Origin of the sequence: Rhizobium ruizarguesonis (genome assembly GCF_012349115.1) — a bacterium.
Lineage (GTDB): Bacteria > Pseudomonadota > Alphaproteobacteria > Rhizobiales > Rhizobiaceae > Rhizobium > Rhizobium ruizarguesonis.
The window spans coordinates 1-53,710 of the sequence record NZ_PQIG01000063.1 but is presented as its reverse complement, the minus strand read 5'-3'; the positions used below and the strand labels follow the sequence as shown (position 1 = coordinate 53,710).

Sequence of the window (53,710 nt, the reverse complement as noted above, 5' to 3'; positions counted from 1 at the left end):
GATGCTGACGCTGCATGCCTATCCGAAAGCAATGAAGGCGGCGGTCGAGGCAGCGGCCGGCTCCGGCCTCTGTCTGCTCGGCGTGACCGTGCTGACCTCGATGGATGCCGGTGACCTTGCCGAGGCCGGCTACAGCCAGGATCCGCACAGCCTGGTACTGCGCCGCGCCGAACAGGCGCGCGCGGCCGGCATGGGCGGTATCGTCTGCTCGGCGGAGGAGGCGGCTGCGGTGCGCGAGATCGTCGGACCCGACATGGCGATCGTCACCCCCGGCATTCGCCCAACCGGCAGCGACAAGGGCGACCAGAAGCGGGTGATGACGCCTTTCGACGCGCTGAAGGCGGGAGCGACGCATCTCGTTGTCGGCCGGCCTGTCGTCAAGGCGCCGGATCCCCGAGATGCCGCCCGCGCGATCCTCAGCGAGATGGTGACGGCACTCTGGCCGGCAAACCGCTGACAGGGTTCACTGTAAAGGGAGAAGGCCATGGCCAAAGGATACTGGATCGCCCGCGTCGACGTTCGCGATGCCGAGCGCTACAAGGATTATGTGACGGCGGCCAAGCCGGCCTTCGAAAAATATGGCGCGAATTTCCTGGCGCGCGGCGGCGCCTTTACCGAGCTCGAGGGCAAGGCGCGCGTGCGCAATGTGGTGATCGAATTCCCCTCGATGCAGCATGCGGTCGACTGCTATAATTCGCCGGAATACCAGATCGCCGCGAAAATCCGCCAGGAAGTCGCGGATGCGGAAATGGTCGTCGTCGAGGGCGTCTAGAGCGCGGTCACATCCTAAAAAACTGACGGCGTGATGGGCCTTCCCGTCACGCCGGGATTCGGCTAAGACGAGAGCCAATCAAGCATCCCGCAAAGCCTTTCGAGGAGCCTGCCATGACCCTTGCCAACCTGCCGCCGCTCGTCACCGTGTTCGGAGGGTCCGGTTTCGTGGGCAGGCACGTGGTTCGGGCGCTGGCCAAACGCGGCTACAACATCCGCGTCGCCGTGCGCCGTCCCGATCTCGCCGGCTTCCTGCAGCCGCTCGGCAATGTCGGCCAGATTTCCTTCGTCCAGGCGAACCTGCGCTATCGCAGCTCTATCGACCGCGCCGTCGACGGTGCGAGCCACGTCGTCAACTGCGTCGGCATTCTGCACGAGACCGGCCGCAACACCTTCGACGCCGTGCAGGAATTCGGCGGCCGCGCGGTTGCCGAAGCGGCGCGCGGCGCAGGTGCGACGCTGACCCATATTTCGGCGATCGGCGCCGACGCGAAATCCGATTCGGACTATGGCCGCACCAAGGGCCGCGCCGAAACGGCCATCCTCTCGGTCAAGCCCGATGCGGTGATCTTCCGTCCGTCGATCGTCTTCGGACCGGAAGACAGCTTCTTCAACAAGTTCGCCGAGATGGCGCGCATGTCGCCGATCCTGCCGCTTGTCGGCGGCGGCAAGACGAAATTCCAGCCTGTCTATGTCGAGGATGTCGCCGAGGCCGTCGCCCGCGCCGTCGACGGCAAGGTCGCCGGCGGCAAGGTCTACGAACTTGGCGGGCCCGAGGTGCTGAGCTTCCGCGAATGTCTCGAGACGATGCTGAAGGTAACGTGCCGCAAGAACCCGCTGGTATCCCTGCCCTTTGGCATCGCTTCAATGATCGGCAGCATCGCCTCGATGATCCCCTTCATAACGCCGCCGATCACGCCGGATCAGGTGCGCCTGCTGAAGCGCGACAACATCGTCTCCAGGGAAGCCGAGGCGGAAGGCCGCACGCTGAAGGGCCTCGGCATTGCGCCCACCATGGTGGCATCGGTGCTCGGCTCCTATCTCGTGCACTATCGTCCGCACGGCCAATACACCGGCACCGGCAAGGCCGCCTGACCATCTTTTCCAGACGATAAGACTTGGCCGTCTGCGGATGCCGCGGGCGGCCTTTTGACGTTGCCGTGTCCCGCAAAGCCCGGCGCAAGTTTGAAGTGTTCTGGTGCTCGGCATATTCAGCAGCGTTGCATAAAAGACGCATCGGAAATTTTGTGGAATTAACGCCAAATTTAGCAGGAACGTTTATTGCTATTTGCCATTCCACTGACTACCAAACCCGCGCGTCTTCCAACGGACTCAACGCCTGCGGTCGCGTGCGGCAATCACTGTGAAAGGCATTTCTCGATGGGCAAGTCAATCGCGCTCCTGTTTGCGTGTGCGGCGCTGGTTATCCTTGCAGGCTCTTTCGTTGCGCCCGGTTCGGTCGCGGCGGTAAAGGGCGATTGCTCGCCGGCCTACGGCGTCGATCCTTGCTCTACGGCTTCGATCATCCATTGACGAAAAGCCCGGCGCCTGCGCCGGCATCCTGCTTCAAGCAAGCAGTCGATCGGAACGCCTGAACAGGGCGCTCCACAATGAACGTTCCGTCTCGCCAGCATCAAAAGGGCGACGGGAGCGTATCCCTCAATGACTAACTGAACGATCGGCGCCTGGCCGGTAATCGGGTGTCTGTTTGTGCGGTCCGCCGGGGCATTTGCATTCGCGCCGTGAGTTGCGCGAATGCAATGCGGGACGGATGTCTCAGGCAATCAAACCGGTCGCGGCCATGCCGAGCAGCAAGACACCGAGAATGATGCGGTAGATGGCAAACAGCGTAAACCGGTTGCTCCTGATATAGGCAAGCAGCCATTTGACGGCGATGAAGGCGACGATCGTGGAGACGACGAAGGCGATGGCGAGCGCCGTCCAGTCTTCGCCCGCCGCTCCGCCATCCTTGAACGTCTTCAGCAATTCATAGCCGCTTGCGGCATACATTGTGGGGATGCCGACGAGAAAGGCGAATTCGGTCGCCGCAGCGCGGTTGCCCGTGCCTGCCAGCATGGCGACGAAGATCGTGGCGCCGGAGCGCGACGTTCCCGGGAAGACGCCGGCGACGATCTGGGCGATGCCGACCAGGATGGCGACAAGCCAGGTGATCTCTTTATGGGGCGGCCTGCGGGCGGCGGCCCACTCGGCAAAAATCATCCAGATACCGCCGATGATGAGCGCCCAGGCAATCGGCGTCGCGGTCTCCGGCAGTTCAAAGCCGAGCTTCTTGACGACCAGTCCGAGAATGGCGGTGATAAGGAATGCGACGATCAGCTTGGCGGCATAATCGCGGTTGACGGGGTCGCGCCAGCCAAGCACCAGATCCAGCAGACGACGCCAGTAAATGATGGTGACGGCGAGGATGGCGCCCGCCTGAATAACGATGTTGAACATGTCCGATCGATGTCCGAGCCATTGCTCGGCAATGATCAGGTGGCCGGTGCTCGAGATCGGCAGGAACTCGGTGATCCCCTCTATGACACCGAGAATTGCAGCATTTATATAATCCATACATTGTCTCCGGTTTAAAGTTCGGTCGGGCCTGAGCGCTTGGGCCGATCAGGCTGCCGCTTCCATTCGTTCGTTAGACCGTGTTTCGCCATTATCAGATGGCCTGAAAAATCCGATTCGCTTGTATTGGCGGGGCCAAACTCCTATAGCTTCAACCAATGAGTCATGACTAGGGCGCTATAATCGAGCTGCCACACAGTCCTGTAACAGCAATCACAAAGCCCGAGTATCGATGCCCACGCTTTATCATCATCCCATGTCATCCGCATCTCGCTTCGTCCGGCTGATCCTGGCGGAATACGGCTATCAGGCGGATCTGATCGAGGAGCAGACATGGGAGAAGCGCCGGGATTTCCTGGCGCTCAATCCGGCCGGCACGCTGCCGGTCTATGTCGACGACAGCATGCGCGCGCTCTGCGGCGCGAGCGTCATTTCCGAATATCTGGACGAGACGCACGGCGTCTTGAAACGCGACCGGCGGCTGCTCGCCGAAGACCCTTTCCAGCGGGCGGAAATCCGCCGGCTGACCGAATGGTTCATGCAGAAGATGGAAAACGATGTGACCAAGCCGCTCGCCCGCGAGCGTGTCTATAAGTTGCAGATGACCGCCGATCAGGGCGGCGGAGCGCCGGATTCCAAGGTTTTGCGCACGGCCCGCGCGAATATCCGCCAGCATATGCGCTATCTCACCTGGCTTGCCGGCTCGCGTCAGTGGCTGGCGGGCGAGCGGATGAGCTATGCCGACCTTGCCGCCGCGGCCTCGATCTCGATCCTCGATTATCTCGGCGAGATCGAGTGGGCGGATTCGCCGGTCGTCAAGGACTGGTACCAGCGGCTGAAGTCGCGTCCGTCCTTCCGGCCGATGCTGACCGAGCGCGTGCGCGGCCTGACACCGGTTTCACACTATGCCGATCTGGATTTCTGACGAGGGCTCTTCATGCCCGAACCTGACAATGACGACAAAGAGCGCCGCCGCCGCGACAATTTGACCGAGTTCGTTCGGGCGGAATCTGCCGCCAAGGGCTTCGATCTCTGTCGCATCACGCGCCCGGACGCGATCCCGCAAGCGAAAGAGCGTCTCGGCCAGTTCATTGATGCCGGGCGCCACGGGACGATGGACTGGATGGCGGAGACGCGCGACCGGCGCGGCGATCCGCGCACACTCTGGAGCGAGGTGCGCTCCGTTGTTGTCTTCGGCCTGAATTACGCTCCGGAAGAAGATCCCCTCGCTATCCTCAACAAGCCGGACAAGGCAGCGATTTCGGTCTATGCCCGCAACCGCGACTATCACGACGTCATCAAGGGCCGGCTGAAGGAAATCGCCACGCGCTTTGCAGCGCGGGCTGGCGCCGATGTGAAGGTCTTCGTCGATACGGCGCCGGTGATGGAAAAGCCCTTGGCGGCGGCAGCCGGACTTGGCTGGCAGGGCAAACACACCAATCTCGTCAGCCGCCTTCATGGCTCCTGGCTGTTCCTCGGTACGATGTTCACCACCGCCGATCTCGTGATCGATGCAGCCGGGAGCGATCATTGCGGCTCCTGCCGCGCCTGTCTCGACATCTGTCCGACGGCTGCCTTTCCCGCGCCCTATCAGATCGACGCGCGGCGCTGCATCTCCTATCTCACCATCGAGCACAAGGGGCCGATAGACACCGATTTGCGCGTGCTGATCGGCAATCGCATTTATGGCTGCGACGACTGTCTTGCCGCATGTCCCTGGAACAAGTTCGCAAGCTCCGCCTCCGAGATGAAGCTCCAGGCGCGGGAAGATCTGAAGGAGCCGTCGATCGCCTTTCTGCTGACGCTTGACGACGCCGCCTTCCGGGCCTTCTTCAGCGGCTCGCCGGTGAAGCGGATCGGCCGCGACCGTTTCGTCCGCAACGTGCTGATCGCCGCCGGCAATTCCGGCGACAAGGCGCTCATTGGGCCATGTCGCGAGCTTTCGGACGATCCCTCGCCCGTGGTGCGCGGCATGGCGATCTGGGCGCTTTCGCGGCTGATGGAGGCTGGCGAATTTGCGGCCTTTGCCGCACAAAGGGCAGACGAGAGAGATGACGACGTCCTGAACGAATGGCGATTGGCGGGAGTGGGCTGATGCATGTGATGATCTTTGGCTGCGGTTATTCCGGCACGGCAATCGCCAAGGCCTTTGCCGGCGACGACGTGCGGGTTTCCGGCACCACGCGCTCGCCTGACAAAGTGGAAGCGCTCCGCCGGAACGGCATCGAAGCTTTCCTTTTCGACGGCGAGAGCATGGAAGCGGGGCTGCGGCGGGCGTTGACTGGTGTAACGCATCTGGTCCAGTCGATCGCCCCTGGAAAGGCCGACCCGCTGCTGCGGCTGCTTGATAAAGACGGCGCACGCCTGGTTCCGAAGCTCGAATGGATCGGTTATCTCTCCACCGTCGGCGTCTATGGCGATCACCAGGGCGCCTGGGTAAGTGAGGAAACGCCGTGCGTGCCGGTTTCCGGACGGTCCACCGAGCGGCTCGAGGCGGAAGAGGGTTGGCTGGCGATGGGCCGGGAGCGCGGCGTGCCGGCGGCGGTGCTGCGCCTTTCCGGCATCTATGGGCCGGGCCGCAACGCCTTCTGCAATCTGGACAAGGGCACGGCGCGACGACTGATCAAGAAGGACCAGGTGTTCAACCGCATCCGCGTCGAAGATATCGGTGCGGCGACACGCTTCCTGTCGGAGCGCGGCCTCGGCGGCATCTATAATGTCACCGACGACCGGCCCGGCCCGCCGCAGGATGTGATCGTCGAGGCAGCCCGTCTGATGGGCGTCGAACCGCCGCCGGAGCAGGCGTTCGAGACCGCCGAACTGACGCCGATGGCGCGCACCTTTTACGGCGAGAACAAACGGGTTTCGAATGCGAAGCTCAAGGCCGCCGGCTTCGCATTCTCCTTCCCGAACTATCCCATGTCGATTGCGCAATTGTGGCAGGATGGACGCTGGCGTGGGGAGTAGAACTCAGTCCTGTTTGCGACGGATACGCTCACCCAAAATGAGTAGGAAATTCCTACTTTCCCGCTTTGGCCGGACAATTTTCGCCGCATCTTATGGTTAACGGCCTTTGAATTTGCCCAAATGTGGCAGTAAATATGGCGAAATCGGAAAAATATTTTCGCGCTTTTCGTGAACGCCATGGCGTTAACTATCCCTTCGGAAAATTCGTTCGGATTTTAACTGATTTTATTAGGTTTTTTCCACGCTTTGGCGCGGCGAGCATTGCTGGAATCCCGACATCACGCTCACGCATGTTACTGATTGTAATATTCCGTGAACAGCAGCGGCACTTTTTCGCCACTTTTTCACAGATTTAAGCCCCGCCGCCTGCAAGGGCGTGAGTTCAATAGTTGAGGGATACTCTGTTTTGAAGAACATACGTCGTTCTATTATCGCCGCTGTAACTATTGCAGCCTGTTCTTCCATGCTTCCGGCGGAAGGTTTTGCTGGCAATGGTTGTGGCGGTGCTTCATGGTACGCACTTCGCTCCAAAACTGCTTCCGGGGAACGTATGAACCCTGCCATCTTGACTGCCGCACATCGTTCGCTTGCTTTCGGCACCAAGGTGAAGGTCACCAACCGCAACAATGGCCGCACCGTCGTCGTTCGTATCAACGATCGTGGTCCGTTCATCCGTGGTCGTGTAATCGACCTGTCGCGCGCCGCCGCGCAGAATATCGGCATGGTGAGCTCCGGCACTGCGAAGGTCTGCTACCAAGTCGTCAGCTGAGGCCGCCACTGACTGCGCCGGAAGCGGCGCTTGCTCTTGCCGTCAATCGCGGTTACCACCCGGTTGAGACATGTGAACAACGACTGCGTGACACTCGCGTTTGCGCTGATCGTTCACACGCTACGGCAATAGGAGACATGTGAATGCGTCTGGGCGGCCGCCTCGAAGGGGCGATTTCTGTGCTCGCGGACATCGATGCCCGCAAGCGGCCCGTCGCCGACGCGCTGAAGGACTGGGGCCTCGCGCACCGCTTCGCCGGCTCCGGCGATCGTGCGGCGATCGGCAACATCGTCTATGATGCACTGCGCATGCGGCTTTCCCACGCCTGGCTGATGGATGACGACAGTGCTGCGGCCATTGCCCATGCCGTCATGTTCCGCCAATGGGGTTTCACACCGGACAGTCTTGCCACCGAGCTGGCGGATGACAAGTTCGCGCCGGTGCCACTTTCGGCCGACGCCGTCTCGGCCTTTCAAAGCCGCTCGCTCGACGATGCGCCACCGCATATCCGCGGCGATATTCCCGAATGGGTCCAATCCTCCTTCGAACAGGCCTTCGGCGCCGGCTGGCTCGCCGAGGCACAAGCGCTCGCCGCCCGCCCGACGCTCGATCTGCGCGCCAACCTGCTCAAAGCCTCCCGCGACAAGGTCGTCAAGGCGCTTGAAAGAGCCAACGCGCATGCAGCGAAGATCGCCCGCTACGGCATCCGGATTGCCGCTGGTGAAGGCGCCTCGCGTCTCCCCAACGTGACAGCCGAGCTTTCGTTCCAAAAAGGCTGGTTCGAAGTTCAGGACGAGGGATCGCAGATCGTCGCCGACCTGGTGCTCGCGAGCGATGGCGAACAGGTTCTCGACTATTGCGCCGGCGGCGGCGGCAAGACGCTCGCCATGGCGGCGGCCATGCAGAACAAGGGACAGGTTCATGCCTATGACGCCGACCGCAAACGGCTGGCGCCGATCATCGAGCGGCTGAAGCGGGCGGGCACACGCAATGTCCAGGTGCATGACGATGCCAGGGCGCTCTCCGGCCTTGCCGGACGCTGCGACAAGGTGCTGGTCGACGCGCCCTGCACCGGCACCGGCACATGGCGCCGCCGCCCCGATACGAAATGGCGGCTGACGGCGAAGAACCTCGACGAACGCACCGCCCAGCAGCAGGACGCGCTGGCGCAGGCGAGCGGCTTCGTCAAACCCGGCGGCGATCTGATCTATGTGACCTGCTCGGTCCTGCCCCAGGAGAACGAGGAACAGGCGCGCCGCTTCACGGCTGACAATCCTGATTTTCAGATCGTCGGCGCCCTGCCTGCCTGGGATCAGCTCTTCGGAAAGGACGCCCCGCGTCCGCACTCTTCCGACGGGCTGTCGGTGACTTTGACCCCCGCCTCCACCGATACAGACGGCTTCTTCTTCTGTCGCATGCAGCGGAAGGGCTGACGCGACCTAGCGGAGGCCTCCGCAACTGCCGGTTTTTCAAGCAAATGCCGTTCAAAAATGACCGGTTAGCCGCGCCTGTCCATTCTTAAAATCATTCCAAACTAGAGTGTTTGACACCAGTTTGCTTTTGCGCGAAGAGACGGAGCCCGATCACAGCGCCGCGCGTCTTATCAGACGCGCAAAGGACGCTGTAACACTTTGAATCGACGCATCGTGCTTTCCGAAAATCGATTCCGATTTTCGGGCCGATGCGGTAGACGGAAAATCCCGTCACAGGAGAGGATCATGAAGCTCAACACATTCCGCGCAGCCGTGCTGGCGATTGCCCCCGCCGCCCTGCTCGCCCTTCCCGCGCATGCCGAGACCGATGCCGCCGCCGTGGTGAAACACTATGCCGACGTGGCGCATGCGAAATACGAAGACTCGCTGACGACGGCCAAGGCGCTCGACGCCGCGATCGACGCCTTCCTGAAGGCGCCGACCGACGCGACGCTCAAGGCCGCCAGGGAGGCCTGGATAAAGGCGCGTGTTCCCTACCAGCAGACGGAAGTCTATCGCTTCGGCAATCCGATCGTCGACGACTGGGAAGGCAAGGTCAATGCATGGCCGCTCGATGAAGGCCTGATCGACTATGTCGATGCCTCCTACGGCACCGAGAGCGACGAAAATTCCCTCTACGTGGCAAATGTCATCGCCAACAAGACGATCAAGATCGACGGCAAGGATGTCGACGCCTCCAAGCTGACGCCGGAATTCCTCTCGGGCACGCTGGCCGAGGCCGGCGGCATCGAAGCCAATGTCGCGACCGGCTATCACGCCATCGAATTCCTGCTCTGGGGCCAGGATCTGAACGGCACGGGTCCCGGCGCCGGCGATCGCCCGGCAACCGATTACGACCTCAAGAATTGCACGCACGGCAATTGCGACCGGCGCGCCGAATATCTGAAGTCCGCCTCCACCCTGCTGGTTTCCGACCTGCAGGAAATGACCGACAACTGGACGCCGGACGGTGCGGCGACGAAGAACGTCGAAGCCGATCCGAAGGCCGGCCTCGTGGCGATCCTGACGGGCATGGGTTCGCTTTCCTACGGCGAGCTTGCCGGCGAGCGCATGAAGCTCGGCCTGCTGCTGCACGATCCGGAAGAAGAGCATGATTGCTTCTCGGACAATACCTATAACTCGCATCTCAACGACGCGATCGGCATCGCTGCCGCCTATACCGGCAATTATACCCGCGCCGACGGCACCAAGCTCAGCGGTCCGTCGCTGCACGATCTGGTGGCCGCCAAGGACAAGGCGCTCGATGCCGAAGTGGAAGGCAAGCTCAACAAGACGCTCGATGCCATGAACGCCATGGCAAAGCGCGGCGAGACGGTCGAGAAGTACGACCAGATGATCGGCGAGGGCAACAAGGAAGGCAATGCGGTCGTCCAGGCCGCCATCGACGGGCTGATCGACCAGACGAAATCGGTGCAGCGCGTTATTGCCGCACTCGATCTCGGTACGGTTCAGCTTGAAGGTTCCGACAGCTTGGATAATCCTAACGCCGTCTTCAAATAAGCAAAAAGGCGGGCCGCTTCGAAAGCCGGAGCGGCCCGGACCCTGAAATGTCGCATGCCCCGGCCCGCCGATTGATCGCCAGCGCAGCGCTCTGCGCCACGCTTGCCGGTTATTCCGTCAGCATCGCCGCCGGTTTCGATCTGCCGACGAAACGCACCGACCTTTCCGAAGCCGATCTGCAACGTGTCGCCGACGTCACCCGGCCGACGGCGGATTTTTCCAAGGCCGAACAATACGAAGCGATGCAGGCAGGAGCGACGACCTCGATCGACCCCGTCACCGAGGACAGCTTCTCGCATATTTCGGCCAATATCCCCTTCGAGGAAGAGCAGAATTTCAAGCTCGGCAACGCGCTCTTTCGCAAGCTCTGGGTTTCCGCTCCCTCCTCGACGCAGGCCTCCGATGGTCTCGGGCCGATGTTCAACGCCCGCTCCTGCATGAGCTGCCATGTCAATGATGGCCGCGGCAGACCGCCGGAGGGAGGTCCGAGCGCCACCTCGATGTTGCTGCGGCTTTCCCGTGCGGCCAGGACGCCGGAGGAAGAAAAGGCGGTTGCGAGTGCTGATGTCGTCAATTTTCCCGATCCGGTCTACGGCCATCAGCTGCAGGACCTCGCCGTTCCCGGCCTTGCTGCCGAGGGGAAGATGGCGATCAGCTACCGCGAAGAGAGGGTGACGCTCGGCGACGGCGAGACTGTGTCGCTGCGCCGGCCGAGCTATGCGGTTGTCAATCCCGCCTATGGACCGCTCGATCCCGCGACGACGATTTCGCCGCGTGTCGCCTCGGCGATGATCGGCCTCGGACTGATCGAGGCAATTCCCGAAGCCGATATCCTGGCCCATGCCGATCCGGATGATGCCGATGGCGACGGCATTTCGGGGAAGGCTGCGATCGTGCGCGACCATCGCAGCGGCAAGATTGCGCTCGGACGGTTCGGCTGGAAGGCGCAGAACGCCACGGTGCGCGACCAGAGTGCCGATGCCTTCGCCAACGATATCGGCATCTCGACGCCCGATCAGCCGAATGCGCAGGGCGACTGCACCAAGGCGGAAGAAAAATGCCTTGATATGCCGACCGGGGTGCAGAAACGGCTGGGCGGAGAAGAGGCGCCGGGTCCCATTCTCGACCTCGTCACCTTCTATTCCGAAAATCTCGCCGTTCCCGCACGGCGCAAGGCAAGCTTCGCCGAGACGCTGCAGGGCAAGCGGATCTTCTACGAAAGCGGCTGCATTTCCTGTCATGTGCCGAAATTCGTCACCCGGCGGGATACACCTGAAAAAGCACAGTCCTTCCAGCTGATCTGGCCCTATTCCGACTTTCTTCTGCACGATATGGGCGACGGGCTTGCCGACGGGCAGCAGGTCGGTCTTGCAAGCGGACGTGAATGGCGCACGCCGCCGCTATGGGGTATAGGACTGACCCGGACTGTCAGCGGACACAGCTTTTTCCTGCATGACGGCCGTGCGCGGAGCCTCACCGAAGCGATCCTCTGGCATGGCGGTGAAGCTGAAAAGGCCCGCAACGCTTTCTCCTCCCTGTCGACAGACGACAGGGCGGCCCTGATTACATTCCTGGAGTCACTTTGATGCGCCTTTGGCACCCCCTGCTCTGCCTTACTCTGATCGGCCTCGCCACATCCGCGGCCGCCCAGACGACCACTCCGCCGGCAGGGCTGAACGAGGATGCCGTTCCCGCCGTCATGCAGCGCGCCGTCGACGAGGTGATCCGTCCCGGCTATCGCAACATGCAGCAATCGGCCGCCCGGCTGACGACGGCGATGAAGGATCTTTGCGCCGACGGCACGCAGCAGACGCTCGACAAGGCGAAGTCCACATTCGACGACACGATCCGCTATTGGTCGATCATCGAGATCGTCCAGACGGGGCCTGTCATCCAGGACAATCTCTTCGAGCACATCCTGTTTTATCCCGACCGCAAGGGCGTCGGCCTCAAGCAGGTGCAGGCGCTGATCGCCAAGGCCGATCCGAACGACTCGACCGTTGATGCGATCGCCGGCAAGAGTGTTGCGTTGCAAGGCCTGACGGCGCTGGAATACGTGCTTTACGGCAATGGCTCCGACGATCTCGTCGGGCAGAAAGGCAGTTTCCGCTGCCTTTACGGCCAGGCGGTCGCCGGCAATATCCAGCGTGAGGCCGGCGAAGTCGTCGCCGCCTGGGAAAAGCCCGATGGCGTGCAGGCGAGCTGGAAACATCCAGGCCCGCAGAGCAACGATTTCATGGACAACAAGGAAGCGGTGACGGCGCTGCTCGGCATTCTCGTCCATGGTGCGGAGAATGTCCGCGACCAGCGGCTGGAGCAGTTCTACAAGGGCAAGGACACCGCGCCACGGCCGCGCATGGCGATCTACTGGCGCTCCAAAAATACCTGGAAATCGATGGCCGCCAATCTGGAAGGCCTGCGCACGCTCTGGCAGAAGGCCGGCATGGCCGAGCTTCTGCCGCCGGACAAACAGCCGATTGCCGCCGCGATCGACGAGGACTTCAAATCGCTGCTCGACAGCGTGCCGAAGCTCAATCCCGACATCGACGTCGCCACAAGCGATGCGGAGAAGGCCAAGCTCGATACGCTGCTTGCCGACAGCCGCGACCTGATCACCCGGATCAGCGACGAATATGGCGCGGCGATCGGCCTTTCGGCCGGCTTTTCCTTTTCGGACGGAGATTGAGACGATGATGCGAAGTGCCGAGATCGACCGACGCAGTTTCGTCAAGGCGGCCGGCCTCGGCTTCCTTGCAGCCCTGGCGCCGAGGTCGCTGATGGCACTGGAGCGGACTGATGCGATCTATGCCTCGGGCATTCGGGCAGCCGACGGCTCCTTTGCCGTTGCGACCGTGACCGAGCGCGGCGAGATCGTCGATCAGATGACGCTTCCCGCCCGCGCCCACGGCATGGCCTTCAGCGCTGCCACCGGCAAGACGGTCGCTTTCGCGCGCCGGCCGGGCACCTTTGCGATGATCTTCGATCCGCGGAACAAGGGCGAGCCGATCGCCATCAGTTCGCCAGAGGGCCGGCATTTCTACGGTCATGGCGCCTTCTCTCCCAATGGTCGTCTGCTCTATGCCAGCGAGAACGACTTCGACGGCAATCGCGGCATGATCGGTCTTTACGACGCCACCAACCGCTTCACCCGCATCGGCGAATTCGAGACCTACGGCATCGGTCCGCACGACATGACGGTTTCTGACGACGGACGCCTTCTCATCGTCGCCAATGGCGGCATCGAGACGCATCCGGATTTCGGCCGCACCAAGCTCAATCTCGGCGAGATGCAGCCATCGCTGGCGCTGATCGATGCGGCGACCGGGGCGCTGATCGAAAAACATGTGCTGCCGGCGGAATGGGCGGAACTCTCCACCCGCCACGTCGATCTCGACGGCGAGGGCCGCATCTGGTTCGCCTGCCAGTATGAAGGTCACCGCAAGGATTTGCCGCCGCTCGTCGGCCATTTCGCCAAGGGCGAGAATCTCTCCTTCATCGACCTGCCGGAGGAGACGACGCGCAGGCTTGCCAATTACGTCGGAGCGATCGCCGTCAATCGCAGCGAAGGTCTCGTCGGTATCACCTCGCCGAAGGGCGGCGCCTCGGTGACCATCGACGCAAGGACGGGCAAGATGCTGGCCGAGACCTCCGTTCCGGATGCGGCGGGCATCGCGCCGGCAAAAAGCGGCTTTGCCGTCTCCTCCTATGATGGCGATTTCCTGTCGACCCGCAGCGACGTCGCCTGGGATCAGCACATCGTACGGATCTAATCACGGAAGTGGAGTTTTAGCCGGCACGCGAATAGGCTTTCTGCTCGGCGCTGACGCTCGATGCCGCGGCCCTTGCCGCCTCGTGCAGCCATTCGTTTCCCCGCGCCGCTAAATCCTTCAGGATGACTGCAACCGCCGCCGCATCGTCGGAATGGCAATTGGCGATCTCGAAGCCCATCAGTTCGAGCATCGTCGGCGAAAGCAGGATCTCGGGGTGCCGGTCGATTTCGATCTTGCAGTTGTTCGGCGAGAGCCGGCGCACGAGGATGCGGCCGGAAACCCGGTAGTGCGGATCGGCTGAGCGCGCCCGCCCATTGGCGATCTCGCTTGCATGGATCACCGCGTCCTGCGGCCTGTGGCGAAGCGACCAGGCGGACGGCAGCAGCGCCTTTGCCTCGCGCAGCACCGGCCCACCCTGCCATTCGGCATAGGCGACGAAACGCGGCCGGCCGAGGCTGCCGGTGCCGCCGCTGCGCGGCTTCGGCACAAAGGGTCCTGCCCCGGACGGCAGCGCGGCGGCGAGCGCCTTAACGTACGCTGATGGCGGCGGCTTGCTGCCGGGAAGCAACATTTCGTATTTCTCCCAGAATTCCCGGCGTCCGGAATTCGGCAGAATCAACGCCTTGCGCAGCCATTTGTGGTCGCGCTCGAGGATGACGGGCAGCGGATTTTCAAGGCCCCTGCGATAACCGCTGAGGATCAGCTCGCCGATCATGCGAACCGAGGGACCGTCGTCGCCGCGCGCCAAGACGGCGCTTGCCGCTAGGCGAACGAGATCAAATGCATAGGGCATCACTGCCGCGTCGTCGAAGTCATTGACGCCCCAGACGAGCCGGCCCTCGATATCGCGCCAGGTGCCGAAATTCTCCAGATGCGTATCGCCGATCGCCAGCACCTCAGGCGCGTCTGTGAGTTCCGGGCAGATATCGAGGATGATCTCGCACCAGCGCCAATAGGTGGCGCGCAGGAAGACGAAATCGCCGCTTCGCATCTTCTCGTGCTTCTCCCTGAGATCGTCCTTGACGAGATCGTCGCCGAGTTCGCCGGCCAGCCAGGTCTCGAAATTCCGGACCGATTGCGATATCGTCGTCATGCTGGCGCTCCATCATTTCGCGACCCGATGCGGAGAATACGCGCACCGCGCGAAGCTGCAATCGCCTTCGCATCGGATCGCCACGATCCGGCAGTACTGGCCAGCGGTATTGGCCAGCAGTACCGGCCAGCGGTACCGGCCGGCTGTACCGGCTTGTACGGCGACGGAAGGTGAAAGGTTGCCCCGGCGACACGGTCCCGGGTTTCCATCGGCGCCCGGACCGATTTCAGCAATGTCCAGCTTGTCGAATGCGGCGCGCCATGCCACTTTCGCGGCTGCAAGAGGGGCAGACATGAGCGAGACTGACAGGGGCGATTTCCGCGCGCGAATCCGCCGTAATTTTGCGCGGCAGGCGGCGATGGAGACGATCGGCGCGGAGCTGACGCGCGTCGAGCACGGCGTCGTCGAGATCGAGCTTCCCTTCGACGTCAAACTGACACAGCAGCACGGCATCCTGCATGCGGGCATCATTTCCGCAGCGCTCGATTCGGCCTGTGGCTTTGCCGCCTATAGCGTCATCGACCCGGAAGCCTCGATCCTGACGATCGAGTTCAAGGTCAATCTCATGTCGCCGGGGCGTGGCGATCGTTTCCTGTTTCGCGGGGAAATCACCAAACCCGGCTCCACCATCATCGTCGCCGACGGGCGAGGCTACGCGATCAGCGACGGGCCGGCCAAACTCATCGCCTCCATGACCGGAACGATGATGGTGATCCGCGGTAGAGAGGGCATTACGGGATGAAGTTCGAACTGAAATCGGTCGCGGGGAAATCCATCCTTTTCGTCATGGCGGCGGAGGCCGAATACGGTCCCTTCCTGCGTTCGCGCATCGAACCTTTGATGACCGGCGTCGGCCCGGTCGAGGCAGCCATCGCGCTGAGCAAGACATTGGCGCGGCTGGATGCCGTCGACGACCTGCCCGATCTCGTCGTGTCCCTCGGCTCGGCCGGCTCCGCGAAACTGGAGCAGACCGAAATCTATCAGGTGACCTCGGTTTCCTACCGCGACATGGACGCCTCGCCACTCGGCTTCGAAAAGGGCAAGACACCCTTTCTCGACCTGCCGGCAACGCTCGAGCTGCCGCTGCGCATTCCCGGCATTGCCGAAGCAAGCCTTTCCACCGGCGGCAACATCATTTCGGGCGCCGCCTATACAGGGATCGACGCCGACATGGTCGATATGGAGACCTATGCGGTGCTGCGGGCCTGCCAGGGCTACAAGCTGCCGCTGATCGGCCTTCGCGGCATTTCCGACGGCGCTGTCGAGCTGCAGCATATATCCGGCTGGACCGAATATCTGCACATCGTCGACCGCAAGCTCTCCTATGGCGTCGACAGCCTGTTCACAGCGCTGGAGGACGGGGTTTTCTGGTTCTGAGCCCTTGAATGCGGGACAATTGGAACAATAAAAACCCGATGCCGCCGATTTCCCGGATTGCCAGGCGAAGCGCTTTTCATTAAAGCCTCGCCATGACCCAGACAGCACATCCCGACTCCGTTCTCATCGTCGATTTCGGCAGCCAGGTGACCCAGCTCATCGCACGGCGCGTGCGCGAGGCTGGCGTCTATTGCGAGATCGTCCCCTTCCAATCGGCCGAAGAAGGCTTCCACCGCCTGCAGCCGAAGGCCGTGATCCTATCGGGCAGCCCGGCTTCCACGGTGGACGAGGGATCGCCGCGAGCGCCACAGATCATCTTCGACAGCGGCCTGCCGGTGTTCGGCATCTGCTATGGCCAGCAGACAATGTGCATGCAGCTCGGCGGCAAGGTCGAAAGCGGCCATCACCGCGAATTCGGCCGCGCCTTCCTCGAGGTCGACAGGGACTGCCAGCTGTTCGAGGGCCTCTGGTCCTCCGGCTCGCGCCACCAGGTCTGGATGAGCCATGGCGACCGCGTCACCGCGCTGCCGGATGGTTTCGAGGTGGTCGCCACCTCCTCCAACGCGCCCTATGCCTTCATCGCCGACGAGAAGCGCAAATATTACGGCGTGCAGTTCCACCCGGAAGTCGTGCATACGCCTGATGGCGCTAAGCTGATCGGCAATTTCATCCACAACATCGCCGGCATCAAGGGCGACTGGTCGATGTCGGCCTACCGCCAGAAGGCGGTCGAGCAGATCCGCGCGCAAGTGGGCGACAAGCGCGTCATCTGCGCGCTTTCGGGCGGCGTCGACAGCTCCGTCGCAGCCCTCTTGATCCACGAGGCCGTCGGCGACCAGCTGACCTGCATCCTCGTCGACCACGGGTTGATGCGCAAGGACGAGGCGGCCGGCGTCGTCGCCATGTTCCGCGAGCACTACAATCTGCATCTGTTGCACGTCGATGCCGCCGATCGCTTCATTGGCGAACTCGAGGGCGTCAGCGATCCGGAAACCAAGCGCAAGATCATCGGCAGGCTGTTCATCGAGACCTTCGAGGAAGAGGCAAAGAAGCTTGGCGGCGCCGATTTCCTCGGCCAGGGCACGCTCTATCCCGACGTGATCGAGAGCGTTTCCTTCACCGGCGGCCCGTCGGTGACGATCAAGTCGCACCACAATGTCGGCGGTCTGCCGGAGCGCATGAAGATGCAGCTCGTCGAGCCGCTGCGCGAACTCTTCAAGGACGAGGTGCGCGCGCTCGGCCGCGAACTCGGCCTGCCCGACAGCTTCATCGGCCGCCACCCCTTCCCAGGCCCCGGCCTTGCGATCCGCTGCCCCGGCGGCATCACCCGCGAGAAGCTGGAGATCCTGCGCGAGGCCGATGCGATCTATCTCGACGAAATCCGCAAGGCCGGCCTCTACGACGCCATCTGGCAGGCCTTCGCCGTGCTGCTCCCCGTCCAGACCGTCGGCGTCATGGGCGACGGGCGCACCTATGAATTTGTCTGCGCATTGCGCGCCGTCACTTCCGTCGACGGCATGACGGCCGATTTCTACCACTACGACATGGAATTCCTCGGCCGCGCCGCGACCCGCATCATCAACGAGGTGCGCGGCATCAACCGCGTGGTCTACGATGTTACGTCGAAGCCGCCGGGCACGATCGAGTGGGAGTGAAGGGGAATAGCGCCGGAGAAGTTCGCCACCGAAGCGGGCTGTTTCCGTCGCTTTGGCCCCAAGCCAAGACCAGACTTTCACGGCGATTTTCATCTGGCGAGTCCCGAGATCAAGCCGGAACGTAGGTCAACCTGATCACATCCTCGCCAATCCGGTCATGAGCCATCAGGCGGAGCGGCGGCCGGGGTCCGGCGAAATATGGCTTGCCGTGACCGATCACGACGGGGTGCAGGTAGATTCGATACTCATCGATCAGGCCAAGTTCGGTGAGGCTTCGCGCCAAATTGGGGCCAGCAACTTCGATCTCCCCGTCGCGTTCCGCCTTCAGCTCGCGGATTGCAGCCTCAAGATCTTCCCCAACGAGCCTGGCATTGGGACCGACCGACGTCAACGAGCGCGAGACGACCCATTTCGGCTGGTTCCGCCACGCCGCCGCGAAGGCCTGTCGCTCTGCATCCCATTCAGGATGTTCATCGTCCCAGTAACGCATGACCTCATACATCTGGCGACCGTACACACTGCCCGCCTGCCGCTGAGCCTCTTCGATGAAGTGGCGGAAGAGCGTCGGGCCTGGCGCAAACGCCATATGATCGACGTAGCCGTCCAGGGACTGGTTCATTCCAAACACAAGTCTAGCCATACTCACTTCCTTTCCTTAGACGGCATTTCCGCACAAGTCTGCTTGCATTATGCAATCGGTTGGAAGTTAGCTCAACTGATTTCATATCGCAATTGGTTTTGCGCATAAATCCGCGACCTGATGGTCGCCAACCGGCCGGCCTGGGGTGGACAACGGCCTGTCCGCTTCCAGCGATCAGAATGGACAAGCCGTCATCACAGGGCGCTATTTCAGCGGCAGAAACAACTCCGCCACCGCCTCATGCTCCGCCACTTCCGGGAAGAAGCTCAGCCGCTGGCAATAGATCGGGAAGTCGCGTGCTGCCTCGCCGCTGGCCGGAAGCCAGTCGCGATAAAGGTAGAGCGCGGCGGGCTCCAGATTGTCGGTGTTGCCGACGACGCACAGCACCGCGCAGCGTCCGCCAGGGATCTCGCCAACTTTGATCTTTTCGCCGTTCGCCTCGATCGGTTGGCCGGTCCCGACACAGAGGTCGACGCTATAATCGGCAGGCGACTGAGGACGCCGCTCGGAACGCCAGACGTTGAAGGTCGGACTTGTCCTGGGGTGTAGGCCAGCGGCCTTGCGCCAGGCGATGAACCGCTGGATGGTGGCGCCGAGCGACGCCGGATCGCCCCGATGCTCCATGATCGCCACCGGCGTGGTGGGCACATTGCGAATTATCACGTCGTCAGTGGTAAAAGTCTTCTGCATGAGCTTGCTCCTTGCATTGTCGAGAGTCCCGAAGGCGGCAAGCCACGGCTCCCAGTCGGGAGACTTCCGAAACGACGAAGGCGATTGTCCGAACCGTTGCCGAAAGGCGCGGGCGAAGGCATCCGGTGCGTTGTAACCGGCATCCATCGCTATATCGGTGACGCGTTCTTCGTCCCTGTAGGCCAGCCGGTATGAAGCGCGCTTCATGCGGGCAAGCCTGACATAGCGATGCACTGACAATCCGAAGGTCGCCGTGAACTGCCGGTGGAAATGAAACTTCGAGAAGGCCGCGACACCGCTCAAAACGTCAAGATCGAGATCGTCATCGAGGTGCTGGTCGATATAATCCAGCACTCGCTGCATCCGCTCATGATAGTTCCGAAGCGCTGCGGTCATTCGTCTTGGTCTCCGTGGCAGCTCAAACTAGATTCCTTCGGCAACGCAGCGCTCGACCGATCTTGCGGTTTGGCATGGATCATGCCGGAAACTTCCAACGGCGGACCATAGTGCACGGTGTTCAATGCCACGATGGTAACTGCCAGCGGCATAGACTACCGTCATGGCGTGCCGACCGATCCGAGTCTCTTGCGATCCTCGTCTCTCTTGCGATCCTCGTCCGGCACTGTTATTCGCATTTCCTTCTTATAGGAGAATGCCTTTGTTTGCCGTCGCAACGATCCAGAACTCACCGGCTGCGGCGGTAGGGATGAAGGCGCACGGCATCGTGACCGAGAGCTGATCCTCGCTCTATCGCTCGGCCTTAGCGCGCCCAATGCTGGCGCATGTCTAATGTCGAGAAGACTATGATCATCGAACTAACCACTAATGATTTCGAAGCGCTGCTGAAGGGCATCGCGCCTCGAAATCTGCACCTTGTCCAAGACAGCGCCATTGCGCCTCCTGAAGTACTGGCGATGTTGAACCGCCTCGCGGCTGACATCGGCGCAGAATTATCGCCGTCGGCCTGGATGATCGTGGAGGATGGCGAGATCGTCGGCCTGTGCTCCATCGTTCGGGTTCCACAAGATGGAAACATCCATATCGGCTATGGGGTTGCGCCTTCACACCAGGGTCGTGGATGCACCACGCGGGCCATAGGGCAGTTGCTTCAGTGGGCGCGGAACGACCCTCGTGTGGCTCTGGTCTGTGCGGAGACCCGCGTCGACAACATCGCGTCACAGCGTGTTCTTGAACGCAATGGCTTTGTCCAAATCGGCGAGCGGGTCGATGCTGAAGACGGTCCGTTGATCTGCTGGCAAGCAATGACTGCCTAGGTTTTACAGGCCAGAGAAGCCCGCATAGGAAACGGTCGGCCGAGGTTCAGTCACCTCGGCCGGCCGTTGTCATAAAGGGAATGACGACTACGATCCGAAGCCGGCTTCAGCGGCCGTAGGTGACCTCGACGGAGGCCTTGGCGAGCGTATTGGCCCTGACATAGAAGCCAACCATGGCAGCCGGCGCGGTCTCGGGAAGCGGGAGCTTGTCGACCGAGAGCGCGTAGACGGTGAACTGGTAGTGGTGCGGCTGATCGCCGGCCGGCGGGCACGCGCCGCCATAGCCTGACATGCCAAAATCGGTGCGACCTTCGACAGTGCCTGCGGGAAGCTTTTTGTCACCGCTGGCGCCGGTGGCGATCTCCGAGGCATCTGCGGGAATGTTGAACACCGACCAATGCCACCAGCCCGAGCCTGTGGGAGCATCCGGATCGTAAGCCATGATGGCGAAGCTCTTGGTCGCCTCAGGAGCCCCCGACCAGGTCAGTTCCGGCGAGATGTTCTTGCCGGCGCAGCCGAAGCTGTTGAAGACCTGCGCATCGGTCATGGACTTGCCGGCGATCAAATCCTTCGAGGTGAGCTTCATTTCGGCCTGTGCGGCCGTCGCGCCAAAGACGGATGTGGCGAGAAGTACTGCTGTGATAAAACGCATTCTGTTTTCCTGCGGTTGATTATGCAGGAAAACTACCGTCACCGAGCATGTGCATCTGCCCCGCTACGCTCAACTTCTGCCCCGATCCGCTCAAAACGCTCGGAGCCGCCCCGCACATGGCGTGGATTGACGCCAAACCGCTCTTTGAACCGCGCCGCGAATTGAGACGGTGAATCGTAACCGACCTCAAGCGCAACCTGCGCCATCGGCAGGGTAGTGGTCTGGATGAGGCCCAAGGCGCGATTCATCCTTGTATCGCTCAAGATCTCACTGAAGCCGGTATTCTCCGCAGCCAGCTTACGCCTGAGCGTCGCTTCGCTCATGTTGAACGAGCGCGCCGCGTGCCCCAGCGTCCAATCAAAGGCCGTATCACTTTCGATCATCTGCCGCAGCCGGTCCTCGAGCCGAGGACTTTGGCATTGACCCAATACCGCTCCACAGAGCGCAAACCAGGTGATCAGTTCCATCAAGCGAGCCTTGGCAATCGCGCCGGGAAGCCTCGTCAGATTGCCAGGCTGACAGCAATAGTCAAACAATGCCGCGGCTTCCTCCGGCAGGCTGGAGGTGCCTGCCGGCACAGGCCTCGATGGAACAGCGATCGATCCCATTCTGATATAGGCTTCCTCGAAGAGCGGTCGCGGAACGGGAAGCGCCAGGGTCTGATACTTCTGCGGCGCTTTGGGAATGTTCTCCATCGTCAACGGTCTGTAGTCGGGCAGCAAGCCATAGGCGCCCGCCTCGAGGCGCAAAGCCCTGTCATCTGCCATGACAATCTTCGTTCCCGATTGCACCTGTATCAACAAGGGGCTCGTATTGACGAGACGATAAAAACAGGCCCGCCCACCCTGGCGGATCAAGGCCCTGGTCGGAATGGGAAAGACCTCGTCGAGCATATGTTCTCCGACAACAGGATGGATGATCGTGGGGCTCCGGCTGCCGGGCCGTGAGACTGCAGTCATGATCGGTAGAACCGGCATGAAGACGCCCGCCTCGCCCCACCGATCCCTTGAGGATCGGGAATATCAAAACCGCGTGTGATGGGCAATCTTGAGCGTCATCTAGGCGTTCGAAATCAATGGATGCGGCATTATCTTCGCAACAACGGTCGCCTCGTATCGTTGATCTGCTTCACAAAGTGTTTGGATCTATTCTGGTCAGCGCTTTCCACCTCAGCGCATTTTCGTGGCTGGTGTTTGCGTGTCATCGATGTGAATTCGGGGTTTGTCGCCAGCATCCGCCCGGCCTTTCACGTGATCGATAAAGGCCCGCAGCTTCGGCATCACTTGATGGCGGCTGGGATAGTAGAGGAACACACCCGGCGCCATCGGGGCGAACGCCTCCAGGACGCGGACGAGTTTTCCCGCCTTCACGGGTCCGGCGGCGATTGGCTCCGGCACCTGCGCAAGCCCCATATCTTCGACAGCGGCTCCCAGCATGGTGGGGAAATCATGGGCGATCAGCGGGCCGGAGACAACAGCCTCGATCGGGTTTTTGCCGTTGACAAACGACCACGGCGCGATTGAGCCGTTCGAGCGGCGCATGCGGATGCAGGCATGCTGACGCAGATCGTGGATACGCTCGGGCCGCCCTCTCCGGCGCAGATATTCGGGGCTGCCGACGACCACCAGCGGGAAGGACGGCGTCAGCCGGACCGCGACCATGTCGGCTGCGATGAACTGGCCGAGCCGGATACCGGCGTCAAATCCCTCGGCGGCGATATCGACCAATTCCTCATTCGCGGAGACCTCCACCTCGACCTCGGGAAAGGCCTGGCAGAAGGATGCGATCAGTGGCTCCAGCAGGATCGGCACCACTGCCGGCGGCACTGTGAGACGCAACAGTCCAGCCGGTCTCTGCCCGAGCTCACGCGCTACCGCGCTTGCGGCGACCAGTTCCTCGAAAGCGGGCTTTGCGCGCGTCAGGAACCGCTCGCCGGCTTCAGTCAGACCGACACTGCGCGTCGTGCGGATGAAGAGCACTGCGCCGACACGCTCCTCAAGAGCGCGTACGGCCTGGCTGATTGCCGATGGGGTCACTCCGAGTTCGCCAGCTGCCCTGCGAAAACTACGGTGCCGGGCAACGCTCAGAAACGCCTCAACGCCATCGAGCGCGCCTTGCCTGACTGTGAAGTTCTGCTTCATACCGCATCGATATTATCGCGAATAGTCGACCGCGGGAAGCGGGCGTACATCTGGATCCCACAAATCAGGAGTGCCCCGATGTCGACGGAATCCATCTTCCAAACTCATCTCGTCCTAGGCTATGTCGCGTGGCTGATTTGCTTCGGCGCCTATATTCTGCCCTGGCTCACGTCGATGGACAGGGTCAGGGCGCACCGCGCGATCGCCACTCTGCACAGCTTCCGCTTCTTCGGGCTCGTCTTCCTTCTCCCAGGCGTCGTCGGTCCCAACCTGCCCGCCAGCTTCGCCACCTTCGCTGCCTTTGGCGACCTTGCGGCCGGGCTGCTCGCCGTGCTGGCGCTCGTCACGATCAGGATGCGTCCGGTCTTCTGGCTGTTCGTCGTCGCCTTCAATCTCGTGGGAATGGGCGACCTCGTCCTCGACTACTATCACGCGATCCAGGCCGGCCTTCCCGCGCGGGCGGGGGAATTGGGCGCCGCATATGCGATCCCGATCATTTACGTGCCCCTGCTGATGATCACTCACGTCTTCGCATCCTATTTGCTGCTGCGCCCTCTGGCTAAGGCAGCTCGGGTCCTCACTGGCGAGGCGGCAGTATCTTAAACTCCGCCATCTCAGGCGTCGCACCTCGCGATCGAAGATCGCAACTGGAGAGGCGTTCATCGCGATCGTGTGATGACGCAATTATTTGCCGCAGGCTTTGAGATAGGCCGGCAAGCCTGAACCAGTTCGTTGCCAGAAGCACGGATCACATCTGGCGCCCGTCAAATCTCCGCACATAATCGACCAATGCGCGCAGCTTCAGCGGCTGTCGCTGGCGCCTGGGATAGTAGAGATAGAAGCCCTGGAAGGGCGGGCAGAAGTCCTCCAGCAGCGGCACGAGTTCGCCCCGTTCGATATAGGGCTGGAAGGTCTCCACCATGCCGAAGGTGATGCCTGCTCCCGCGCAGGCCATGCGGATCATCATTCCCATGTCGTTGGTCGTAACAGTGGGATCGACGGAGACGTCGAAGTCGCGATCATTCTCGGTGAACTCCCAACGATAAGGCGCCGTATCCGGGCGTGGCCGCCATCCGATGCAGGCATGACCCTGCAGTTCGCGGGGATGGCGGGGATGGCCGCGGCGCTCGAGATAGCTGCGGGATGCCGCCGCGCATTGTCGCTGCTCTTCGGAGACGGAGATCGCGATCATGTCCTGTTCGATCACTTCGCCGAGCCGGACACCCGCGTCGAACCCGGCTTCGACGATATCGAATTCGTCATCGGTGATGGTGATATCGAGTTTGATGTCGGGGCAAGCTTCCATGAAGCCGGCCAGCAATGTGCCGGACAGGAAGTTCTCGGCGATCGAGGAAACGGTGATCCGCAGCAGGCCGCTCGGGCGCGCCTGCATTTCCCTTACCGTCTGCATCGCATCCTTGACCTGGCGGAGCGATGGACGAACCGCGTCGAAGAACACTTCGCCGGCTTCGGTCAGGCTGACGCTGCGCGTCGTGCGCTGGACCAGGGCGACTCCGACCCGATCCTCGAGGCGCTGCAGGGCTTGGCTGACGGCGGAGCGGGTGACGCCAAGCCGCTCGCCGGCGAGCCGGAAGTTCCGCGCCTCCGCCACTGCAAGAAAGACTGAAATGCCTTCGAGATCGTCGACCATTGGTTAGCATTTCTAACCAAGGCATCCTGGATTAGCAACTTAATCGTCGCAGATGGGCACGCTATCTTTCAAGTCGAGATCAACGCAAGGCTTCGAAAGGCAAGGCAATGCGAAGGATTTTCAAAAGCCCGGTCCTGCAGCTTTTCACGGCGGTCACTCTGGCTGGCACGGCGACCAGTTCGTCCGCCACCGATGCCGTGAACGACCGAGATCAGCAGCAACAAACAAGCGAGAACACGATGCAGCAACATCCCTATGTCGGCATGTGGGTAACGGATGATGGCCGCGTCCGCCACGAACTTCTGCCCAATGGTCGTTACGACGAAGCCCGTGGCAGCCGGGAAAGCGCCTACCGGGGACGCTACGACGTCACCGGAAGCCACATCGAATATTGGGATGACACGGGCTTCACAGCCGACGGCGATTTCGTCGACGGCGATACCCTCCATCATGGCGGCATGGTGCTTCGGCGCAGATGACGTACCGCCTGAAAGGCAACACCACACAGGAGAAGGCCGCGTTTGCCGGCCGGAAAGGATGACGATCATGTCTTCCCCAACACCCATCTGGTTCATCACCGGCGCATCGTCCGGGCTCGGCCGGGCACTCGCCGAAGCCGTGCTGGCCCGTGGCTGGCGCGCCGCTGTTACAGCGCGCAGACCCGAGACCCTGGCAGATCTCACGGCACAACACGGCGACCGCGCGCTTGCCCTTGCACTCGATGTGACAGACAGCCGCTCCATCGCCGGCGCGGTTCGTGACGCCGAAACGCATTTCGGTGCGATCGACGTCCTCGTCAACAATGCCGGCTACGGTTACCTCTCGGCGATCGAAGAGGGCGACGATGCCGAGATACGCGCCCAGTTCGAGACCAATGTCTTCGGACTGATAGATGTCACCAAGCAGGTTCTGCCGGGCATGCGCCGACGCCGGCAAGGGCATATCTTCAACGTCTCCTCACTTGGCGGGCTCGTCGCTTTTGCCGCAACCGGCTACTACCATGCCACCAAGTTCGCGGTCGAAGCCCTATCGGAATCGCTTTCCCATGAGCTCAGGCCGCTCGGCATCGATGTGACGATCCTCGAACCGGGCGCCTTCCGCACGGATTGGGCCGGCCGGTCGATGGTCGAATCCCGCACGATCATCGAAGACTATGCCGAAACATCCGGCAAGCGGCGCCAGGCCACCCGCTCGATCTCCGGCAACCAGCCGGGCGATCCCGCGCGCGCGGCAACCGCGATCATATCGGCGTTCGAGGCGGACGAACCGCCGCTGCGCCTGCTGCTCGGCGCACCTGCCCTGAAGATCGCCCGCGAACGGCTCGATGCGCTGCGCGCAAACTTCGACGCCTGGGCGGAGACGACGCTCAGCGCCGATTTCCCCAGCTGAATACCAAGAAACCTCAGTCGCATCGCCAGGCGAGCGGCGTGCAAATGGAGCTTGAAATGTCTGATATCGAAGGAAAAGTCATTGCCATCACCGGAGCCAGCAGCGGCATCGGAGAGGCGGCGGCAAAGGTGCTGGCTGCCGCAGGCGCCCATATCGTGATCGGCGCACGCCGCACCGAGCGGCTGGAGGAACTCGCAGGCGACATCGCGGCAAAGGGTGGGTCGGTGCGCCTGCGAAAGCTTGACGTCACCGATCGTTCCCAGGTGGAGGCCTTCGCGGGCTTTGCCAGGTCCGAATTCGGCCGGCTGGACGTGATCGTCAACAATGCCGGCGTCATGCCGCTGTCGCCGCTCGAGGCTCTCAAGGTCGAGGAGTGGGACCGGATGGTCGACGTCAACATCAAGGGCGTTCTCTATGGCATCGCGGCGGCGCTTCCGATCATGAAGGCGCAGGGATCAGGGCAGATCATCAACCTGTCTTCGATCGGCGGCCACAGCGTCTCGCCGACGGCCGCCGTCTATTGCGCGACGAAATTTGCGGTGCGGGCGATCTCGGACGGATTGCGGCAGGAGACCGATCGTATCCGCGTGACCGTCATCTCTCCCGGCACGACGACATCGGAACTGGCCGAGACGATCACCGATCCGACCGCGCGGGACGCCATGAAGGCTTTCAGGGCGATCACCATCAGCCCTGAGGCCATCGCCAATTCGATCCTCTACGCCGTCAGCCAGCCTGACGACGTCGATGTCAGCGAGATCATCATCCGGCCGACAGCCAGCCCGCATTGATCGGCTGAGACCCCGCCAAAGCAATTCCAGCAAAAGTGTAGAGCGGTTTTGCCAGGCAAAGCGCGAAGCGATTTTGCCGGAAATTGCGGAAAACGAAAAAAGTCTCCGCCGCCTAAAACCCCAGCGACTGCTGGGCAGGCGGCGGCGGGGCGAGGTTGACGCCTTCGAGCTCCAGCATGCGGGCCTTCGATGACGAACCGCCGGGAGCGGAGAAGCCGCCGATCTTGCCGCCGGCCGCAAGCACCCGGTGGCAGGGAATGATCAGAGCGACCGGGTTCTTCGCCATCGCCTGGCCGACGTCGCGGGCGGCTTCCGGCCCGACGCCGAGTTCCTTCGCCAGCGCACCGTAGGTGGTGGTGCGGCCCCAGCCGACACGCCTTGCCGCCGCATAAATATCCCGAAAGAAGGTATCCTGGCCGGCAAGATCGAGTTCGACGCCGGAAAAATCCGTTTCCTCGCCGTGGAAGTAGCGTTTCACGGCGGCGACCGTTTCCAGCACGGCAGGCGTCGGTGCGCCGGCTTCGGCATCCGGCAGGCGGCGCAACAGCAGCCGTTCGGTCGCTTCCGCTGATTTGGTCGGCAGTTGGAAGCGGGTGATGCCGGCGTCGCTCCAGGCGATGCCGCAGAAACCACCTGCGGTTTCGAAGATGAGATAGTGGTGTATGGTCTCAGCCATGACACAGCCTCCGCGTTTTCGATTGCCCTCAAAATCGTATGGGACGGCCGCTGTTTCAACCCGTTTCTTGCGCGCGCCGGGCTTTCAGGAAAGATCGCGATGCGCCCCGCACCGTCGCCCGAACCTCCATGTCAGCCCCTCCTGGGGCGACGGTTCGGATGAGTGTGACGCCGAGCCTATCGGGAAATTATGTTCTCTTTTTGTTCTTGATGTTGCTTCCTTGCAGAGTATCTTCGTCGCGTTTTGAAAACGACGAGGCGGGTCATGACGACCTGAAACTCTATGAACCAGATGCCCTTCGAATTCGGAGACGACAAAAATGGTCGCGGACGGCGGAACGAAAGCTACGTCAGCGGACACCGACTTTTCTTTGCGCTCTGTCCTCCTGATGCCGTCGAGCAGCAGGCGGTCGCAATCGCCGATGACTATCGTCGAGCCTTCTCCCTTTCCGGGATGCCGCGCCTGACGACATTGCATGTGTCGATCATCTGGGTCGGTGACTATCCGAAGCTGCCGGAGGATGTGGTCTTCGCGGCACGACAGGCCGGCGCCACGGTCGAGAGTGCGCCATTCGCGATGACCTTTGACCGGATCATGCGATTCCCGCAGGCGCGAGCGCTTGTGCTTTGCGGCGAGGGCGGACGGAAACCGCTCACCCGGGTGCATGTCCAACTGGGCGTCGGCATGCACAATGCCGGATTGCGGCACAATATCAGCCGCGATTTCACGCCACATATGACGCTGCTCTACGACCGCAAAGCCATGCCGCCGACGACCCTCGACACACCCGTTTCATGGACGGCGTCGGAGTTCCTGCTCATCCACAGTGTTCTCGGAAAAGCCGAACATCGGATTATCGATCGCTGGCCACTGCTCGGTTAAGGCAGGCTGATGCCCTTGGCCGCGGCTTGCGCTTGCCCAGCTTCTGCGCATAAAGCTCGTTCAGGTGTTGCACACGGGAAGCGAAATCAGCATGGACGTTTCAGAGATCATCATCCCCGGCGATACATCGGGAACGGAGTGGCGGCTGCCGGTGCTGCGCTTTAAGGGCGGCGATCCGAAGGCGCCGAAGACCTATATCCAGGCGGCACTGCATGCCGGCGAGCTGCCTGGAACGGTGCTGCTGCATTTCCTTTGCGAAAGGCTGCGGCAGGCAGAAAACCAGGGAGAGATCGCGGGCGACATCACCATCGTGCCGCAGGCCAATCCGATCGGTGCGGCGCAATCGCATTTCGGCGAATTGCAGGGCCGTTTCGACTTGGGTTCGCGCACCAATTTCAACCGGGACTTTCCGCTAATCTCCCTGGCCGATCGCCCGACGCTGATCGAAGACCTCGACGATTATCCGGCTACCGACAGATTGAAGCGACAGCTGCTGCATTTGGCGCTCGGGGCCGATCTCGTGCTTGACCTGCATTGCGACGATGAATCGCTGCAATATGCCTATATCGACGAGGCCTTCTGGCCGGAGGCGGCCGATCTCGCCGCTGCACTCGACATGGGGGCCGTGCTGCTTTCGGATGGCGAAAGCTCGGCCTTCGAGGAGGCCGTCGGCTTTGCATGGAAATATGAAGTTCCCGGCGAACGCCTATTCGAGCTGCCCGGCAGACTCTCCGTCACCGTCGAGCTGCGCGGCAAGCGCGACGTCGATCCGGTCTTGGCGAAAAAAGACGCCGACGGGCTCTGGCGTTTCCTCGCGGCACGGGGGATCGTCGGTGACGAAAAGCCGGCGGCAACGGCATTTTCCGGTCCGGCCGTGCCGCTCGACAATGTCGAGATCATCCGCGCTCCGGAAGGCGGAGCCGTGCTCTTTCATCGCAATATCGGCGAGAGGATTGCGGAAGGCGACCGCCTAGTGACAATCATCACCCGGCCAGGGCAGCCGGGCGGCAGCATCGAGCTCACCGCGCCGCAGGATGGGCTGATCCTGACACGAACATCCGACCGGCTGGTGCGGCGGCGCGGCGACCTGATGAAGATCGCCTGCGACGAACCCAGCAAGGCTTCGCGCAAGGCCGGCACGCTGGAGAATTGAGCCACAGGCCGGCTTTGTCTGCCTCGATCGTCGAGGCGCTCGGGGGATAAAACGTCGCACGGCGTTTGCGCCGGCCTTCGTGCATGTTATCTCGCGCCATCACAGGGAGATCGATCGGGCATGGCCATCACCATCTATGGCATCAAGAATTGCGACACGATGAAGAAGGCCCGCAACTGGCTGGAAGAACACGGCGTCGCCTATGAGTTTCATGATTACAAGGCGCTCGGTATCGACCGCACCCATCTCGAAGCCTGGATCGACCAGGCCGGCCTCGACACCGTGCTCAATCGCGCCGGCACCACCTTCCGCAAATTGCCCGATGCGGAGCGCGAGAACCTCACCCGGGAGAAAGCGATCGCGCTGATGCTCGACCAACCGTCGATGATCAGGCGGCCGGTGCTGGAGGCAAAGGGGAAATTGCTGATCGGCTTCAAGCCGGAGATTTACGCCGGTGCCTTCGGCGGCTGACAGGCGGCCGAGTGAACTCACGAGGGAAAGAGATGTCCAAGACCACGCGCGCGACACAGCTTCTTTCGCAGGCGGGCATCGCCTTCACGGTCCATACCTATGACTACGACCCCAATGCCGAGCGCGTCGGGCTGCAGGCGGCAGAAGCGCTGGGCGAAGCGCCGCATCGCGTGCTGAAGACGCTGATGGCGGAGGTGGACGGCAAACCGGTCTGCGTCGTCGTGCCGTCGGATCGCGAGGTCAGCATGAAGAAGCTCGCCAGCGCCTTTCACGGCAAATCGGCCAACATGATGAAGCCTGCCGATGCCGAACGGCTGACGGGCTATCATGTCGGCGGCATCAGCCCTTTCGGCCAGAAGAAGACCGTGCCGACGGCGATCGAGGAGGCCGCGCTTGGCGAACCGCTCGTCTATATCAATGGCGGGCAGCGCGGGCTGCAGGTGCGGCTCGATCCGAAGGATGCGTTGAAGGCGCTGAAGGCTGTCGCCGCGCCGATGATTGCCTGATCGGAGCATGATGCCGAAAAGTGTAGGCGGTTTTCGGATGGCATCATGCTCTTACAGTCGAATCTAGAGGAAGCGGTCGAGCAGGCCGGCGATCGTCTTCGCCTCGTTTTTGGCAAGCTTGCAGCCGATATGGGTCTCGATCGATCCGGCATAGACGGTCCACATGCGCTCGCGAAGCTTTCGGCCGGCATCAGTGATCACCACCCAACGGCCGCGCCCATCTTCAGCGAAGGCCTCGCGCCGGACTAAGCCCTCATTTTCCAACCGATCGATCAGCCGGGAAAGATTATACTGAGCCAGCAATGTCCGCTCTTCGATCTCGTAGGGGCGTAGCATGCCATCTTGCGAGCGCGCCAATTCCCAAAGCACGTCATACCACGCAAGCGGCGGCATGCCGGCCGCCTTCAGGTCGGCTTCGATCGCAGCGAGCAGCCGCTCGCGGGCGCGCATGATGCTCGTCCAGGCAGAGGTGACCGCTTCGCTCGGATTCGGCATTTCTTCAGACATAAATGCAATTACATCTATCTTGAATTCCGCCGCAAGCGATATTAGATGCATTTACATCTATCGTCATTGCTAAGGAGACCGCCATGAGCAAGCTTACCCTCATCAGCCATCATCTCTGCCCCTATGTGCAGCGCGCCGCGATCGCACTGCTCGAAAAGGGCGTGCCCTTCGAGCGCATCAACATCGATCTTGCCGACAAGCCCGACTGGTTCCTGCAGATCTCGCCGCTCGGCAAGGTGCCGCTGCTGCGGATCGAGGAGGAAGACGGCAGCCAGGCCGTGCTGTTCGAAAGCAGCGTCATCTGCGAATATCTGGAGGAAACGCAGCCGGGCGTCGCGCTGCATCCGAAAGACGCGCTGACGCGTGCCCGCCATCGCGGCTGGATGGAATTCGGCTCATCCGTGCTTTCCGATCTCTGGGGTTACGAGACGGCGCAGGATGCCGCGCAACTCGAGGCCAAGCGCAAGTCGCTTATCTCCAAGTTCGCGACTGTCGAGAACGTGCTGACGGATGGGCCGTATTTTGCCGGCAACGACTTCAGTCTCGTCGATGCTGTCTTTGCACCGGTCTTTCGGTATTTCGATCTCTTCGACACGCTCGGCGACAGCGGCATCTTCGAAGGGCTTGAGCGGGTGGCGCGCTGGCGCAAGGCGCTCTCCGAGCGGGCGAGCGTCCAGGCCGCCGTTGGCGCGGATTATTCGCAACGGCTGACGGAATTTCTCGAGAAGCATAACTCGATCCTGCTCAGGCTGCCTGCGGCCGCTTAAAGCCCGCCCACCCAGCCGGCCGGACATCTAATCCGGCCGCTTCAATTCGGCAGCGGAGCGCTTCATTTTCGCCGCAAACGGGTCTAAGTCTTCCAGCCTCACACCGTCGATGACAGAAGGCAGGTTGAACCATGACTTTCATGCCCCAGAGCCAGAACACCGTTGATCCCGTCAAGCTGGAAAAGCTTGCGGAAGTCGCCGTCAAAGTCGGGCTGCAGCTGCAGAAGGGTCAGGATCTGGTGATCACGTCGCCTGTCGTGGCGCTGCCGCTCGTTCGCCTGATCACCAAACATGCCTATCTGGCCGGCGCCGGGCTGGTGAGCGTCTTCTATTCCGACGAGGAAACGACGCTGGCGCGCTATCAATATGGCAGCGACGAGAGCTTCGACCGCGCCTCCGGCTGGCTCTACGAGGGCATGGCCAAGGCCTATGCCAACGGGGCGGCCCGTCTTGCGATCGCCGGCGACAATCCGATGCTGCTGTCCGAGCAGGATGCCGGCAAGGTCAGCCGCGCCAATCGCGCCAACTCCACCGCCTATAAGCCGGCGCTGGAGAAGATCTCGAATTTCGACATCAACTGGAACATCGTCTCCTATCCCAACCCGTCCTGGGCCAAGGTGGTCTTCCCCGACGATCCGGAACCGATCGCGATTGCCAAGCTCGCCAAGGCGATCTTTGCCGCCTCGCGCGTCGATGTCAGCGATCCTGTCGCCGCCTGGACCGAACACAATGCCAATCTTGCCAAGCGCTCCGCCTGGCTGAACGGCGAGCGCTTCGCCTCGCTGCATTTCAAGGGACCGGGCACCGACCTGACGATCGGCCTCGCCGACGGGCATGAATGGCATGGCGGCGCGTCCACCGCCAAGAACGGCATCACCTGCAATCCGAATATCCCGACCGAGGAAGTGTTCACCACACCGCACGCGCTGCGCGTCGAAGGCCATGTGTCGAGCACCAAGCCGCTTTCGCACCAGGGCACGCTGATCGACAATATCCAGGTGCGCTTCGAAGGCGGGCGCATCGTCGAGGCCAAGGCCTCGCGCGGCGAAGAGGTCTTGAACAAGGTGCTCGATACCGACGAGGGCGCGCGCCGGCTCGGTGAGGTGGCGCTCGTGCCGCATTCCTCACCGATCTCGGCCAGCGGCATCCTGTTCTACAACACGCTGTTCGACGAAAACGCCTCGTGCCACATCGCGCTCGGCCAGTGCTATTCCAAATGCTTCCTCGATGGCGCGACACTGAGCCAGGAACAGATCAAGGCGCAGGGCGGCAATTCCAGCCTGATCCATATCGACTGGATGATCGGCTCGGACAAGGTCGATATCGACGGCCTCAAGCCGGATGGCTCGCGGGTTGCGGTGATGCGGCAGGGCGAATGGGCCTAAGCGGCATCGTCGTGCGCTGACTGAGCCAGACGCTGACAAGCATCATGGCCTTGCTGGAGCCGGCGCGGCGGCCAGCCTCGTCCTTCGAGGCCCTGCGGGGTGCTGAGTATGAGGCTGGAGAACGCCTGTGCCTCAGGTGATCCTTCGAGGCGATGTGGATCACACTTCAGGAGGAGACCGTCCAGCCCCGGCAGCATGCTAGCGGATCGCCGATAGCAGCTTGCGCACGCGATCGAGATGCGCCCTGCGCTTTGCATCCGTGGCGCGGTCCATGTCGTGCAGGTTGAGCATCTTGAAATTCAGCCGCTTCGAGCAGAAGGCGGCGATGCCGCGCTTCAAGAGCCGGCGCACCGGATCGCCCATATAGAGACGCACCAGCCACCAGGGCGAGCCTGTCGTCGTCAGCGCATAGAGCAGCCTGATATGGGTCAACTGCGGCACGATACGCCCGCCCGCAGCATCATGGCTGAAGGCAACGCCGGGAGCGAAGACACGGTCGAAGAAGCCCTTGAGGATGGCGGGGAAATTGAACCACCATTGCGGAAAGACGAGAATGAGGCCATCGGCAGCCTTCAGGCGGGCAACGATATCGGCTACGGCTGCGGTGTCGTAGGGCTGGTCGAAATAGCCGCCGCGCTCAGCCTTCGAAAGACGCGGATCGAAATTCTCGGCATAGAGATCGAGCAGATCGACGACATGGCCGGAGGCTTCCAGCGCTTCGCGCGCGGTCCTTGCCACGGCAGCGGCGAAACTATCCTCCAGCGGATGGGCAAGCACCAGCAGGATCCGCATCGTCAGAAAAGGCTTCCCTGCTTCGGCGGGTCTGCGGGTCTTACGCTACGCTTCTTGGCACCGGTCGGCGGCGTGCCGCCTTCCGTGGTCATGGCGCCGACACGGCCGTCGGCGAATTCGATGGCGATGCCCGTGCCGGCAGAGAGGTGAGCAGCCTGCGAGACCGGCCTGTTATCCTCATCGCGAATGACGGCGTAGCCGCGCTTCAGCACATTCTTATAGGAGAGCGACTGCAGCACGCGGTCCTGCGCGGAAAGCTCGGCGCGCGCGCGGATCAGCTGGTGGCGGATTGCCGTATCGGCATGGCGCGAAAGATTGCCGAGGCGTTCGCGACCGCGGTCGGTCTGGGTCTTCAGCCGGGCCGGCAGTGAGGCGAGGATGGCTTCGGCGCGGTCAACGCGTGATTTCGAGCGGTCGATCAGCCGCTCGACCATGCGCTCGGCCCGGACCATGCGCTCGTTCAGCGTCTGGCGGCGCTCGGCGATGCGGCCGGCGAGCAGATCGGGGCGCAGATGCGCGGCGACGCGCTCGAAGCCGCGGCGCTTGTTGATGGTGTTGAGCTCCAGTCCGCGGCCGAGACCGGTTGCCGCCTCGTCGAAACGGCGGCGCGGCAAGGCGAGAAGCTGATCGAGCGACGGCAATGCCCGCATCAGAGCATGCACCGACTGGCGGCGCTGATCCATCTGCCGGTTCATGCAGCCCTGCAGGCGCGCGGCAAGAGCGGCGGCCTGCGCCTCGAGCTCCGCCTTGACGGGAACCGCCATTTCCGCGGCCCCCGTCGGCGTCGGCGCACGGACATCGGCGGCATGGTCGATCAGCGTCCAGTCGGTCTCATGCCCGACGGCCGAGATCAGCGGTATCCGGCTTTCGGCCGCAGCACGCACGACGATTTCGTCGTTGAAGCTCCAGAGGTCTTCCAGACTGCCGCCACCGCGCGCGACGATCAGCACATCCGGGCGTGGGATGGCGCCTGAAGGTTCCAGCGCGTTGAAGCCGCGGATGGCGTTTGCCACCTCCTCGCCGGACCCTTCGCCCTGAACCTTCACCGGCCAGACGAGGACATGCACGGGAAAACGATCGGAGATGCGGTGAAGGATATCGCGGATCACGGCGCCGGTCGGCGAGGTGACGACGCCGATGACGCTCGGCATGAAGGGCAGCCGCTTCTTGCGGGCGGCATCGAACAGACCCTCGGCGCCAAGCTTGCGCTTGCGCTCCTCGATCAGCGCCATCAGCGCGCCGGCGCCGGCCGGCTCCAGCGTCTCGATGACGATCTGATATTTCGAGGAACCCGGAAAGGTGGTGACCTTGCCGGTGGCGATGACTTCCATGCCCTCTTCCGGACGGAACTTCAGCCGCGAGAAGGTGCCCTTCCAGATGACGGCATCGATGCGGGCGCGATCGTCCTTCAGCGCGAAATAGGCATGGCCCGAGGAGTGCGGCCCGCGGTAACCGGAGATCTCACCGCGCACGCGAACCTGGTCGAAGGCGGTTTCGACGGTGCGCTTGATCGAGCCGGAAAGCTCCGAAACCGAATATTCGGCAAGGTTGGTCGGCGAATCGCCGTCGAAGACGTTGCTCATCCCCTCTTTCTATGTCCATCCGCTGGAAACAGGAAGGGTGGCACGGGCTTTGGGATCGGTTTTCCCAGCCGTTGAAATCGTTGTGGGAGGCGTTCGTCGCCACTGCATCAAGCGCGCTCGTCTCAACGCATCCTGCACATGCACTCGTTGCAGCCGGGCGAACAAACAACAAAATCGAGTAAATCCGTTTTGTTGCGGAACGGATAGTTAGAATGTGCGTTTTACCCGAAAGGGATTGCTAACCACCGCAATACAAAGGCTTTTCGGCGAGGACCGCCGGTAAATCTTTGTTAGTTGGCGCTTCCTATGCTTCCCCTCGTTATCTCTGGGAAGGTGCTGAAATGATTATTCTTACAGCAGCAGCATTGGGCATCAGCGCCGGGCAAATGCGCTCGGCTGGCGTGATCGCGTTGGTCGCCGCGTTGATCGGAATGACATTCGCGCTGGCGGCGATAACCTCGCCCGGCCCGGTGTCCCTTCTGGCATTCGTCTATGCCGTGCTCGGCTATAATGGCGGCCTCATGCTCTTCGTGATCGGGCTCTATGCCAATCAGCGCCTTCGTCGCGCCACGCGTGTCTCGCACTGATAGCGCGTCGCGATCTTTCAGATCGCTCCTCGCGCTTTAGGTCCTTATCTCAAACGCATGCCGTTATCGCCAAACCGCCGCATAGTTTTGCGCGACATGCTTTATTCCATCTTGAAATTAGCCGGCGTCAATTCGTCGCCGGCCGATAGCGAAAGAACTGCACGCCCACGTCCGCCGCCTTCGGAAGCGGTTCCAGATAGGGCGGAATATTCCCCTTGCCGAGCTGCGCATAGAGGCCATCCGGCTTCAGCTTGGCGATCTCGCGCGTCTGCAGGTCGCCGGGGCAGAAGCCAAGCGCCGTCACGCCAGTCCCCTTCAGGAAGGCTTCCGCCTCCTGTGGCTCCGCCATGCCGATATGCAGTTCAGTCAGCATGCCGCCCTGATTGCGATGATAGGGCGCGGAGAGAACCCGGTTCTGCGTGAAGCGGAGGATCGGCACGCCCATTTCCGATGGCGCGGAGATCAGTCCGGCCGGTAGCCCGGCGAGCGGCGCCAGCGCCGCTTGCGATGTGCAGGAAATTTCCTTTGCCGGCTTCGCCGCCTTCTTCTGCGCAGCATTCTCCATCTGCAACGAGATAAACCCGCCACCGACGGCCCAGGCGGCCGGAGCACTGGCGAGCACGGTCACGATATAGACGAAGGCGGCGGCGACATTCTCGTTGTCGTTGTTGGAGATGCGCTTGATATCGATGATCAGCAGGGCAAGCGGCAAGATCGAGATCAGGTTCGAGAAGGTGGAACCGCGCACCTGGACCAGTGCGATTGCCCAGCTCGTCATCAGCAGGAAGAGCAGGATCAGGTGGATCTGCACGCGGTCACGCTGAACGACGCGGAAGATGCAGACGGCGATGCCGAACAAGCCGGCCGCATAGAAGCCACCGATCGAGAAGGGATCGGTGCGCCCGAGAACGAAAACCGACTGCGCTTCCGAAACATTCCTCAGCCAGAGCTCGACCAGCATCGGATCGAGACCGGCCAGCGGATCGCTCAGGCATTGCGGTGCGATCACGACCGCCGAACCGAGAACACCGGCGCCGACGACGGCGAGTGCGGCAAAGCGCAGGGGCCGGCGCAGGCGGCTCGCAAAAACCGCCGAAAACAACAGCAATCCGCCGCCGATCGCCGCCAGGCTGTAATAGCCGAGCGAGAGATTGTCGCAGGTGACCATCGAATAAAGCCGGGGCGGCACCGTTGCGAAGAAGAGGATGCTGATCGCAATCGCCAGCGCCAGCCCGAAGGCCTTCGCGGCGGCAGCGTAATTTTCGCCCTCCCATGCCCAGAGCAGGGCGATGGTCAGGCAGACGGCGGCGACGAAAGGTGTCGTCTCGGCGCCGATGGCAATGGCGACCGCTGCCGCGATGCCGGCAACCGCATAACTCCAGGCGCGACGCTCAGGATCCAGCAGCATCGCAATCATCGTCGCGACCAAGGCCAGCTGCGCATTGTGATGATCGATGGCGCCCGGCGCAAAACGGTTTCCGGTGTAGATCGCAAGACCGGTCAAGCCGAGACTGATGTGCATGGCGGCAACGCCGCCGATGCGCCGGCCGGCAACCGCCATGGCGAGCATGGCAGGCAGGATGAGCGATACCGGCCAGACGGCCAGCGCCAGCGCCTCGGCCGTCTCATGGGCAACAAACAGGCCGAAGAACCAGATCAGCGAGGCGATCGGCAGATCGATCAGCCGCGACCAGTGTATCAGCGTGCCGCCGTCGAGGCCGAGACGATATTGCATCAGATCGAACCAGCCCTGCCCGGCCAGAAAATCGCGAACTTCGACGAGACGCATTCCGTCGTCATTGTCGGGGCCGACGTAATCGGTGGCACCGGAAAGCTTGGAGATGAGGATGGCGGCGGCAAGGATGACGCTATAGGCGATGACGCTTGGCCCGAGACGCGTCAGCAGGTCGCGCAGCCCGACCCGAGGGGCGTCTATCGCGGATGATGCATGGGTGATCGGCTGCACAGCGTTCATCGTGGTTAGCGGTTCGTTTCCGGATAGCGAAGCTTAGCGGCCGCCGATCAAGAAAGTGTAAAGCCGTTTGTGGCAGCCGCTGATTTTGCCTGCGTCATAGGGTCTTATTAACGGCGCGTGATTTAGGTTGAGCGCGGCTTTCAGTGTAACGAGTAGAGTCATGGCCCGATCGCGTACCGACAATCTGAATATTGCCGTCCTGCTTCCCTGCTATAATGAAGCGGCGACGATCGGCCCTGTCGTCCAGGGCTTCCGGGCGACGCTGCCCGATGCTGCGATCCATGTCTACGACAACAATTCCACCGACGGCACCGCGCTGCAGGCGATGCTTGCCGGCGCGCATGTCGTGCGCGAGCGGCGGCAAGGCAAGGGCCATGTCGTGCGCCGCATGTTCGCCGACATCGACGCCGACATCTACATCATCGCCGATGGCGACGGCACCTATGCGCCCGAGGATGCCGAGGAACTGGTACGCACGCTGCTGACCGAGCGCGCCGACATGGTGGTCGGCACAAGGCGCGGCGTACACGCCGATGCCGGCCGTCAGGGCCATGCGCTCGGCAACCGGCTTTTCAACCTGCTTTACCGGATGATCTTCGGCCCCGATTTCACCGATATCTTTTCCGGCTACCGCGCGTTTTCGCGCCGCTTCGTCAAGAGCTTCCCGGCGGTATCGGGCGGCTTCGAGATCGAAACCGAAATGTCCGTGCATGCCTCCCGGCTGAAGCTGCCGGTCAGCGAACTGGAGCTCGACTACGGCCGCCGGCCGGAAGGCTCGCACTCCAAGCTTTCGACGTTCCGCGACGGCGCCAAGATCCTCTGGATGTTCGCGATGCTGATGAAGGAAACCCGGCCCTTCGCCTTTTTCAGCGCGATCAGCGCCACCTTCATGCTGGCGAGCCTCGGCTTCATGGCGCCGGTGCTGGCGGAATATTTCGAAACAGGTCTCGTCAGCCGCATGCCGACCTGGGTGCTGTCGACGGCGCTGATGATGATCTCCTTCATGCTGTTCACCGCCGGCGTCATCCTGGATTCCGTTGCGCGCGCCCGCGCCGAACAGCTCCGTATCCATTATATGGGCCTGGAGAGGCCGAGCGCGTTGAAGGCGCCACTCAGCGACGCAGGGCCGGCATCGCGCGCGCGTCCCGGCAAGGCGGATGCGGCATGAGAAAGCTCATCCGCTTCACGATTGCCGGCGGCATCGGCTTCCTCGTCGATGCCGGCATCCTGTCGGCGCTGCTCCATCTGACGCCGCTCGGGCCGTTTCTGGCGCGACTCATCGCGATCGCCTTCGCCATGGCGGCGACCTGGGCTTTCAATCGGAGCTTCACCTTCGATCGCACCGGCCGTTCGCTTGCCGCCGAAGGCTTCCGCTATGGCTCGGTCGGGGTGACGGCAGCGCTGGTCAATTACGGGCTCTATTCCGCGCTGCTGCTGTCGCTGCCGGCACTTCAGCCGCTGGCGGCCATGGTGATCGCCAGCGTCGCCTCGATGATCTTCAGCTTCTTCGGCTATTCGCGCTTCGTCTTCCGCGCCGAGTGATTAGAGCGCCGCGCGTCCAATAGGACGCGCTAAGGACGCTCAAACCCTCTGAAGTGGCGCATAATCCTTTCCGAAAATCGATTCCGATTTTCGGGGTTATGCGCTAGACTGCTTCCCAGCCGTCCTTCTCGCTGGCCCGGTAGATCGCGTCGATCACCTTCTGGTTCAGCTTCGAATTTTCGAGGGTAACGATCTCTTCCTTGCCGTTCGTCACCGCCCGGGCGAAGGCCTCGACCTGCCGCTTGTACTGGCGGCTGTCCTGGAAGCGGAAGATGCGCGATTCAGTGTGGCTGCGGTCGGCAAGCTCGATCTCTTCCGGTCCCCAGCGATTGGCATTGAACGGCGACTTGACCTCGATGTAGCCTTCGGTGCCGTGGAAGACCATGACCTGGCGGTTGGCCATCTGCGTCGAGATATAGAAGCTCAGCTCGAAATCACCGAAATCGGCCTTGACGCTCGAATAGATATCCGTGCCGAAATCCGCATCGCGCTCGGTGATCGCCTGGATCCAGAGCGGCTCCTTGCCTGTGGAAAAACGCGTGCCCATGACCGGATAGACGCCGATATCGGGAAGGCCGCCGCCGCCGAGCTCGGGGACGTTGCGCATGTTGGCGGGGTCGCGGTTGAAATAGGTGAAGGCGCCCTGCACATGCCGGAGCGACCCGATCGCGCCCTCGCCGATCAGCGAGCGCACCTTCTGCCAGACCGGGGAATAGGTGATCATATAGGCTTCGGTGACCACCACCCGGTTGCGGTCGCGGGCGGCGATCAGATCGTCGATATCACCGGCCTTGAGCACCAAGGGCTTTTCGCAGAGCACGTGCTTGCCGGCATCTGCCGCCTTGATCGACCATTCGATATGCTGCGAGGTCGGCAGCGGAATGTAGACGGCGTCGATGAGGTCGGAGGCCAGCATCTCCTCGTAGGAGCCGAAGGCATGCGGCACCGAAAACCGGTCGGCCATCTCCCTCGCACGCTTGAGATCACGGCTGGCAATCGCCGTGACGACGCAATTCTCCGCATCCTGGATCGCCGGAACGACATTGTCGCGGCCGATCTTCGCCGTTGAAATGATACCGAAACGCAACATGATCCAAGCCTCCCAAACTGATTTCCGCGAACCATATTCAGGCCCTAGCTGCGGCGCAATGGCGCGACATGAAATCACGGAAGTTTGCCTTCCCGGATGCGCGGATCGCACTAAGTTGGTCAAGGCGGCGTTCTGCCGTATCCGCGATTTCAATTCCTTCACACTTCTGGAGAGCGTCATGGAAATGCGCCGGCTTGGAAAAACAGGTCTATCGGTCGCGCCGATCGTCATCGGCGGCAATGTCTTCGGCTGGACGGCCGACGAAAAAACATCCTTCGCCATTCTCGATGCCTTCTTCGACGCGGGCCTGAACACGATCGATACGGCCGATGTCTATTCCTCATGGGTTCCGGGCAACAAGGGCGGCGATTCCGAAGAGATCATCGGGCGTTGGCTAAGCCAGGCAAAGATCTCCCGCGACAAGGCCGTTATCGTCACCAAGGTCGGCTCCGACATGGGACAGGGAAAGACGCTGAAGGAAACCTATATCCTGAAGGCGGTCGAGGATTCGCTGCGCCGGCTGCAGACCGATTATATCGACCTCTATCTCTCGCACTGGCCGGATGAAGATACGCCGCATGAGGAAACGCTCGGCGCCTTTGCCAAGCTGAAGCAGCAGGGCAAGATCCGCGCCATCGGCTGCTCGAACTATGATGCGACACTGCTTCAGGCATCCTTCGACGCTGCCGAGAGGGCCGGCCTGCCGCGTTACGATGTGTTGCAGCCGGAATATAATCTCTATGAACGTTCGAGCTTCGAGGGGCCGCTTGCCGATCTCTGCGTCGAAGAAGACCTCGGCGTCATCACCTATTTCAGCCTTGCTGCCGGCTTCCTCACCGGCAAATACCGCAGCAAGGCCGATACGGAAGGCCGCGCACGCGAGGGCCGGGTTTCGAAATATCTCGACGACAAGGGCCTGCGTATTCTGGCCGCGCTCGACAAGGTTTCGGCCGAGACCGGCGCCAAGCCCGCAGAAATATCGCTCGCCTGGCTGCTGCGCAAGAAGGGTGTGACGGCGCCGATCGCCAGCGCGACCAGCCTTTCACAGCTTGAAAGCCTGGCGAAATCGGCGACACTTGCGCTTTCCGATGATGCGATGGCGCTGCTCGACCAAGCCGGCGCCTGAAAGAAAGAGACGCCATGACCGTGACGATACGTGAGGCCCGCCCCGAAGACGAAGCCCGCTGGCGCGAACTTTGGGCCGCCTACCTCGCCTTTTACGAAGTCACGGTCGATGCCGATATCACCGATTCCACATGGCGCCGGGTCTTCGATCCGGCGTCGGCGATTGCGATGCGCGTCGCCGAAATCGATGGCCGGGTCATGGGCTTTGCGCTCTATCTCACGCATGAGGGCACGTGGATCCGCGGCAGGGACTGCTATCTCGAAGACCTGTTCGTCGATGCCGATGCGCGCGGCAAGGGCGTCGGGCGGGCACTGATGGACGATCTCGTTTCGACCTGCAAAGCCAAGGGCTGGTCGCGGCTCTACTGGCATACGAGCGAGCAGAACAGAACCGCGCGGGCGCTCTATGACAGCTATGTCGAGAGCGACGGCCACATCCGCTATCGCATCACCTTCAAGACGCGCGGCGCTGTAGGCGCAGGAAATCCTTTATAAAAGGCGGCATGATCGCCTTCCCAATTGGCCATGCCGGGTTTGGTGAGGATGCCGCGCGGGCTGACATAACTCTGGATCACCCGCTTCGGCCGTTCGTGCCATTGGATATTGAAGGCCCAGAGCTTGGGAAAGAAGCAGAGCGAGGCATAAGGCAGGTGGTCGTGAATCCACCAGGCGAGCCGCTGCCAGTCGCTTTCATCGTGGTAATGGTCGATCATCCATGGCACGGCAATGCAGACGGCTGCGCCCATGCAGCCGTCGAAGTCCCTCATATCCCAGATGTGATGCGCGGCGGTGGACGCATTGGTCGAACAGTTCAGATTGTTCTCGTTGCCGAACCTGTTGACCGCGGGCGAACGATAGCCGGATCGGATATGCAGGCGCCCGAACGTTGCCTCCATCGGCTCCAGCAATTCCTCGCAGAGCCTCTTGCCCGCCTCGATCGCCAGATCGGGATCCTCGGGGATGTTGGGGATGCGATAGAAATCGGCGATTTCGGAATGCAGGAAATCGCGAAGAAAGAAGTTTTGCGACAGCCGCACGCGGCCAAGATCCTCCAGACCCTTCATCGAATTCGGTTTTCGCATGACGTCATTCTCCTGCGCATCGGCGGCAGGAATCATCGCCCGGCGCCGATTTCCAGTCCACCCGAAATCGATCGGGAACAATTAGCGCGATCTTCTCTTCTTAATGTGTCGCCGCATTCGCGGTTTTCCCCAAAACAAGGATCGAGAAAATGGCCAAGGAAAAGACGTTGGAAGATCTCTTCTACGACACGCTGAAGGACATCTACTTTGCCGAACGGCAGATATTGCGCGCCCTGCCGAAGATGGCACGCGCCGCCCAATCCCCCGAATTGAAGAAGGGTTTCGAAAAGCACCGCGAGGAAACCGAAGGCCAGGTCGAGCGCCTGCAGCAGGTTTTCGAACTGATCGGCAAACGCGCCCAGGGCAAGACCTGCGAGGCGATCCAGGGCATCATCGCCGAGGGCGAGGAAATCATGGAGGAATTCAAGGGCACGGCGGCCCTCGATGCCGGCCTGATTTCGGCTGCCCAGGCCGTCGAGCATTATGAAATCGCCCGCTACGGCACGCTGAAGACCTGGGCAGCGACCCTCGGTCTCAAGGAGGTGGTCGGCCTGCTCGACCAGACGCTGCAACAGGAAACGGCCACCGACAAGACCCTCTCCCAGCTCGCCACCACGGCGGCAAACCAGAAGGCAAAGGCTGCCTGATGCGCACGGCACCCTAGCAAGAACGGGCGGCCCGGTTCCCATTCCTTACCGGCCGCCCGTATCCTGCTCGCTGTATCTGAAGAAATCGATGAAGGCGCGCAGCGCCGGGCGCATCTGTCGCCGGGTGGGATAATAGAGAAACGGCCCGGCATAGGGCGCGCACCAATCTTCCAGCACCCGCACAAGCTTGCCGCTCGCCAGTTCGTCATCGACCCGCATGTCGAAGAGATAGGCAAGGCCGGCGCCGTTTAGCGCCGCAAGCAAGGCCAGCCGATCCTCGCTGACGATCAGCGGCCCGTCGACCGAAACGACGAGTTCCTGCCCGTCCTTTTCGAATTCCCAGCGATAGATCGAGCCGTTGGTGAAGCGCCGCTTGATGCAGCGATGACGGACGAGATCGCGCGGATGCTCCGGCTTCGGATGGTGCTCGAAATATTCGGGCGAAGCGGCGATCACCGTCGTCAGATCGGGCGAGACCCTGACCGCGATCATATCAGCCTCCAGGCTCTCCTCCAGCCGGATACCGGCGTCGAAACCCTCCTTGACGATATCGGTGAAGCCATCCTCATTGGCGATCTCCAGGGTGATATCGGGATAGAGGTTGAGAAAGTCGCCGAGCCGCGGAGCGAGCAGCAGATCGGAGGCGAAGCGCGGCGCGGTGATGCGCAGGTTTCCGGCCGGCTTGGCGCGCGTATCGCGGACGGCCTCCAGAGCAATGTCGATCTCCTCGAGCGCGGGACGAAGTCTTTCAAGCAGCAGGCGGCCCTCCTCCGTCGGCGCGACGCTGCGGGTGGTGCGCGCCAGAAGCCGCACCCCCAGACTTTCCTCGAGGCTCGATATCGCATGGCTGATTGCCGAGGGCGCGACGAGGAGTTCCTTCGCCGCCGCCCGGAAGCTGCGATGCTCCGAGACGGCGGCGAGAACGGCGAGTTGCGAGAGCTGTGTCCTGTTCATTGATCGAAATAATAGAACAACCTGTTAGAAACTGCATGTATTTTCTGATTGATGGCGCAGCGATATGGTCTGCGGGTACCGCACCCATCCAGAACAGAATGATTTCAGGCCGGGCGGCCTAAAATCTGAATCCTGTTCTGAATTAATAGTTAGAGCATGATGTCGTCCGAAAACCGCTCACACTTTTCGGCATCATGCTCTGGCGGCTCAAAATCAGCTCAGAGGAGCACATCATGAAAAGCCGGAAACTCGGAAACGATCTGACCGTCTCTGCCGTCGGCCTTGGCTGCATGGGCATGAGCTTTGCCTATGGCGCCAGCGACGATGCGGAATCGATCAAGACACTGCATCGCGCCATCGATCTCGGCGTGACCTTCTTCGACACCGCCGAAGTCTATGGTCCCTTTACCAACGAGGTTCTTCTCGGCAAAGCGCTGAAGCCGTTCCGCGACCGCGTGGTAATCGCCACCAAGTTCGGCTTCAAGATCGATGCCAGCAAGCCGGGTGTTGCCGCCATCACCGGCGTCGACAGCCGCCCTGAGCATGTGCGGGCGGTGGCCGAGGCCTCGCTGAAACGCCTCGGCATCGAAACCATCGACCTCCTCTACCAGCACCGGGTCGATCCCAACGTGCCGATCGAGGACACGGTCGGCGTCATGGCGGAACTGGTGAAGGAAGGCAAAGTCCGGGCGCTCGGGCTTTCGGAAGCCGGCAGCGCCACCATTCGCCGCGCGCATGCGGTTCATCCGATCGCTGCCCTGCAGAGCGAATATTCGCTCTGGACGCGCGATCCCGAAGAGGAGGTGCTTGCGACATGCCGCGAACTCGGCATCGGCTTCGTGCCCTACAGCCCGCTCGGGCGCGGCTTCCTGACGGGAGCGATCCGCAAGGCGGAGGATCTTGACGCAGACGATTTCCGCCGGCAGGTGCCACGTTTCCAGGCGGAAAATTTCGACGCCAATGCCGCCCTCGTCGCGACGCTCGAGCGGCTGGCCGCCGAGAAAGGCGTCACGGCAGCACAGCTGGCGCTGGCCTGGGTGTTGAACCAGGGCGACGACATCGTGCCGATACCGGGCGCCCGCAAGCTTCATCATCTCGAACAGAACGCCGCGGCCGCCGATATCGTGCTGAGCCCGGCGGAACTCGCGAGGCTTGAAGAGGTCATCCCGGCCGGACAGGTGGCCGGCAAACGTTACTCGGATGCCTCGCTTGCGATGACGAACATCTGAACCTGAAAAAGCCCGGTCGGCGCAACCGGCCGGGCTTGCCTTCGGGGCTGGCGAAACTATCTAACGCCATCTCGGAGAACGGGATGAAAATATGTCGGACAGGCAGGCAGTCGAACAGACGGTTCATCTCTATGTCGAAGGCATGGCCTTCGCCAATGAGGCAGCCTTGAAAAAGGCCTTTCATCCGAAAAGCTCGATCATCGGCCATTACGAAAATGCCGTCGAGTGGCTGACGCGGGACGAATTCATCGCCGCGATCCTGCAGGAGGAGCCGGCGCCGCCCGGCACGCAGCCCTACATGGACATCCAGAGCGTCGATGTCGAAGGCGATGCGGCAAGCGTCAAGGTCACCGACGATTTCGCCGGCATGCGCTTTACCGATTATCTCTCGCTGCTGAAGATCGACGGCCGCTGGACGATCGTCAGCAAACTCTACCATCTGCATCTGTGAAAAGACCGGCCGCTATTCGCGACCGGTCCATTATTTGACGACGTTGGGTGAAGCTCAGCTTCTGAGGACACCGCCGGTGAATTTCGCAACGCTGGCGACGATCTTCTGCGTCAGCGCCTCGAAATCCTCGTCCGTCAGCGTGCGCTCGACCGGCTGGATCTGCACCTCGATCGCCACCGACTTCTTGCCGTCGCCAACCGATGCGCCCTCGAAGATATCGAAGACGTTGACGCCGGTTACCAGCTTGCGGTCGGCGCCTGTGGCGGCCTTGACGATGGCGCCGGCTTCCACCGTCTTGTCGACGACGAAGGCAAAGTCACGCCGCACGACCTGGAAGGGCGACAGTTCGAGCGCCGGCTTGGTGCGCGTCGCCTTGCGCTTGGCGTCCGGCATGGCGTCGACATAGACTTCGAAGCCGCACAGCGCGCCGGAGACATCGAGCGCTTCCAGTGTCAGCGGATGGAATTCGCCGAAATAGCCGAGCACGACTTTCGGCCCCATCTTGATCGTGCCGGAGCGGCCGGGATGATACCATTCCGGCCCGCCCTGCTCGATCTGGATATTGCCCATCGGGAGGCCGCAGGCTTCGATGACCGCGAGCGCGTCGGCCTTGGCGTCAAAGACGTCGACCGGCTTGCCGCCGCCCTTGGCGGTGTTCGACCAGGCGCGACCGGCGCCGGCAAGCGAGGCCGTGCCGCGGCGGATGCCGCCGGCAACGCGGCGCTGACCCTCCGGCCTGTCGTTCTCATAAGTGCCGGAGACCTCGAAGAGCGCGACGTCGCCGTAACCCTTGTCGGCATTGCGCTGCGCTGCGGTCAGCAGGCCCGGCAGAAGCGAGGGGCGCATATCCGACATTTCGGCGGCGATCGGGTTGGCAAGCTTGAGGGCGGGCGAACCGCCGCCGAAGAGCTTTGCCTGGTCTTCCGGAATGAACGACCAGGTGACGGCTTCGAGCATGCCGCGCGCGGCCAGCGCCCGCTTGGCGAGGCGGGTGCGGATCTGCAGCGTCGTCAGGATCTTGCCGTTGACGGCCGTATGGCTTTCGAGCGGCGCCGGCTTGATATTGTCGACGCCGTGGATGCGCATGACCTCCTCGACGAGATCGGCCTTGCCATCGACATCGGGGCGCCAGGAGGGAACGGCGACGGAGACGCGCTCGCCGGAACCGGAGACCTTGAAGCCGAGGCGCGTCAGAATCGTGTTGCTTTCCTCATTCGAGACGTTGAGGCCCGTCAGGCGCTTGACCTCAGAATAGGGGAAATCGACGATCTTCGGTTCATAACCCTGGTAACCGACGATCTCGGCCTTGGCGGCCTTGCCGCCGCACAGTTCCAGCACCAGTTCCGTCGTGCGTTCGAGACCGGGGACCATATAGTCCGGATCGACGCCGCGTTCGAAGCGGTAGCGGGCATCGGTGATGATGCCGAGGCTGCGGCCCGACTTGGCGATGTTCATCGGGTCCCAGAGGGCGGATTCGATCAGCACGTCGACGGTGTTCTCGTCGCAGCCGGAATGTTCGCCGCCCATGATGCCGCCGATCGACTCGATGCCATTATCATCGGAGATGACGACGTTGTTCGGCGAGAGCTTGTATTCGCGCTGGTCGAGCGCCAGCACCGTCTCGCCTTCGGCGGCGCGGCGGACGGTCAGGTTGCCGTTGATCTTGGCAGCGTCGAAGACGTGGATCGGCCGCCCCTGATCGAAGGTCATGTAATTGGTGACATCAACCAGCGCGTTGATGGGGCGCAGGCCGATGGCGATCAGCCGCTGCTGCATCCAGCGCGGGCTCGGGTCGTTCCTGACGCCGCGCACGAGGCGCAGCGCAAAGCCCGGGCAGAGCTTCGGATCGTCGAGATCGAGCGTCAGCTTCACCGGCGTCTCGCCTTCGACGGCGAAGGACGGCGCGGGCCGGGTCTTCAGCGTGCCGAGACCGGAGGCTGCGAGATCGCGGGCGATGCCGTGGATCGAGGTGCAGTCCGGCCGGTTGGGTGTCAGGTTGATCTCGATGACCGGATCATCGAGATGAGCGTAGGTGGCATAGCTCGTGCCGACAGGCGCGTCGTCGGGCAGGTCGATAATGCCGTCGTGACTGTCGGAGATCTGCAGCTCCTTTTCGGAGCACATCATGCCGTGGCTTTCGACACCGCGGATATTGCCGACGGCGAGCGTCACGTCGATACCGGGAACATAGGTTCCGGGCGCTGCGAAGGCGCCGACGAGACCGGCGCGCGCATTCGGAGCGCCGCAGACGACCTGGACCGGTGCGCCGGAACCGGTATCGACCATCAGCACCTTCAGGCGATCGGCCTGCGGATGTTTTTCGGCCGAGACGACCCTGGCGATAACGAAGGGCTTGAAGGCCGCCTTGTCGTCGACATCCTCGACCTCCAGTCCGATCTCGGTGAGGCGCGTGCAGATTTCATCGAGGCCGGCATCCGTTTCCAGATGCTCTTTCAGCCAGGAGAGCGTGAATTTCATCGTCCCAATTCTCCGTTCAAGCGCTGAGGCCGCCGAACAGCGTCGGCATGTCGAGCGGGCGGAAGCCGTAATGCGTCATCCAGCGGACGTCGGCGTTGAAGAAGTCGCGCAGGTCGGGCATGCCGTATTTCAGCATGGCGATGCGGTCGAGGCCCATGCCCCAGGCAAAACCCTGATATTCGTCCGGATCGAGCCCGCCGTAACGCAGCACGTTCGGGTGGACCATGCCGCAGCCGAGGATTTCCATCCAGTCGGTACCCTCGCCGAACTTGACGATCGGGCCGGAGCGGTCGCACTGGATATCGACCTCGAAAGAGGGCTCGGTGAAGGGGAAGAAGGACGGGCGGAAACGCATCGTCACGCTGTCGACCTCGAAGAAGGTCTTGCAGAATTCTTCCAGCACCCAGCGGAGGTTGGCGACATTGGCCTTCTTGTCGACGACCAGGCCTTCGACCTGATGGAACATCGGCGAATGCGTGGCGTCCGAGTCCTGGCGGTAGGTCTTGCCGGGAATGATGATGCGGATCGGCGGTGTCTGCGCCTCCATGGTGCGCACCTGCACCGGCGAGGTATGGGTGCGCAGAACCTTGCGCTCACCATTCTCATCCGGGTTGAAGAAGAAGGTGTCGTGCATCTCGCGAGCCGGATGGCCTTCGGGGAAATTCAGCGCGGTGAAATTGTAATAATCGGTCTCGATGTCGGGACCTTCGGCGATCGAGAAGCCCATGTCGGCGAAGATCGCGGTGATCTCGTCGACGATCTGGCTGATCGGATGGATACGGCCGCGCTCGGCGGGCGAAGAGCGCACCGGCAGGCTGACGTCGACCGTCTCGGCCTTCAGCCGCGCATCGATCGCCGCTTGCCGCAGCGTCGTCTTGCGGGCGGTGAGCGCCTCGGTCACCGCGTTCTTCAGAACGTTGATCGCCGCGCCCTTGCTCTGGCGCTCCTCCGGCGTCATGGCGCCGAGCGTCTTCAACAGTTCGGAGACGGATCCCTTCTTGCCGAGGGCGGAAACGCGCACGGCTTCAAGCGCCGTCTCGTCATCGGCAGCGGCGATTTCGGCGAGCAGCGATGTGTTGAGCTGGTTGATATCTGACATTGTCACTTCTTTCCGTCCAGTATCAGGCGGGCGATCGGGAGGCAGGCGGCGCCGGCCGGCGCCAGGAATATAAAGAAAGAAAAACCCGCGCTAGCCCAAACCAGCGCGGGTTTCCCAAAATCATAAATTCAAAAGCTTGGGAAGCGCTGGTTACTTGACCGCGCCTTCAAACTCGTTCGCCGTGCCGGCTTCCTTGAGGTATTCAAGAGCCTTCTTGGCAGCGCTGACCAGCGCGCCGAATGCTTCCGGCTCGTGGATCGCCATGTCGGAGAGAACCTTGCGGTCGACTTCGATGCCAGCCTTGTTCAGGCCGTCGATGAAGCGGCCGTAGGTCAGGCCGAATTCACGCACAGCGGCGTTGATGCGCTGGATCCAAAGCGCACGGAAGTTGCGCTTGTTGACCTTGCGGTCGCGGTAGGCGTACTGCTTCGAACGATCGACAGCAGCCTTGGCGGTACGGATGGTGTTCTTGCGGCGGCCGTAAAAGCCCTTTGCTGCCTTCAGAACCTTCTTGTGCTTGGCATGAGAGGTGACGCCTCTTTTTACACGTGCCATATCATGATCTCCTTAAATCTAGCGTTCGCGGACGAGTCTCAGAGACCGTTCGGCAGGTAATTCTTGATAACCTTGCGGCCATCCGGTTCTGCGAGAACCATGGTGCCACGTGCATCGCGAATGAACTTGTTGGAACGCTTGATCATGCCATGGCGCTTGCCAGCAGCGGCAGCCTTGACCTTGCCGGTTGCGGTGATCTTGAACCGCTTCTTGGCAGAGGACTTCGTCTTCATCTTGGGCATTTTGCTACTCCTTCTGTCCTCCCTGCGCGCTTTATCAAAAAAAGCCCTTCTCGCGAAGTCCGGTTCTCCGGCCGTCGCAACAAGGTGCGGGAGCGTTTGTTGTTGATCTGCGGCATCGGCGACGAACCGTTCCGCAAGCATTCGAAACTGCCACGGCATGCCCTGCCGGTCAGTTCGGACGCGCGCTTATAACCGCAGCGTCATGAAAGTGCAACGGGGCCGCGGAGGAATCTTCGCGCATCCAAAAATACACCGGCCCAAAGCAGAATGGCAGAAAGCACAAAAGCCGCCCTTGCGGACGGCCTTGGGCGAAAAACTGCCTGGCGCTTACTTCGGCGCCAGCACCATCATCATCTGGCGGCCTTCGAGCTTGGGTTCGGCTTCGACCTTGGCGAACTCGATCGTATCGGCCTTGACCTGCTGCAGAAGCTTCATGCCGAGTTCCTGGTGGGCCATTTCACGGCCGCGGAACTTCAGCGTCACCTTGACCTTGTCGCCTTCGTCGAAGAAGCGACCCATCGCCTTCATCTTCACCTCATAATCATGGGTGTCGATGTTCGGGCGCATCTTGATTTCTTTGACTTCGACGATCTTCTGCTTCTTGCGCGCCTCGGCAGCCTTCTTCTGGTTGGCATATTTCAGCTTGCCCAGATCGAGGATCTTGCACACAGGCGGTTCGACATTGGGGGAAATTTCGACGAGATCGAGGCCGGCTTCTTCCGCCATTCTCAAGGCCTGGTCGGTAGGCACGACGCCCATATTCTCTCCGTCAGCCCCGATCAGCTGAACTTTGGGAATGCGGATTTCACGGTTCGAGCGCGGTCCGTCCTTCACGGGCGCGTCGGTTTTAAAAGGTCTGCGAATGGTCGTATTCTCCTCGCGTTGTTTCGGAACGTTGCAGCATCGCGCTCCCAATCAGGGGTGCACAAACGTGTCGCGTCATCGCTGCAACGGAGTCAATATCATCCTTTAGCGGAAAAATCACCCGCTGTCAGCCTGCCAAGAATCTGTTTTATAGGCCAAAACAACAGGAGTTTCGCCGATGTCCGATCAGTTGTCCAATGCCCAGCCGCAGTTCCTGACGGTCGGCGAGGGTGAGGCGGCGCGTGAGATCGCCATGCTTGTCCGCCCCGCGCAGGGCGGCAATGGCGCACCGGCGCTCGTCTGGCTGTCCGGCTACCGCTCCGACATGAGCGGCACCAAGGCGGTGGAACTCGACGGGCTGGCGGCGGAACTTGGGCTTGCCTGCATCCGCCTCGATTACTCCGGCCACGGGCTTTCCGGCGGCAGCTTCGGCGACGGCACGATCTCGCGCTGGCTGGAGGAGGCGCTTGCCGTCATCCGCCATGTCGCCCCCGAACGCGTGATCCTCGTCGGCTCTTCGATGGGCGGCTGGATCGCGCTCAGGCTGGCGCAGGAGCTTGTACGGCAGGGTGGCCCAAAGCTCGCAGGGCCAGAGCTCGCAGGGATGGTGCTGATCGCGCCGGCGCCCGAATTCACCTCCGAGCTGATCGAGCCGAACCTCAAGGCTAAGGAGCTGAAGTCGCTGGCGGAGCGCGGCTATTTCGAAGAGCGTTCGCAATACAGCCCGGAACCGAACATCTATACACGGGCGCTGATCGAGGACGGCCGCGAGAACCGGGTGCTCGACGGCATTATCGAAACGGGCTGCCCGGTGCATATCCTCCAAGGCATGAAAGACCCCGACGTGCCGCATGCGCATGCGATGAAACTGGTCGAGCATCTTCCCGCCGACGACGTGGTGCTGACCTTCATCCGCGACGGCGACCATCGCCTTTCCCGCCCCGGCGATATCGCGCTTCTCTTGAGTGCCGTCAAAGGCATCATCCGTTCATCAACAAATAGGCAGATGCCCGCCTGAATAGCATCGGCCGAAAGTAAGCTCCCGGGCTTGTTGCATTTTAACCATGTCGACGAGTTGCAAGGTGCTCCCAAGAAGTAACGATTGACTCTTTTGGGCCCTCTCCATTAACACTTTGTTAATAAATAAGGGGCGATGCGAGGAAAGAGCGGGCGTGCGGATCAAGGGTATCTTTGTGGCCATGATGGCCATGTTTGCGATGGCGACGGCCGCCATACCGGCCCCCAGCAGAAATGCTTCCATGGTGACAGGCAATGCCACCTCACAGCCGATCGGCCACTACGATTTCTGTCAGATCCACCGCAGTGAATGCGGTGCAAACCGCAATTCCGGCCCGGTCGCCATGACCGCTGCAAGCTGGTCGGTCGTGCGTTCGGTCAACGCCACGGTCAACCGCACGATCACGCCGATGACCGACAAGGAAATCTACGGCAAGGATGAGGTCTGGGCCTATCCGACCACTGCCGGCGACTGCGAAGATTTCGCGCTGCTGAAGCGCCGCATGCTGATCCAGCGCGGCTTTTCGGCCGCCGATCTGCTGATGACCGTCGTGCGCAAGCCGGATGGCGAAGGCCATGCGGTGCTGACGCTGCGTACCGCCGAGGGCGATTTCGTGCTCGACAACCTCGCCTCCGACGTCAAGCCATGGTTTGGAACGCCCTATTCCTTCGTCAAGCGCCAGTCGAGCTACAATGCCGGCCGCTGGGTCACCATCGAGAACGGTCGCGACGTCCTGGTCGGCGCGCTGCGGTAAAGGTTGCAATAGAGAATGTGAAAAAGGCCGGCGATTTGCCGGCCTCAGACTGCTGACAAACCCCTGGCACCGTCCAGGGGTTTGTGATTCATTGGGACA

The 53,710-nt window shown here is 61.9% G+C and carries 57 protein-coding genes (1 of these 57 cut by a window edge); 36 read left to right on the top strand and 21 right to left on the bottom strand.

From position 1 onward, the window contains the following. From pyrF to C3Y91_RS07070, 3 genes are all read left to right on the top strand, one after another. Positions 1 to 457 carry the 3' portion of an orotidine-5'-phosphate decarboxylase gene (pyrF, locus tag C3Y91_RS07080; RefSeq protein ID WP_168575193.1) on the top strand. 251 nt of this gene lie to the left of the window's left edge, so only the last 457 of its 708 coding nucleotides appear in the window; its start codon lies off the left edge, out of view; the stop codon is at positions 455 to 457. A 27-nt stretch (positions 458 to 484) separates the two neighbouring features. Further along, entirely contained in the window at positions 485 to 772 is a 288-nt protein-coding gene (locus C3Y91_RS07075) for a DUF1330 domain-containing protein (protein ID WP_017990037.1), read from the top strand. Between the two features lie 113 nt (positions 773 to 885). Next, on the top strand, positions 886 to 1,866 hold the full coding sequence (locus C3Y91_RS07070) for a complex I NDUFA9 subunit family protein (RefSeq protein ID WP_024322235.1): 981 nt from the start codon (positions 886 to 888) through the stop codon (positions 1,864 to 1,866). A gap of 681 nt (positions 1,867 to 2,547) precedes the next feature. On the opposite strand, the gene C3Y91_RS07065 is transcribed toward C3Y91_RS07070, so the two are convergent. After that, positions 2,548 to 3,345, bottom strand: coding sequence for an undecaprenyl-diphosphate phosphatase (locus C3Y91_RS07065; RefSeq protein ID WP_164567419.1), 798 nt, complete (start codon positions 3,343 to 3,345; stop codon positions 2,548 to 2,550). A 232-nt stretch (positions 3,346 to 3,577) separates the two neighbouring features. Here C3Y91_RS07065 and C3Y91_RS07060 point away from each other — a divergent pair, with 232 nt between their 5' ends. The 9 genes from C3Y91_RS07060 (at position 3,578) to C3Y91_RS07015 (ending at position 13,844) form a co-directional block, all read left to right on the top strand. Next, positions 3,578 to 4,270, top strand: coding sequence for a glutathione S-transferase family protein (locus C3Y91_RS07060; RefSeq protein WP_003544722.1), 693 nt, complete (start codon positions 3,578 to 3,580; stop codon positions 4,268 to 4,270). 12 nt (positions 4,271 to 4,282) lie between these two features. Next, positions 4,283 to 5,440: a tRNA epoxyqueuosine(34) reductase QueG gene (gene queG / locus C3Y91_RS07055; RefSeq protein WP_168575192.1), complete on the top strand. Its 1,158-nt coding sequence runs from the start codon at positions 4,283 to 4,285 to the stop codon at positions 5,438 to 5,440. Continuing rightward, positions 5,440 to 6,312: an SDR family oxidoreductase gene (locus tag C3Y91_RS07050; RefSeq protein ID WP_168575191.1), complete on the top strand. Its 873-nt coding sequence runs from the start codon at positions 5,440 to 5,442 to the stop codon at positions 6,310 to 6,312. Before queG ends, C3Y91_RS07050 begins: the two co-directional genes overlap by 1 nt. A 406-nt stretch (positions 6,313 to 6,718) precedes the next feature. After that, positions 6,719 to 7,081 (top strand): septal ring lytic transglycosylase RlpA family protein, encoded by a 363-nt coding sequence (locus C3Y91_RS07040; protein WP_011650128.1) that lies wholly within the window; start codon positions 6,719 to 6,721, stop codon positions 7,079 to 7,081. Positions 7,082 to 7,224: 143 nt separating this feature from the next. Then, positions 7,225 to 8,514, top strand: a complete 1,290-nt coding sequence (locus C3Y91_RS07035; protein WP_168575190.1) for an RsmB/NOP family class I SAM-dependent RNA methyltransferase — start codon at positions 7,225 to 7,227, stop codon at positions 8,512 to 8,514. A 285-nt stretch (positions 8,515 to 8,799) separates the two neighbouring features. Then, a complete protein-coding gene (locus tag C3Y91_RS07030; protein ID WP_024322241.1) occupies positions 8,800 to 10,074 on the top strand; it encodes an imelysin family protein in 1,275 nt (424 codons plus the stop codon). 47 nt (positions 10,075 to 10,121) lie between these two features. After that, entirely contained in the window at positions 10,122 to 11,660 is a 1,539-nt protein-coding gene (locus C3Y91_RS07025; RefSeq protein ID WP_168575189.1) for a di-heme oxidoreductase family protein, read from the top strand. After that, the gene (locus C3Y91_RS07020) at positions 11,660 to 12,760 is read left to right on the top strand and encodes an imelysin family protein (protein ID WP_130691415.1); all 1,101 of its coding nucleotides are present in this window, start codon (positions 11,660 to 11,662) and stop codon (positions 12,758 to 12,760) included. The genes C3Y91_RS07025 and C3Y91_RS07020 overlap by 1 nt, the downstream gene beginning before the upstream one ends. A 4-nt stretch (positions 12,761 to 12,764) precedes the next feature. Next, positions 12,765 to 13,844, top strand: a complete 1,080-nt coding sequence (locus tag C3Y91_RS07015; protein WP_168575188.1) for a DUF1513 domain-containing protein — start codon at positions 12,765 to 12,767, stop codon at positions 13,842 to 13,844. 16 nt (positions 13,845 to 13,860) lie between these two features. On the opposite strand, the gene C3Y91_RS07010 is transcribed toward C3Y91_RS07015, so the two are convergent. Further along, complete coding sequence (locus C3Y91_RS07010) at positions 13,861 to 14,937, bottom strand: DUF2252 family protein (RefSeq protein WP_168575187.1); 1,077 nt, start codon at positions 14,935 to 14,937, stop codon at positions 13,861 to 13,863. A 292-nt stretch (positions 14,938 to 15,229) separates the two neighbouring features. Between C3Y91_RS07010 and C3Y91_RS07005 the strand changes: the two genes are divergently transcribed. The 3 genes from C3Y91_RS07005 to guaA all read left to right on the top strand — a co-directional run bounded on the left by C3Y91_RS07005 (position 15,230) and on the right by guaA (position 17,969). Continuing rightward, complete coding sequence (locus tag C3Y91_RS07005; protein WP_003544704.1) at positions 15,230 to 15,679, top strand: PaaI family thioesterase; 450 nt, start codon at positions 15,230 to 15,232, stop codon at positions 15,677 to 15,679. Beyond that, entirely contained in the window at positions 15,676 to 16,314 is a 639-nt protein-coding gene (locus tag C3Y91_RS07000; RefSeq protein WP_003544703.1) for a 5'-methylthioadenosine/S-adenosylhomocysteine nucleosidase, read from the top strand. Before C3Y91_RS07005 ends, C3Y91_RS07000 begins: the two co-directional genes overlap by 4 nt. A 92-nt stretch (positions 16,315 to 16,406) precedes the next feature. Beyond that, positions 16,407 to 17,969, top strand: coding sequence for a glutamine-hydrolyzing GMP synthase (guaA, locus tag C3Y91_RS06995; RefSeq protein ID WP_017962899.1), 1,563 nt, complete (start codon positions 16,407 to 16,409; stop codon positions 17,967 to 17,969). Positions 17,970 to 18,078: 109 nt separating this feature from the next. Here guaA and C3Y91_RS06990 read toward each other — a convergent pair whose 3' ends face one another. Then, a complete protein-coding gene (locus C3Y91_RS06990; RefSeq protein WP_024322250.1) occupies positions 18,079 to 18,609 on the bottom strand; it encodes a dihydrofolate reductase family protein in 531 nt (176 codons plus the stop codon). A 204-nt stretch (positions 18,610 to 18,813) separates the two neighbouring features. After that, positions 18,814 to 19,695 (bottom strand): AraC family transcriptional regulator, encoded by an 882-nt coding sequence (locus C3Y91_RS06985; protein ID WP_168575186.1) that lies wholly within the window; start codon positions 19,693 to 19,695, stop codon positions 18,814 to 18,816. 386 nt (positions 19,696 to 20,081) lie between these two features. Here C3Y91_RS06985 and C3Y91_RS06980 point away from each other — a divergent pair, with 386 nt between their 5' ends. Next, positions 20,082 to 20,573: a GNAT family N-acetyltransferase gene (locus C3Y91_RS06980; protein WP_168575185.1), complete on the top strand. Its 492-nt coding sequence runs from the start codon at positions 20,082 to 20,084 to the stop codon at positions 20,571 to 20,573. 106 nt (positions 20,574 to 20,679) lie between these two features. On the opposite strand, the gene C3Y91_RS06975 is transcribed toward C3Y91_RS06980, so the two are convergent. From C3Y91_RS06975 to C3Y91_RS06965, 3 genes are all read right to left on the bottom strand, one after another. After that, positions 20,680 to 21,225, bottom strand: coding sequence for a YbhB/YbcL family Raf kinase inhibitor-like protein (locus tag C3Y91_RS06975; RefSeq protein WP_168575184.1), 546 nt, complete (start codon positions 21,223 to 21,225; stop codon positions 20,680 to 20,682). A 38-nt stretch (positions 21,226 to 21,263) separates the two neighbouring features. After that, on the bottom strand, positions 21,264 to 22,118 hold the full coding sequence (locus C3Y91_RS06970) for a helix-turn-helix domain-containing protein (RefSeq protein ID WP_131612249.1): 855 nt from the start codon (positions 22,116 to 22,118) through the stop codon (positions 21,264 to 21,266). Between the two features lie 276 nt (positions 22,119 to 22,394). Beyond that, a complete protein-coding gene (locus C3Y91_RS06965; protein WP_131612247.1) occupies positions 22,395 to 23,366 on the bottom strand; it encodes a LysR family transcriptional regulator in 972 nt (323 codons plus the stop codon). 78 nt (positions 23,367 to 23,444) lie between these two features. Here C3Y91_RS06965 and C3Y91_RS06960 point away from each other — a divergent pair, with 78 nt between their 5' ends. After that, a complete protein-coding gene (locus tag C3Y91_RS06960) occupies positions 23,445 to 23,969 on the top strand; it encodes a DUF8737 domain-containing protein (protein WP_130656811.1) in 525 nt (174 codons plus the stop codon). A gap of 145 nt (positions 23,970 to 24,114) precedes the next feature. Here the strand turns inward: C3Y91_RS06960 and C3Y91_RS06955 are convergent, their stop codons facing one another. Then, a complete protein-coding gene (locus tag C3Y91_RS06955) occupies positions 24,115 to 25,017 on the bottom strand; it encodes a LysR family transcriptional regulator (RefSeq protein ID WP_130673437.1) in 903 nt (300 codons plus the stop codon). A gap of 107 nt (positions 25,018 to 25,124) precedes the next feature. Between C3Y91_RS06955 and C3Y91_RS06950 the strand changes: the two genes are divergently transcribed. Genes C3Y91_RS06950 through C3Y91_RS06940 form a run of 3 tightly spaced genes read left to right on the top strand, consistent with a single transcriptional unit; the run spans position 25,125 to position 27,197 of the window. Then, entirely contained in the window at positions 25,125 to 25,496 is a 372-nt protein-coding gene (locus C3Y91_RS06950; protein ID WP_075225611.1) for an Atu4866 domain-containing protein, read from the top strand. A 58-nt stretch (positions 25,497 to 25,554) separates the two neighbouring features. Next, on the top strand, positions 25,555 to 26,406 hold the full coding sequence (locus C3Y91_RS06945; RefSeq protein ID WP_018069965.1) for an oxidoreductase: 852 nt from the start codon (positions 25,555 to 25,557) through the stop codon (positions 26,404 to 26,406). Between the two features lie 56 nt (positions 26,407 to 26,462). Further along, a complete protein-coding gene (locus C3Y91_RS06940) occupies positions 26,463 to 27,197 on the top strand; it encodes an SDR family oxidoreductase (RefSeq protein ID WP_020397416.1) in 735 nt (244 codons plus the stop codon). A 112-nt stretch (positions 27,198 to 27,309) separates the two neighbouring features. On the opposite strand, the gene C3Y91_RS06935 is transcribed toward C3Y91_RS06940, so the two are convergent. Further along, entirely contained in the window at positions 27,310 to 27,873 is a 564-nt protein-coding gene (locus tag C3Y91_RS06935) for a methylated-DNA--[protein]-cysteine S-methyltransferase (protein WP_018069963.1), read from the bottom strand. Positions 27,874 to 28,155: 282 nt separating this feature from the next. Between C3Y91_RS06935 and C3Y91_RS06930 the strand changes: the two genes are divergently transcribed. From C3Y91_RS06930 to ybaK, 4 genes are all read left to right on the top strand, one after another. Further along, the gene (locus C3Y91_RS06930; protein ID WP_130822906.1) at positions 28,156 to 28,755 is read left to right on the top strand and encodes a 2'-5' RNA ligase family protein; all 600 of its coding nucleotides are present in this window, start codon (positions 28,156 to 28,158) and stop codon (positions 28,753 to 28,755) included. Positions 28,756 to 28,846: 91 nt separating this feature from the next. Continuing rightward, positions 28,847 to 29,908, top strand: a complete 1,062-nt coding sequence (locus C3Y91_RS06925) for a M14 family metallopeptidase (protein ID WP_130822904.1) — start codon at positions 28,847 to 28,849, stop codon at positions 29,906 to 29,908. 120 nt (positions 29,909 to 30,028) lie between these two features. Further along, positions 30,029 to 30,379: an ArsC family reductase gene (locus C3Y91_RS06920; RefSeq protein WP_018069960.1), complete on the top strand. Its 351-nt coding sequence runs from the start codon at positions 30,029 to 30,031 to the stop codon at positions 30,377 to 30,379. A 32-nt stretch (positions 30,380 to 30,411) separates the two neighbouring features. After that, positions 30,412 to 30,885, top strand: coding sequence for a Cys-tRNA(Pro) deacylase (gene ybaK / locus C3Y91_RS06915; protein ID WP_018069959.1), 474 nt, complete (start codon positions 30,412 to 30,414; stop codon positions 30,883 to 30,885). A 63-nt stretch (positions 30,886 to 30,948) separates the two neighbouring features. Here ybaK and C3Y91_RS06910 read toward each other — a convergent pair whose 3' ends face one another. Next, positions 30,949 to 31,392, bottom strand: a complete 444-nt coding sequence (locus tag C3Y91_RS06910) for a MarR family winged helix-turn-helix transcriptional regulator (RefSeq protein WP_018069958.1) — start codon at positions 31,390 to 31,392, stop codon at positions 30,949 to 30,951. 83 nt (positions 31,393 to 31,475) lie between these two features. On the opposite strand from C3Y91_RS06910, the gene C3Y91_RS06905 reads away from it, so the two are divergent. Together C3Y91_RS06905 and C3Y91_RS06900 are read left to right on the top strand one after the other, a co-directional pair. Beyond that, a complete protein-coding gene (locus C3Y91_RS06905) occupies positions 31,476 to 32,159 on the top strand; it encodes a glutathione S-transferase family protein (protein ID WP_018069957.1) in 684 nt (227 codons plus the stop codon). A 131-nt stretch (positions 32,160 to 32,290) separates the two neighbouring features. Beyond that, positions 32,291 to 33,544, top strand: coding sequence for an aminopeptidase (locus C3Y91_RS06900; protein ID WP_018069956.1), 1,254 nt, complete (start codon positions 32,291 to 32,293; stop codon positions 33,542 to 33,544). Between the two features lie 198 nt (positions 33,545 to 33,742). Here C3Y91_RS06900 and C3Y91_RS06895 read toward each other — a convergent pair whose 3' ends face one another. Both C3Y91_RS06895 and xseA read right to left on the bottom strand, forming a co-directional pair. Further along, positions 33,743 to 34,336: an NAD(P)H-dependent oxidoreductase gene (locus tag C3Y91_RS06895; protein ID WP_130662675.1), complete on the bottom strand. Its 594-nt coding sequence runs from the start codon at positions 34,334 to 34,336 to the stop codon at positions 33,743 to 33,745. A gap of 2 nt (positions 34,337 to 34,338) precedes the next feature. After that, complete coding sequence (gene xseA / locus C3Y91_RS06890; protein WP_018069954.1) at positions 34,339 to 35,919, bottom strand: exodeoxyribonuclease VII large subunit; 1,581 nt, start codon at positions 35,917 to 35,919, stop codon at positions 34,339 to 34,341. A 341-nt stretch (positions 35,920 to 36,260) separates the two neighbouring features. On the opposite strand from xseA, the gene C3Y91_RS06885 reads away from it, so the two are divergent. Then, the gene (locus C3Y91_RS06885) at positions 36,261 to 36,506 is read left to right on the top strand and encodes a hypothetical protein (protein ID WP_018069953.1); all 246 of its coding nucleotides are present in this window, start codon (positions 36,261 to 36,263) and stop codon (positions 36,504 to 36,506) included. Between the two features lie 127 nt (positions 36,507 to 36,633). On the opposite strand, the gene C3Y91_RS06880 is transcribed toward C3Y91_RS06885, so the two are convergent. Beyond that, positions 36,634 to 38,481, bottom strand: a complete 1,848-nt coding sequence (locus tag C3Y91_RS06880) for a hypothetical protein (protein ID WP_168575183.1) — start codon at positions 38,479 to 38,481, stop codon at positions 36,634 to 36,636. Positions 38,482 to 38,641: 160 nt separating this feature from the next. Between C3Y91_RS06880 and C3Y91_RS06875 the strand changes: the two genes are divergently transcribed. After that, the gene (locus tag C3Y91_RS06875; protein WP_024322271.1) at positions 38,642 to 39,649 is read left to right on the top strand and encodes a glycosyltransferase; all 1,008 of its coding nucleotides are present in this window, start codon (positions 38,642 to 38,644) and stop codon (positions 39,647 to 39,649) included. Further along, positions 39,646 to 40,023, top strand: coding sequence for a GtrA family protein (locus tag C3Y91_RS06870; protein WP_018069950.1), 378 nt, complete (start codon positions 39,646 to 39,648; stop codon positions 40,021 to 40,023). Before C3Y91_RS06875 ends, C3Y91_RS06870 begins: the two co-directional genes overlap by 4 nt. 103 nt (positions 40,024 to 40,126) lie before the next feature. On the opposite strand, the gene C3Y91_RS06865 is transcribed toward C3Y91_RS06870, so the two are convergent. Continuing rightward, entirely contained in the window at positions 40,127 to 41,113 is a 987-nt protein-coding gene (locus C3Y91_RS06865; RefSeq protein WP_168575182.1) for a Gfo/Idh/MocA family protein, read from the bottom strand. Between the two features lie 178 nt (positions 41,114 to 41,291). Here C3Y91_RS06865 and C3Y91_RS06860 point away from each other — a divergent pair, with 178 nt between their 5' ends. Beyond that, the gene (locus C3Y91_RS06860; RefSeq protein ID WP_026170749.1) at positions 41,292 to 42,239 is read left to right on the top strand and encodes an aldo/keto reductase; all 948 of its coding nucleotides are present in this window, start codon (positions 41,292 to 41,294) and stop codon (positions 42,237 to 42,239) included. Between the two features lie 14 nt (positions 42,240 to 42,253). After that, on the top strand, positions 42,254 to 42,733 hold the full coding sequence (locus C3Y91_RS06855) for a GNAT family N-acetyltransferase (protein ID WP_018069947.1): 480 nt from the start codon (positions 42,254 to 42,256) through the stop codon (positions 42,731 to 42,733). On the opposite strand, the gene C3Y91_RS06850 is transcribed toward C3Y91_RS06855, so the two are convergent. Continuing rightward, positions 42,679 to 43,356, bottom strand: coding sequence for a hypothetical protein (locus C3Y91_RS06850; protein WP_168575181.1), 678 nt, complete (start codon positions 43,354 to 43,356; stop codon positions 42,679 to 42,681). The genes C3Y91_RS06855 and C3Y91_RS06850 overlap by 55 nt on opposite strands. A gap of 113 nt (positions 43,357 to 43,469) precedes the next feature. Here C3Y91_RS06850 and C3Y91_RS06845 point away from each other — a divergent pair, with 113 nt between their 5' ends. After that, complete coding sequence (locus tag C3Y91_RS06845; RefSeq protein WP_003544628.1) at positions 43,470 to 43,967, top strand: YciE/YciF ferroxidase family protein; 498 nt, start codon at positions 43,470 to 43,472, stop codon at positions 43,965 to 43,967. Between the two features lie 45 nt (positions 43,968 to 44,012). Here the strand turns inward: C3Y91_RS06845 and C3Y91_RS06840 are convergent, their stop codons facing one another. Beyond that, the gene (locus C3Y91_RS06840; RefSeq protein ID WP_018069945.1) at positions 44,013 to 44,921 is read right to left on the bottom strand and encodes a LysR family transcriptional regulator; all 909 of its coding nucleotides are present in this window, start codon (positions 44,919 to 44,921) and stop codon (positions 44,013 to 44,015) included. A gap of 233 nt (positions 44,922 to 45,154) precedes the next feature. On the opposite strand from C3Y91_RS06840, the gene C3Y91_RS06835 reads away from it, so the two are divergent. Next, entirely contained in the window at positions 45,155 to 46,150 is a 996-nt protein-coding gene (locus C3Y91_RS06835) for an aldo/keto reductase (protein WP_168575180.1), read from the top strand. A gap of 91 nt (positions 46,151 to 46,241) precedes the next feature. Further along, a complete protein-coding gene (locus C3Y91_RS06830; protein WP_017966590.1) occupies positions 46,242 to 46,601 on the top strand; it encodes a nuclear transport factor 2 family protein in 360 nt (119 codons plus the stop codon). Positions 46,602 to 46,655: 54 nt separating this feature from the next. Here the strand turns inward: C3Y91_RS06830 and pheT are convergent, their stop codons facing one another. From pheT to infC, 5 genes are all read right to left on the bottom strand, one after another. Next, positions 46,656 to 49,079, bottom strand: coding sequence for a phenylalanine--tRNA ligase subunit beta (pheT, locus tag C3Y91_RS06825; RefSeq protein WP_130656790.1), 2,424 nt, complete (start codon positions 49,077 to 49,079; stop codon positions 46,656 to 46,658). A gap of 16 nt (positions 49,080 to 49,095) precedes the next feature. Beyond that, positions 49,096 to 50,178 carry a phenylalanine--tRNA ligase subunit alpha gene (pheS, locus tag C3Y91_RS06820; protein ID WP_130656789.1) on the bottom strand — a complete coding sequence of 361 codons (1,083 nt, stop codon included), beginning with the start codon at positions 50,176 to 50,178 and terminating at the stop codon, positions 49,096 to 49,098. 150 nt (positions 50,179 to 50,328) lie between these two features. Continuing rightward, complete coding sequence (rplT, locus tag C3Y91_RS06815) at positions 50,329 to 50,733, bottom strand: 50S ribosomal protein L20 (RefSeq protein ID WP_003544622.1); 405 nt, start codon at positions 50,731 to 50,733, stop codon at positions 50,329 to 50,331. Between the two features lie 38 nt (positions 50,734 to 50,771). Then, a complete protein-coding gene (gene rpmI / locus C3Y91_RS06810; protein ID WP_003544621.1) occupies positions 50,772 to 50,975 on the bottom strand; it encodes a 50S ribosomal protein L35 in 204 nt (67 codons plus the stop codon). A 327-nt stretch (positions 50,976 to 51,302) separates the two neighbouring features. Next, positions 51,303 to 51,839 carry a translation initiation factor IF-3 gene (gene infC, locus C3Y91_RS06805; protein ID WP_075225634.1) on the bottom strand — a complete coding sequence of 179 codons (537 nt, stop codon included), beginning with the start codon at positions 51,837 to 51,839 and terminating at the stop codon, positions 51,303 to 51,305. A 178-nt stretch (positions 51,840 to 52,017) separates the two neighbouring features. On the opposite strand from infC, the gene C3Y91_RS06800 reads away from it, so the two are divergent. After that, positions 52,018 to 52,857: an alpha/beta hydrolase gene (locus C3Y91_RS06800; protein ID WP_168575179.1), complete on the top strand. Its 840-nt coding sequence runs from the start codon at positions 52,018 to 52,020 to the stop codon at positions 52,855 to 52,857. Positions 52,858 to 53,011: 154 nt separating this feature from the next. Then, positions 53,012 to 53,611 (top strand): transglutaminase-like cysteine peptidase, encoded by a 600-nt coding sequence (locus tag C3Y91_RS06795; protein ID WP_018069940.1) that lies wholly within the window; start codon positions 53,012 to 53,014, stop codon positions 53,609 to 53,611. Positions 53,612 to 53,710: the final 99 nt, after the last annotated feature.

What these genes read in the sequence shown, in the direction of transcription:
- C3Y91_RS06940 (WP_020397416.1), top strand. Translation starts at nt 26,463, where the DNA reads ATGTCTGATATCGAAGGAAAAGTCATTGCCATCACCGGAGCCAGCAGC.
- C3Y91_RS06855 (WP_018069947.1), top strand. Translation starts at nt 42,254, where the DNA reads ATGACCGTGACGATACGTGAGGCCCGCCCCGAAGACGAAGCCCGCTGG.
- C3Y91_RS06990 (WP_024322250.1), bottom strand. Translation starts at nt 18,609, where the DNA reads ATGGCTAGACTTGTGTTTGGAATGAACCAGTCCCTGGACGGCTACGTC.
- xseA (WP_018069954.1), bottom strand. Translation starts at nt 35,919, where the DNA reads ATGAGCAACGTCTTCGACGGCGATTCGCCGACCAACCTTGCCGAATAT.
- pheT (WP_130656790.1), bottom strand. Translation starts at nt 49,079, where the DNA reads ATGAAATTCACGCTCTCCTGGCTGAAAGAGCATCTGGAAACGGATGCC.
- C3Y91_RS06945 (WP_018069965.1), top strand. Translation starts at nt 25,555, where the DNA reads ATGACGATCATGTCTTCCCCAACACCCATCTGGTTCATCACCGGCGCA.
- C3Y91_RS06880 (WP_168575183.1), bottom strand. Translation starts at nt 38,481, where the DNA reads ATGAACGCTGTGCAGCCGATCACCCATGCATCATCCGCGATAGACGCC.
- C3Y91_RS06965 (WP_131612247.1), bottom strand. Translation starts at nt 23,366, where the DNA reads ATGAAGCAGAACTTCACAGTCAGGCAAGGCGCGCTCGATGGCGTTGAG.
- C3Y91_RS06930 (WP_130822906.1), top strand. Translation starts at nt 28,156, where the DNA reads ATGAACCAGATGCCCTTCGAATTCGGAGACGACAAAAATGGTCGCGGA.
- C3Y91_RS07070 (WP_024322235.1), top strand. Translation starts at nt 886, where the DNA reads ATGACCCTTGCCAACCTGCCGCCGCTCGTCACCGTGTTCGGAGGGTCC.
- C3Y91_RS06980 (WP_168575185.1), top strand. Translation starts at nt 20,082, where the DNA reads ATGTCTAATGTCGAGAAGACTATGATCATCGAACTAACCACTAATGAT.
- queG (WP_168575192.1), top strand. Translation starts at nt 4,283, where the DNA reads ATGCCCGAACCTGACAATGACGACAAAGAGCGCCGCCGCCGCGACAAT.
- C3Y91_RS06800 (WP_168575179.1), top strand. Translation starts at nt 52,018, where the DNA reads ATGTCCGATCAGTTGTCCAATGCCCAGCCGCAGTTCCTGACGGTCGGC.
- C3Y91_RS06900 (WP_018069956.1), top strand. Translation starts at nt 32,291, where the DNA reads ATGACTTTCATGCCCCAGAGCCAGAACACCGTTGATCCCGTCAAGCTG.
- C3Y91_RS07020 (WP_130691415.1), top strand. Translation starts at nt 11,660, where the DNA reads ATGCGCCTTTGGCACCCCCTGCTCTGCCTTACTCTGATCGGCCTCGCC.
- C3Y91_RS07075 (WP_017990037.1), top strand. Translation starts at nt 485, where the DNA reads ATGGCCAAAGGATACTGGATCGCCCGCGTCGACGTTCGCGATGCCGAG.
- C3Y91_RS06840 (WP_018069945.1), bottom strand. Translation starts at nt 44,921, where the DNA reads ATGAACAGGACACAGCTCTCGCAACTCGCCGTTCTCGCCGCCGTCTCG.
- C3Y91_RS07000 (WP_003544703.1), top strand. Translation starts at nt 15,676, where the DNA reads ATGAAGTTCGAACTGAAATCGGTCGCGGGGAAATCCATCCTTTTCGTC.
- C3Y91_RS06895 (WP_130662675.1), bottom strand. Translation starts at nt 34,336, where the DNA reads ATGCGGATCCTGCTGGTGCTTGCCCATCCGCTGGAGGATAGTTTCGCC.
- C3Y91_RS07030 (WP_024322241.1), top strand. Translation starts at nt 8,800, where the DNA reads ATGAAGCTCAACACATTCCGCGCAGCCGTGCTGGCGATTGCCCCCGCC.
- C3Y91_RS06875 (WP_024322271.1), top strand. Translation starts at nt 38,642, where the DNA reads ATGGCCCGATCGCGTACCGACAATCTGAATATTGCCGTCCTGCTTCCC.
- C3Y91_RS06935 (WP_018069963.1), bottom strand. Translation starts at nt 27,873, where the DNA reads ATGGCTGAGACCATACACCACTATCTCATCTTCGAAACCGCAGGTGGT.
- C3Y91_RS06955 (WP_130673437.1), bottom strand. Translation starts at nt 25,017, where the DNA reads ATGGTCGACGATCTCGAAGGCATTTCAGTCTTTCTTGCAGTGGCGGAG.
- rpmI (WP_003544621.1), bottom strand. Translation starts at nt 50,975, where the DNA reads ATGCCCAAGATGAAGACGAAGTCCTCTGCCAAGAAGCGGTTCAAGATC.
- C3Y91_RS06975 (WP_168575184.1), bottom strand. Translation starts at nt 21,225, where the DNA reads ATGCGTTTTATCACAGCAGTACTTCTCGCCACATCCGTCTTTGGCGCG.
- C3Y91_RS06985 (WP_168575186.1), bottom strand. Translation starts at nt 19,695, where the DNA reads ATGACCGCAGCGCTTCGGAACTATCATGAGCGGATGCAGCGAGTGCTG.
- rplT (WP_003544622.1), bottom strand. Translation starts at nt 50,733, where the DNA reads ATGGCACGTGTAAAAAGAGGCGTCACCTCTCATGCCAAGCACAAGAAG.
- C3Y91_RS06920 (WP_018069960.1), top strand. Translation starts at nt 30,029, where the DNA reads ATGGCCATCACCATCTATGGCATCAAGAATTGCGACACGATGAAGAAG.
- C3Y91_RS07005 (WP_003544704.1), top strand. Translation starts at nt 15,230, where the DNA reads ATGAGCGAGACTGACAGGGGCGATTTCCGCGCGCGAATCCGCCGTAAT.
- C3Y91_RS07050 (WP_168575191.1), top strand. Translation starts at nt 5,440, where the DNA reads ATGCATGTGATGATCTTTGGCTGCGGTTATTCCGGCACGGCAATCGCC.
- C3Y91_RS06950 (WP_075225611.1), top strand. Translation starts at nt 25,125, where the DNA reads ATGCGAAGGATTTTCAAAAGCCCGGTCCTGCAGCTTTTCACGGCGGTC.
- pheS (WP_130656789.1), bottom strand. Translation starts at nt 50,178, where the DNA reads ATGTCAGATATCAACCAGCTCAACACATCGCTGCTCGCCGAAATCGCC.
- C3Y91_RS07035 (WP_168575190.1), top strand. Translation starts at nt 7,225, where the DNA reads ATGCGTCTGGGCGGCCGCCTCGAAGGGGCGATTTCTGTGCTCGCGGAC.
- C3Y91_RS06905 (WP_018069957.1), top strand. Translation starts at nt 31,476, where the DNA reads ATGAGCAAGCTTACCCTCATCAGCCATCATCTCTGCCCCTATGTGCAG.
- C3Y91_RS06960 (WP_130656811.1), top strand. Translation starts at nt 23,445, where the DNA reads ATGTCGACGGAATCCATCTTCCAAACTCATCTCGTCCTAGGCTATGTC.
- C3Y91_RS06970 (WP_131612249.1), bottom strand. Translation starts at nt 22,118, where the DNA reads ATGCTCGACGAGGTCTTTCCCATTCCGACCAGGGCCTTGATCCGCCAG.
- C3Y91_RS06835 (WP_168575180.1), top strand. Translation starts at nt 45,155, where the DNA reads ATGAAAAGCCGGAAACTCGGAAACGATCTGACCGTCTCTGCCGTCGGC.
- ybaK (WP_018069959.1), top strand. Translation starts at nt 30,412, where the DNA reads ATGTCCAAGACCACGCGCGCGACACAGCTTCTTTCGCAGGCGGGCATC.
- C3Y91_RS06830 (WP_017966590.1), top strand. Translation starts at nt 46,242, where the DNA reads ATGTCGGACAGGCAGGCAGTCGAACAGACGGTTCATCTCTATGTCGAA.
- C3Y91_RS07015 (WP_168575188.1), top strand. Translation starts at nt 12,765, where the DNA reads ATGATGCGAAGTGCCGAGATCGACCGACGCAGTTTCGTCAAGGCGGCC.
- C3Y91_RS07010 (WP_168575187.1), bottom strand. Translation starts at nt 14,937, where the DNA reads ATGACGACGATATCGCAATCGGTCCGGAATTTCGAGACCTGGCTGGCC.
- C3Y91_RS06845 (WP_003544628.1), top strand. Translation starts at nt 43,470, where the DNA reads ATGGCCAAGGAAAAGACGTTGGAAGATCTCTTCTACGACACGCTGAAG.
- guaA (WP_017962899.1), top strand. Translation starts at nt 16,407, where the DNA reads ATGACCCAGACAGCACATCCCGACTCCGTTCTCATCGTCGATTTCGGC.
- C3Y91_RS06910 (WP_018069958.1), bottom strand. Translation starts at nt 31,392, where the DNA reads ATGTCTGAAGAAATGCCGAATCCGAGCGAAGCGGTCACCTCTGCCTGG.
- C3Y91_RS06870 (WP_018069950.1), top strand. Translation starts at nt 39,646, where the DNA reads ATGAGAAAGCTCATCCGCTTCACGATTGCCGGCGGCATCGGCTTCCTC.
- C3Y91_RS06925 (WP_130822904.1), top strand. Translation starts at nt 28,847, where the DNA reads ATGGACGTTTCAGAGATCATCATCCCCGGCGATACATCGGGAACGGAG.
- C3Y91_RS07060 (WP_003544722.1), top strand. Translation starts at nt 3,578, where the DNA reads ATGCCCACGCTTTATCATCATCCCATGTCATCCGCATCTCGCTTCGTC.
- C3Y91_RS06865 (WP_168575182.1), bottom strand. Translation starts at nt 41,113, where the DNA reads ATGTTGCGTTTCGGTATCATTTCAACGGCGAAGATCGGCCGCGACAAT.
- C3Y91_RS07065 (WP_164567419.1), bottom strand. Translation starts at nt 3,345, where the DNA reads ATGGATTATATAAATGCTGCAATTCTCGGTGTCATAGAGGGGATCACC.
- C3Y91_RS06860 (WP_026170749.1), top strand. Translation starts at nt 41,292, where the DNA reads ATGGAAATGCGCCGGCTTGGAAAAACAGGTCTATCGGTCGCGCCGATC.
- C3Y91_RS07025 (WP_168575189.1), top strand. Translation starts at nt 10,122, where the DNA reads ATGTCGCATGCCCCGGCCCGCCGATTGATCGCCAGCGCAGCGCTCTGC.
- C3Y91_RS06885 (WP_018069953.1), top strand. Translation starts at nt 36,261, where the DNA reads ATGATTATTCTTACAGCAGCAGCATTGGGCATCAGCGCCGGGCAAATG.
- C3Y91_RS06850 (WP_168575181.1), bottom strand. Translation starts at nt 43,356, where the DNA reads ATGATTCCTGCCGCCGATGCGCAGGAGAATGACGTCATGCGAAAACCG.